This window comes from bacterium (assembly GCA_021372775.1).
Taxonomy (GTDB): domain Bacteria; phylum Acidobacteriota; class Polarisedimenticolia; order J045; family J045; genus JAJFTU01.
Window position 1 is genome coordinate 1 of sequence record JAJFTU010000107.1, and the last position, 41,800, is coordinate 41,800.

The window sequence follows — 41,800 nt, forward strand, 5'->3', positions numbered from 1 at the left end:
TCCGCCGAGCAGCAGCTGCGCCGACTCGATGCGCCGCGTCGCGGCCGTCGCCCCGCTTCGCTCCTCGACGAGCGCGGCGCCGCGGCGCACCGCGACCTCCGCCCCGGGAAGGCCGGTCGCGGCGAGGAACGCCGCCCGCCAGCGCCGGGCCTCGCCGGCGCCGCCCCCCGCGGGGAGAGCGAGCGGCGGCCGGCGGGGGGGCCACGGAGACGGAGACGGCGCGCCGGACGGCTCGTCGCCCCCCTCCTCCCAGCCGGCGATCAGCCGCTCGCCTTCTGCGTCGGCGAGCCACGCGATCTGGGCGGAACGCTTGGCGTAGCCCGGTTCGGTCATCGGCGGGCCCCGGGGAGCAGGACGCGCGCCCCGTCGATCCAGACGGCGGGCGCCTCGGCCCGCACCGCCGCGCGCGCTCCGAGACGACTGCAGGCGGCCCGCCGCGCGCAGGTCGCCGCGCCCGCTCCGGTCGGCGCGACTGAGCAGGTCGCCGCGCCCGCTCCGGCCGGCGCGACGGCGCAGGTTGCCGTGCCCGTCGCTGTCGCCGCGGCGCCGCCGAGGCGCTGGGACGCCTCGAGCGCCGCCAAGGTGGCGGCGGCCTGGGCGGCGTCGACCACGACGACCGCGCCGCGCAGGCGGCCGTCGTCGCCGGCGAATTCGCCGCCGCTCAAGACGATCGTCCGCGAGGCCGGATCGAAGCGGCCGGCGGCCGCGCCGCGCAGGAGGGGCGCGTCGCCGGCCCCGAGCGGCGCGGGACGCGTCGCGACGAGCCGCGTCGCCGACAAGGCCGGGGAGGCGGCGGAGCGGACGGAGTCGCGCCGCCGGGCCGCGCGGCCGAGGCGGGCGTCCGGGGCGAGAGAGGCGTCACCCCACAGCGCGACGGCGCGGGCGGCGTCGCCGGCGTCGTCCCAAGCGAACCCGACCGGCCAGGGGGCGGCGAGCGGGTCGTCGATCAGGGCCGCGCCCTCGCAGCCCGGCGGCAGCGCCCCCTCGATCGCGGCGTGGCCGAGTTCGTGGACCAGCCACGCGGCGGCGGCCGCGTCGAGCCGCAACGGCCCCGCCGCGCCGATGCGGGGAGGGGGGCCGTCCGCGATTTCCGCGCCCGCCTCGCCGCGCCGAAACTCGGGTCCGCGGGCGGCGGCGCGGAGCCGCGCGTCCCGCGCCGCGGCGGGGGACGCCCAGTCGTCCGGCCTCTCCGCCTCGACGTCGAGTTCGCCGCGTCCCCGCGCGGTCTCGATCAAGCCGCGGAGGCGGCAGCCGGCGTCGAGCGCGACCGCGGGGGCGCCGCCGATCGGCCGCCAGGCGCGGAGCCGCAGCCGGACCTCGAGCCGGATGTCCGCGAGCGTCGCCGACCGCGGAAGCGACGCCTCGAAGTGACGGACGGCGCGGCGCGTTTCCTCGGCCAGGCGTCGCGCCTCCGCGTCCAGCCAGGCGAGGGCGTCCCGCCAGCCGTCGGGATCGGGACCTTCCGCGGCCGCGGCGCCGGTCGCCGCGGCGCACGCCGTCGGACCGGCCCCGACGACGAACCATGCGTCCCCGCCCGCTCCCTCGCTTCGCGCGCCGCCGTCGAAGTCCAGACGCCGTCCGTCGTGGCCGGCGTCGAGCGCCGCGCGCGCCTCCCAAAGGGCGAACCGCCCCGGGGGGGCGTCGGCGAGGGCGTCGGCGGCGCGGTTCCAGTCGAACACGAACGCATTGTAGTCGCCCGGCGCGGCCGCACCGGCGGCGCCGCCGCCCGTTCACCCCGCGGCCGCCGCGCGCTCCCCGCGGGACGACGCCGGGGCGAGTCGCGCCACGTTTCGCCATGTTCGATCGCGTCCAGCGCCCTGTTGAAATAAACTAGCAGCGGCCCCGAGGTGGCCCGGCCGGAGATGGCCGCGCCGACCTGCGGAACCTATCTTCTGACAGGCACAGGGGATGTTCGGCCCCGTCCTTTCGCGGAGGACGCGGCCGGAGACGCGCGTGAGCCGACGCATTCTCCTCATCGATTTCGATCGGCGGGCGTTGTCCGCGGCCCAGGCCAAACTCGAGGCCGAGGGGTTCGAAGTCCTGTGCGCCCAAAGCGGCAAGGAAGCCGAGCAGGTCCTGCGCGGGACGAAGATCGACTTGGTCGTCCTGGAGCCGATGATCCCCGGCTTGGACGGCTTCAAGTTCTGCACGGCGATGAAGCGCCGCGAATTCGGTCCGGCGCCGTACGTCATCCTCGCCTCGCGCATCTACCGCGCCCCGCGGTACCGGGCGATGGCGAAGGACGCCGGGGCCGACCTCTACGCCGAGCGCCCGCAGCAGGACCATATCCTGCTGGAAACCGCGCGACGCCTGCTGCCGCCGGAGGCGGCGGCGGAGGCCGGCGCGCCGCCGGTCGCCGACGAGCGCGCGCCCCGCGTCTCCCAGGCCGTGCCGGTTCAGGACGTCGCCGCGCCGCGGGCCCACCGCGGCTCGCGGCGCGAAGTCCCGCCCGCGGCGGCGCCCGAACCGGCGCGCCACGCGTCGGAGGACCGCCGTCCCCCCAGGCGGATCCCCGCGGAACGCGCCCCCGCGCCCGCCGCGCCGGCTCCCCCCGAGCCGCCCGCGCCGCGCCTCTCTCCGGCCGACGATCCGCTGAGCACCGCGCCGCGCGTCGCCATTCAGGGGACGGTCGATCTGGCCGACTTCCGTCTGGGAAGCCGCGAAGACGGTTCCGATTCCGTGCCGATCGCCGACGTCTCGGACGAGGAGATCGTCGACGCGCTCGACCGCGTGATCGATCTGCCCGAAGACACGGCGATCTGTCCGCCCGTGGACGCCTCCGCGGCGCCGGCGGCCTCGGCCGGGGCCTGGTTCGGCGAGCCCGCGCCGCTCCCGCCGCAGCCGGACGAGCCGGCCGCGCCGGCGTCTTCGTCCTTCGTCTCCGACGCGCCGGGGGCCGCCCCGCTGCCGCCGCTGCCGGGCGTCAGCCCGGTCTTCGCCTCGGCGGCGGCGATGGGGCCGATTCCGGTGCTGGCCGAAGCGGGGGAGGACGAGATCGAGCGGATGCTCGACGCCCTCTCGCCCCTGGAGAACACGGAAGCCTTCACCACGGAGGTCGCCGCGGAGGAATCCGGTCCGGCGGAGGACGCGGGCGACGTTCGCCCGCCGCCGCCCGCGCCCGAACCGGAGGAACTCCGCGCGCCGTCGGCGGAGACGGCGTTCGAGTTCGTCGGCGCCGAGCCGCCGCCGGCGTGGCCGGCCGAGCCGGAAGGCGCCGCGCCGCCCGACGAGCCGGCCGTGGTCGTCGCCGCGGAATACGCGCCGGCCGACGAGCCGGCCGTGGTCGTCGCCGCGGAATACGCGCCGGCCGAAGAGGCGCCGGCCGTGGTCGTCGTGGCGGAATACGCGCCGGCCGACGAGGCACCGGCCTGGCCGGTCGCCGTGGCGGACGAGGCCGTCCCCGCGGACGCCGCGGACGTTTCGCTCGTCCGGGACGCCGCCGGCCCGAGCGCGGAGCAAGCGGCCGCGCCGACGGACGTCGCGGAACGGGAAGAGCCGGCCGCGCCGGCGACGCCCGCGGAGGGGATTCCGCTCGGGTTGGCGTCGGCGCTCGATCGCTTGGACTGCGCCGGCGACCTCACGTCGCTCGCCGACGACGCGCCCGTCTCGTACACGACGGAAGTCGACGTCGAGGCGATCGCGATGCCGGATCTGCCGGCGTTCGAGTTCCGGGGCGAGCGGGCGGGCGGCGGAGGCCGCAGTCTCGACAACGTCTGCGAGTTCGAGGAAGCGCCGGCTTCCGGCGGCGCGGAGATTCCCGACGACATCGGCCGGCTGTTCCCCGGCGCCGAAGAAGACGTCGCGGACGAGGTTCCCGCCGCGACGGCTCTCGAAGCGCGGGCCGCCGCGCTCGAGGCCGAAGCGCCGGGCGCGTCCGTCGAACCCGCGGCGGTCGTCGAAGAAGCGCGCGAATCGATCGAGCAGCTCGTCGAACCCGCGGCGTTCGTCGAAGAGCCGCGCGAATCGAGCGAGCAGGTCGTCGAGCCCGCGGCGTTCGTCGAAGAACCGCGCGAATCGAGCGAGCAGGTCGTCGAGCCCGCGGCGTTCGTCGAAGAACCGCGCGAATCGAGCGAGCAGGTCGTCGAACCCGCGGCGTTCGTCGAAGAGCGGCCCGAAGCGGTCGCGTCGAGCGAAGAGCCCGCCGCGTTCGTCGAAGAGCCCGCCGCGTCCGAAGTCGCCTCCCCGCGCAGCCTCGTCGACGAACCGGCCGCGCCCGCCGCGGCGGCGCCGGCGAAGTTCCGTTTCGACGGCCCCACGCCGAAGCCCGCGCTTCGGCCGCGGCCGCACTTCCATCTCCTCGGCGAGACGGAGGACACCTCCAGCAATCAGGGCTTTGCGCCCACGCCTTCGTTCGACCACACCGGCCCGTCCAGCCCGATCGGGCCACATCACGGCGTTTCGGCCGGCGTCGCCCCCCCGGGGCCGCCGCCGCCGCGCCCGGGCGCGCCTGCCGCGCCTCCCGCTCCGATCGGGCAGTGGTCGTATCAACGCTTCGTCGCCCCCCGTCCGGCCCCCGCGCCGGTCCCGGCGACGGCGTCGTCGGCGCCCCAGCAGCGTTTCCACACGGGGCCCGACCTCGACTCACAGCTCGATCGCGCATTTGCTGGCCAGGGGGGCCAGAGCGACGCCGCACGCGGCGCCGGAGGCGACGGGCAGGGAGGCACGTCGGGCGGCGACGCGGAAGATCCCGCAGAGCCGATCCTCCATTCGGACGCGCGGGAGTTCGATCCCGCGACGGCCGCTCTCCTCTCGAGTCTCGAGGGGTTGGACGCCGTTTGCCGCGAGGACGCCGCGGAGGACGACGATCTCGACCAGTGGCTGACCGACGGCGGCGCGGTCCTCGACGAGACGTTCCCGGAAGAGTTCGAGTCCTCGCCTCCTTGCCCGCCTCCGCCGACCGACGACGACGAGCGCAGCCTCGAAACGCTCCTCTCCGCCCCGGTCGAGCGCGCCGCCGCGCCGGCGGACGAAGAGGACATCCCCGACTTCTGGACCTCCCCGACCGGCCCGGCCGACGTCGAGCCGGTGGCCGGACCGCTCGTCGGCCCCCGCGCCGACGACGAGCCGCGGCCCGACGACGAGGCGCCCCGCGGAACGGCCCCCTCGGCGCCGCCGCTCGAGGAGCCGACGGCGCGCTCGATGGGGCTCGTCCTTTCCGCGGCCGCGGTGCTGGTGGTCCTGATCGGCGTCGGCAGCGGGGCGCTCCTGCTGCGCGGCGCAGGGGCGGCGCCCGCCGCGCCGGCCGCGATCCGCGCCGAGCGCGCTTCGGACGCGACGCCCGCGGCGCCGGACGCAACCCGCGCCGAGCGCGCGTCGGTCGAGGCCTCCGCGGCCGGAACCGGCGCGGCGTACGAGCCGACGACGCCCGCTTCGGAACGGCGGACCGCCGCCGCGAGCCCGGAACCGGCGCCCGCCGCGCCGGAGATCGTGCGGCCCGTCCCGCGCGCCGTCTCCGACCGCCTCGACGGCCAGACCGCCCGGCCGACGCCGCGGGCCGCGGTCGGCTCGACCGCGCCGGAACTGGCGCGGCCGGCCGAACTCGACCGTCCGCTCGAGCGGGTCGCCGGCGAGATCCCCGCCGAGGCGGCGCACGCCGCCGCGCCCGGGAAGGCGGTCCTGAGCGTCCTGGTCGGCCCGGACGGCGACGTCCGCGACGTCCGGCTGATGAGCGATCCGGGGCAGGGATTGGGCGAGGCGGCGCGCCGCGCCGTCGCCGGCTGGCGGTACACCGCGCCCCGCCGGGCCGGGGAGCCGGTCCAAGTCTGGCGGACGGAAACGGTTTCGTTCGGCCGGCCGTGAACGGCCCGCGAGCGGCAAATTAAAAGGGGACGGCGAGTCGCCGTCCCCTTGTCTCGATAGACTCCAAGCGGCGAACGAACGTTCGCGCCGCGCCCGGAGCGTCCCGGGCGTCAGGCCAGCGAGGCCTTGCGCTCGGCCTTGCGGCGCTTGCGGTCGTTCTCGCGGCGGCGACGACGACGGCGCTCCGACGGCTTCTCGTAGTACTCGTGCTGCCGGATCGCCTTGCGGATGCCGAACTTCTCCACCTTGCGGCGGAACCGGCGCAGGGCCTTTTCCAGGTCGTCCTTCACCACCACGTACGTCGAATCAGGCATCGTCCAACTCCAAGAGGTCCGGCCGGCGCGGCCGCGCCGCCGGTTCTTCGCCAAGCGCGCACAAAGCCCTTCACTCCCGAGCTTCCCATCCGAAGCCGGAAGGAAGGGCCACGTCCAACTGCGGCAGCGGAAAGATTATGTGCGGCGGCGGCGACTGTCAACTTGAAAGGCGCCGCGGCGGCGTCTACGCTCCCCGTCCGCGATGGTCTGGTTCCGCAAAGAGCGCCCCGAGGGGCCGCGGGCCGTCGGCCGCGGCGAGGTGGTCGGACTGCACGTCGTCTGCCCCGCCTGCGGCGGCCGCTCGGAGCGTCCCCGCGCCGCGGAACGGGGCTGGCGCTGCGCGGCGTGCGGCGCGCTGCTGCCGATGCCGGCGCGGGCGCGGCTCGACGCGCTGCTCGACCCGGGGGCGGAGCCGCTCTTCGGGCGGCTGATCTCCTCCGACCCGCTGCGCTTCGCGGGCCGCACCCCCTACCGCGACCGGCTGCGCGCCGCGCGCGCGACCTGCGGTCTGGGGGACGCGATCCTCGCGATGCGCGGCGCGATCGACGGGATCGAGGTCGTCGCCGCGGCGTTCGAGCCGGGGTTCCTCGACGGGACCTTCGGCGCGGTCGTCGGCGCGACCATCGCCGGCTGCGCCGACCTCGCCAAGGCGGAGCGCCGGCCGTTCGTCCTCGTCGCGCAGTCGGCGGGGCCGCGGCTCGAGGAAGGCGCCGTCGCGCTGGCCCACGCCGCGCGCGCCGGGGCGGCGCTGGCCGCGCTGGCGGCGTCCAAGACGCCGTTCCTCGCGGTCGCCGCCGATCCGCTGCGCGGGCCGGCCGCGGCGCTGGCGCTGCAGGCGGACGTCGTCGCGGCCGAGCCGGGGGCGCGGATCGCCCTCGCCGGCGCGGCCGACCTGGAGCCGCGGGCGACGAAGGCTCTTGCCGGCGCGTGCGCGGCCGAAGAGTTGATTGCCCGCGGACTGGTGGACCTCGTCGCGCCGCGGGCGGAACTGCGGGCGACGCTCGCGCAGTTGCTGCGGCTGTTGTGGAGTTCCCCGTCCGCGAGACCCGCGCCCTGCGGCGCGTGAACGATTCCGCGCAAGAAGAAGGCAACGCTGTGGACACCGCCCAAGATCCGCTCGTCTCGTGGCTCTTCTCGCTGCAAGGTCCGGCCCTCAAGTGGGACATGGACACGGCGCGCTCGTTCTGCGTCTGGCTCGGCCGGCCGGAGCGCGGCTTCCCCGCGCTGCACGTCGCGGGGACGAACGGCAAGGGCTCGGTCGCGGCGCTCGCCGAGTCGATCGCCCGCGTCTCCGGCCTCTCCACCGGCCTCTACACGAGCCCGCATCTGGTGCGGCCCGAGGAGCGGATCCGCCTCGGCGCCGCGGACATCTCGCGCGACGCCTTCCGCTCGCTGATCGAGCGGCTGCGCCGCGCCGCCGCGGCCGCGGTCGCGGCCGGCGCCGTGCCGCGCCATCCGTCGTTCTTCGAGATGATGACCGCCGCCGCCTTCGTCGCCTTCGCCGAGCGGCGCGTCGATCTCGGCGTCGTCGAGACCGGCCTCGGCGGCCGCCTCGACGCGACGAACGTCCTCGATCCGCGCGTCTCGGTGATCACGACGATCGCGCTCGACCACGTGAAGACGCTCGGCGGGACGCTCGAGGCGATCGCGCGCGAGAAGGCGGGGATCATCAAGCCCGAGGCGCCGGTCCTCGTCGGCTGGGTGCCGCCGGAAGCGCGCGAGGTCTTCGAGGCGACGGCGCGGGAGCGCGAGGCGCCGCTGCACCTCGCCGAACGGGAACTCGACGTGGCCGCGCGCGACGACGGCTCGTTCGACGTGACGACGCCGCTGCGCGCGTACCGCTCGCTGCGCTGCGCGCTCGCCGGCCCGCACCAACGGCGCAACGCGGCGCTGGCGATCCGCGCCGCGGAACTGCTGCGCGAGCGCGGGATCGCGATCGACCTCGACGCCGTGGCCGACGGCCTCGTCGCGACGCACTGGCCGGGACGGCTGGAGCGGCTCGACGGCGCGCTGCTCGCGGCGGACCTGCCGCCGGTGCGCTCGTGCCTGCTCGACGGCGCGCACAACATGGAAGGGATCGGCGTGCTGGCCGCGGCGCTGGCCGACGCCGACCGCCGCGCGCCGACGCGGCGTGCGCTCGTCTTCGGCCTGACCGAGGGACGCGATGCCCACAGGATGATCGGCCCCTTGGCGCCGCACGTGTCGCGGGTCGTCGTCGCGCGCCCCGGCATCGTCAAGGCGATCGACCCGGCCGAAGTGCACGCCGCGCTCGTCGAGGCCGCGCCCCAACTCGCGCCGGAGCTCGTGCCCGATCCGGCCGAGGCGCTGCGCCGCGCGGCGGAGCTCGCCGGGCCGGACGGCGAACTGCTCGTCGCCGGCTCGCTCTACCTCGTCGGCGACGCGCGCCGCGTCCTTCTCGACCTCGACGGCACGGGGCACCCGCGCCGCGAAACGCAGATCGCCCCCGCGCTGGTCTGAACGGAGACGTTCGACGGATGAACTTGCTGCCCGACATTCCGACGCCGCATCTGGCCGACCTGCCGGTCGCCGAGCGCCGCAACGACCGCGAGGTCGAACTGATCGTGCCCGAAGGGGACGCGCCGCTCGACTTCGCGCGGATCTTCGGCCGCGCGCGCGAGCTGGAGCTCGAGGTCGGCTCGGGGAAGGGGCGCTTCGTCCTGCTCGCCGCGACCGCGCGTCCCGACGTGGACTTCGTCGGCGTCGAGTACGCGCGCAAGTTCTACCTCAAGGCGCTCGACCGCGTCGCCAAGCGCGACCTCGCGAACGTGCGGCTGATCAACCACGACGTCTTCCCGCTGCTGCGGAGCCGCTTCGCTTCGGCCTGCTTCGCCGCGGTCCACGTCTACTTCCCCGATCCGTGGCCGAAGAAGCGGCACCACAAGCGGCGCTTCTTCCGCGACGAGGTGCTCGACGACGTCGCCCGCGTGCTGAGCCCCGGCGGCCTGCTGCGCGCCGCGACCGACCACCCGCTCTACGCGGCGGCGATCCGCGAGGTGATGGCCGCGCGGACCGACTTCGAGGACGCCGGGCCGGACCAGGCGCTGTGGGAGCTCCCCGGAATGGGGGACTACACGACGCTCGGCGTGACGAACTTCGAGATCAAGTACCGCCGCGAGGGCCGTCCGATTCACCGCTTCGCCTGGCGTCGCCGCTGACCCTGCGCCGAGCGGCGGCCGCGCCCCGGAACGCCGTTGTCGCGCGCGCGCGCTTGCGTCCGCCGCGCGCCGTCCGCGCCGCGCATCCGCCCCGCGCGTCCGCGCCGTCCCGCGGGCGGGAGAGTGCCCCGCCGCGTCGCGGCGCCGCGCGGCGCGGGGCGGCGGATCTTCCCCGCGTGGGCGCCGAACTCGCGATCGATCCCGAACTGTCGGCGTGGCTCAAGCTGGCCCGCCTGCCGGGGCTGACGCCGGAGACGACGGACGATCTCGTCCGCCTCTTCGGCGGCGCGGCGCGCGTCGTCGATCCCGCCGCCGGCCGCCCCGCCGAAGCGGCGGGCTGCGCGGACCTGCTGGCCGCGCTGCGCTCTCCGGCGCACGACGCCGCGGTGCGCCGCGAACTTGATCTCGCCGCGCGCACGGGGTGGCTCCATCTCCACCGCGGCGGCCCCGGCTACCCCGAGCCGCTGGAGGACCTCGGCGCGCCGCCGCGCGTCCTCGCCGTCCGCGGCGACGTGTCGGTTCTCGGCCGGCCGGCGGCGGCGATCGTCGGCAGCCGCCGGGCTTCGGACTACGGCCGGCGGATGGCGCAGGAACTCGCGGCGGGGCTCGCGCGGGTCGGCGTCGTCGTCGTCAGCGGCCTCGCCCGGGGCGTGGACGGCGCGGCGCACGCCGCGGCGCTCGAAGCCGGCGGGACGACCGTCGCGGTGATGGGGACCGGGTTCGACCGCGTCTATCCGCGCGAACACGGCCCGCTCGCCGAACGGATCGTCGCCGGCGGCGCGCTCGTGACGGAGTTTGGTCCCGGCGTCCCGCCGGCGCCGGAAAACTTTCCGCGCCGCAACCGGATCATCGCCGCCCTTGCCGACGTCGTGATCGTCGTCGAGGCGGCGCTCCGCTCGGGGGCGCTGATCACGGCGCGCCTCGCGCTCGACCTCGGGCGGGAGGTCCTCGCCGTGCCGGGGCGGGTCGGCGATCCGCTGGCCGCCGGCGCGTTGAGTCTGCTGCGGGACGGCGCGCCGCCGGCCCTCGGCGCGCTCGACGCCCTCCTCGCGCTTTCCCCGCGCCGCTTCCCGGAGCTCGCGGCGGCGGCCGCGGCGGCGCTGCGCGGCGAGGAGGCCGCGGCCCTCGCCGCCGAGCGTCCCGGGCCGAGCCCCGCCGCGGAGCTCGGCGTCGAGGCCGAGGCGGTCTTCGGGGCGTTGCCGCGCGACGAGGACCGGCAGGTGGACGAGCTCGCCGCGGCCGCGAACCTCCCGCTCGACGCCGTTCTCGCGGCCCTCTTCGCCCTGCAGTTGGCCGGTTTGGCGGAGGCGCTCCCCGGCGCGCGGTTCCGCCGGACCGTCCGCCCCGGCGGCGGGCGTGTTTGACACGTAGCGCGGGCAAGATTATTCCTAGCCCGCCCCGGGGCCTGCGGCGGCGAGTCGCCACAAGGGCCCGGCAGGGCGCGGCGCGCCGGCTTTCCGCGGCCGCGCCCGGACACGGACACCTGAGGGAGTTGCAGCGTGGCAAAGCACCTCGTGATCGTCGAGTCGCCCGCCAAGGCGAAGACCATCAACAAGTTCCTCGGCCGCGACTATCGCGTGAAGGCCTCGAAGGGGCACGTCCGCGATCTGCCCAAGAACCCCAAGAAGAAGGGGGACAAGGACTGGATCGGCGTAGACGAGGACAAGGGCTTCAAGCCGCACTACGAGATCCTCAAGGACCGCGTCAAGACGGTGGACGAGATCATCGCCGCGGCGAAGGAGGCGGAGACTGTTCTCCTCGCGGCCGATCCTGACCGCGAAGGGGAGGCGATCTGCTGGCACCTCGCGCAGCTGCTGCGCGAGAAGAAGATCGACAAGCCGGTCCAGCGGATCCTGTTCAACGAAATCACGCGCCGCGCGGTGCGCGCGGCGATCGAAGCCCCGCGCGAGATCGACGAGCAGAAGGTGGACGCGCAGGAGGCGCGGCGGATCCTCGACCGGATCGTCGGCTACCGCGTCTCGCCGCTCCTCTGGGACCGCGTCCGCCGCGGCCTCTCCGCCGGGCGGGTGCAGACCGTCGCGCTGCGGATGATCGTCGAGCGCGAGCGCGAGATCACCGCCTTCAAGAACGTGGAGTACTGGACCGTCGCGGCGCGTCTCGCGCCGACCGACCGCGCGGTCTTCGAGGCCAAGCTGATCCGCTGGCAGGGCGAGGACGCGCCGTGGCGCAAGGCGTCCGAGGGGAGCGAGAAGCAGGCGACGCTGCCGGACGAAGCGGCCGCGAAGGCCGTCGTCGCCCACTGCTCGGCGCGCCCCTTCCGCGTCGCCGGCCTCGAGGCCAAGCGCAGCCGCCGCAACCCGCCCCCGCCGTTCACGACGAGCAAGCTTCAGCAGGAGGCCTCGCGCCGCTTCCGCTTCCCGGTGGCCCGCACGATGCGCCTCGCGCAGGGGCTCTACGAAGGGAAGGACCTCGGCGAGCTCGGCACGGTCGGCCTCATCACCTACATGCGTACCGACTCGACGCGCGTCGCCGCCGAGGCGCTCGACGCGGTGCGCGAGCACATCGGCAAGACGTTCGGCGCCGACTACCTGCCGGAGTCGCCGCGCTATTTCCGCCAGAGCAAGTCGGCGCAGGACGCCCACGAAGCGATCCGCCCGACGAGCCTCGACCTCTCTCCCGAACGGGTCCGCCCGCACCTCGAGGCGGACGAGTTCAACCTCTACAAGCTCGTCTGGGACCGGTTCGTCGCCAGCCAGATGACGGCCGCCGAGTTCGACGTGACGACGGTGGACGTCGTCGCGGGCGAGGCGCTCTTCCGCGCGGTCGGGCAGGTGCAGCGGTTCGCCGGCTGGCTCGCCGTCTATCAGGAGACGCGCGAGGAGGACGCGGAGGAAGGGGACGAGGCGGCCGCGTCGCTGCCGGCGCTCGAGGCGGGGGAGACGCTCGGTCTCGACGCGCTGCTGCCGCAGCAGAACTTCACCCAGCCGCCGCCGCGCTTCACCGAGGCGATGCTCGTCCGCGCGCTCGAAGAGAACGGCATCGGCCGGCCCTCCACCTACGCCGCGATCCTCGGCGTCCTGTCCGAGAAGGACTACATGGACAAGGTCGAGGGGCGGCTCAAGCCGACGGAGCTCGGCGAGCTGGTCGTCGATCTGCTCGTGAAGCACTTCGGCGACATCTTCGACGTCGCCTACACCGCGCGGATGGAAGAAGAGCTGGACAAGGTCGAGGGGGGCGAGATGGACGGCGTCCAGGCGCTCTCCGCCTTCTCCGTCCGCTTCCGCAAGGACCTCGACCTCGCGCGCACGCAGATGGAGAACATCAAGCGGCGCGTCGAGAAGACCGACGTCAAGTGCGAGCAGTGCGGCGCGATGATGGTCAAGCGCTGGGGCCGCTTCGGCGAGTTCCTCGCCTGCGAGAAGTACCCCGAGTGCAAGAACACCAAGGAGCTCAACGCCGACCGCCAGCCGCTCCCCGAGATCGACGAGACGTGCCCGAACTGCGGCAAGCCGATGGCGCTGCGCCGCGGCAAGTGGGGCCCGTTCCTCGCCTGCTCCGGCTATCCGGAGTGCAAGACGACCCGCAAGATCAAGCTCCAGGGGGACAAGGTCGAGGTGAAGAAGGAAGTCGTCCTCGACGAGAAGTGCCCGGAGTGCGGCAAGCCGCTGGCGCGCAAGAGCGGGCGCTTCGGCGAGTACGTCGGCTGCACCGGCTTCCCCGACTGCCGCTTCACGCGCCAGGAGGAGACCGGCGTCGCCTGCCCCAAGTGCGGCAAGTCGGTCGTCGCCCGGCGCTCGAAGCGCGGCAAGCTCTTCTACGGGTGCACCGGCTACCCCAACTGTGATTTCGTCCTCTGGAAGAAGCCGGTCCCCAAGCCCTGCCCGAAGTGCGGCTCGCCCTACCTGCTGGAGTCGAACACCAAGCGGTACGGCGCGCGGCTGCTCTGCGAGAAGGAAGGCTGCGGGCACGTCGAGCAGCAGTGACGCCGACCGTTTGAAACGGCGCCGCGACCGCGGAGCGCATCGGCCCGCCCGATCGGCGGGCCGTTGCATACTGTGGCCCTGCGGGGCGGCGGGAGCGGCCCTCGCGGAGGATGGCCGATGGACGCCGCACGGGCCCTGTCCGTTTCCTTGGCGCTTTGCGCCGTCCTGACCGGCGCCGCCGGCGCGCAGACGCCGCCGGACGCGCGCCCCTCGGGACTCGTCGAAGAGGTCAAGGTCTCGCTGGTGCAGTTCAACGTGCTGGCGACCGACAAGGACGGCCGCCCGATCGCCGACCTCAAGCCGGAAGACCTCGCGGTGCGCTGGGACGGCGCCGAGCGGAAGCTGGCCTTCCTGCAGGGCTGGGCGGAAGGGACGCCCGCGCCGGCCGCGACCCCCGCGCCGGCCGCGCCCGGGCCGGCCGCGGCGCCGGCCGCTTCGCGCGGCCGCTGGCTCGTCCTCTTCTTCGACGACTTCCTCTCCACGCAGTACACGCGCCTCCGCTCGCTCGCCGCGGCGCGGACCTTCGCGCGCGAGCATCTGCGTCCGAACGACCACGTCTCGGTCGTCGCCTTCAACGGCAAGGTCAACGTGCTGCTGCCGTTCAGCGTCGACCGCTCCGCCCTCGCCGCCGCCCTCGACCAGAGCGAGGCGCTGACCAAGCGGGCGACCGAGGACCGCTACGACGAGCTGACCTCGCTCGTGGTGATGATCCGCGAGCAGTGCAATCCCGACGGCGACCCCGCCTCGGGCATCGTGACGACCACGACGCTGCAGCGCCGCGCGGCCTGCGCCTCGCGCTTCATCGGCATGTGGCGCACGCAGAACGAGCGGTACGTGGACGTCTACACGGCCGGCCTGATCGCGCTGATCCGCTCGCTCGGCGCCGTGCCCGACGCCAAGCTGCTCGTCCTCTTCGGCGACGGCGTGCCGCGCGACCCCGCGCTCGAGGCGCTCGACGCGAGCGAGATCGCCCTCGGCGCCGGCGCCTCGCGCTGGATCGCCACGCGCCCGCCCTACTCCTACGAGACGGTCTACCGCCATCTCGCGGACGCCGCGGCCTCGGCCCGCGTCTCGATCTTCCCCGTGCTCTCCGGCGAGCGGGTCCGCTCGGCGACGCTCGGCCCGTCGCTCTACTGGAAGCTGGGCGGCGGCACTCGTCCGCCGACGGTGGACATCGCCGCGCGCACGCAGCGGAACATGAAGGACGGCCTCGAGGAGATCGCCGCGCGGACCGGCGGCGCGGTCGTCGAGTCGATGGATCCGGGCGCTTCGGTGACGAAGATCTCCGACCTCTCGCTCGGCCTCTACACCGCCGGCTTCTACCCGCCGCGCGCCGCGGAAGAAGGCGCGACGCCGGAACTGAAGATCACGTCGCGGCGTCCCGGCGTGACGCTGAAGTTCGGCGCCGGCCTGGCGCGTCCGGTCGCGGCCGCCCCGCGCGGCGAACTCCGCGCGACCCCCGCCGGGGCCTGCGCCGCGGGGCAGCGGCGGGCGATCACCGTGCGCGCGCGGGTCGAGCGCGCGTCCCTTTCGTTCGAGCGGGTGCGCGACGCCTACTCCGCCAACCTCGCGCTGCTCTTCACCGTCGTCCGCCCCGACGACGGCGAGGCGCTGTTCACGCAGTACCGCTTCTTCAACCTCGCCGAGACGGTCGAGGAGCACCAAGCCGCCGGCCGGCCCGATCCGGAACTGGAGTTCCTGATCACGGCGCCGTGCGAGACGCTCGTCGTCTCCTGCACCGCGACCGACGCCTGGACCGGCGCCTCGGGCGTCTACTCGGCGCTCGTCGCGAAGTAGCGCCGCGCGGAGGGCGCGGCGGAAAGGCGCCGCCGCGCGGCGCGGCCGCTCAGCGCGGCGCGAGCAGGCGCAGCGCGAGCCGCGGCGTGAACTGCTCGAGCGAGTCGAGGACCGCGTCGGCGAGCGCGAAGCGCGGGTCGCGCGGATCTTCCGGCACGACCACGACCGCCATCCGCGCCGCCTTGGCGGCGACGACGCCGCCGAGCGAGTCTTCGAGCGCCAGCGCCTCGCCCGGCGCGGCGCCGAGGCGGCGCAGCGCGTCGAGATAGACCGCCGGATGCGGCTTGCCGAGCGCCTCCTCCTCGGCGGAGTGGACGACGGCGAAGGCGTCCTCGAGGCCGTTGCGCCGCAGCGCGGCGAAGATCAGCCGGTAGGAGGAGGACGAGGCCAAGGCGAGGCGGAAACCGGCCTCGCGGCACGACGCGACCGCCTCCGCGGCGCCGGGACGGAGCGCGCCGCGCTCCTCCAGCAGCTCCTCCATCCGCGCGACGATCATCCGCGCGAGCGCGGCGGGGGACGGCCCGCGCCACGGCCGGCGCGCGAACCAGTGCCGCGTCACCTCGTCCACGCGGAGCCCCATCGTCGTGCGGCAGAGGTCCGGCGTCAGCGCGACGCCGACCGTCCCGAACAGCTCGATCTCCGCCTCGCGCCAGAGCGGCTCGGAGTCGATCAGCAGGCCGTCGAGGTCGAAGACGACGGCGAAGGCGCTCACGCGGAGCGTCCTGCGCCGCGGCGCCGCGCGAAGCGACTCCCGCTCACAGCGTCCGCTCGTAGCGCGAAAGCTCGAGCTTCCACGCCGGCACGCCGCAGTAGCGCCGCCCTTCCGGGCAGATCGGCCGCGCGCCGGCCCGCGCCCGCGCCGCGCACGGCGGCAGCAGCAGCGCGCCGAGCCGCGGATGGACCGCCGCGACCTGCCGCGCCTCGTCGAGGCTCGCGCGCCAGATCTCCTCCTGCGCGTTGAAGCAGAGGCGCATGGCGTGCTTGTGCCGCAGCGCGGCGAAGTCGGACGACTCGGTGAAGCGGACCGCCGTCGCGTTCGGCAGCAGATAGACCAGCGCCTCGTCCGGCGCGCCGAGCGCGCGCAGGCGGGCGATGCCGTCCCACGCCGCCGCCGTCGCGTCGTCGAAGATCCGCCGCGCCTCGTCCGTCTCGACGACGATCCGCGGCGCGACGACGTCCGGCGCGTCGAACAGATGCGCGAGCAGCGCCGGCCGCGCCGCGGGGGTCATGCGGTGCCGCTGGTCCTGCGAGTCGGCGCTGTGGGAGAGCTTCTTGCGGAACGTGTACGAGGCGTGATGCAGCGCGCGCGTCGTCCGCCCGAGCGTGCCGACGTTGAGCGATTCGCCGAGCAGCGGGTTGCGCGCCGGGTCGGCGGCGAGGGCGATCGCGTCGTCGTCGGAGAGGTACGAGCGCGGCATCCCCAGCGCGTCGCGCACCGCCTGGGCCACGACCTGCTCGGCGCGCGGATCGAACGAAACGAGCCGCGAAACCTTGCCTTCGAGCTCCGCGTCGAACTCCGCCGCGAACGCCGCGGCGCGCCGCGGATCGACGAGCCCGCCGGCCGCGGCGAGCGCCGCCGACTCCGGATGCGCGTCGGTCGGCAGCGCCTTCTCGGCCAGGTCGGCGAACGTCGGGTCGAGCTTCGCGACCTCGGCCACCATCGCCTCGACGATCAGCTTCGTCTCCGAAGGGACGTCGGGCTGCGCCGCCATCCGCGCGTAGCGGAGCAGCGTCAGGCCGGAGATGGTGTGGTAGAGCCGCGCCCACGCGGCGACCGGCAGCGCGTAGCGCGCCGCCTCCTGCGCGCGCCGGCGCACGTCGAGCCGCCACTCCTCCGGCTTCCGCCCGCGGGCGGGGAAGAGGGCGAAGAACCGCTCGGCGGCGGGCGCGGCGAGGGCCGCGGCGAGCGCGTGGTACGCCTCCTCGAGCCGGGCGAGCGTCCCCTCGTAGACCGCCTGCGCCTCGCCTTCCAACTCCGGCACGACGGCCGCGCCGCGCCCGACCTTCACGTAGCGCTGGCTGACCTGCTCGGAGTTGTAGAACGGATGGGCGTGGAAGAAGCTCCAGACGGCGTGGCGCGAGACGCGGTCGAGCGCGAACTGGAAGTGGGCGTGCTGGAAGATCGTGTGGTGGCCGGCGCCGTACAGCTCGCGGGCCAGCTCGTCGCGCTTGCGCCGGGCCTCCTCGAGCGCTTCCCCCTCGAGCCCGTCGCCGCCGACCTCCTCCGCGGTCACGAGCCCCTTCGCGGCGTAGCAGCTCCGCGCCGCCGCGACCGACTGGTCGATCGGCCGCGCGAACGACGCGACGAGACGAACGTCGGGTTGGACGCGGAAACGGAGCATCGCTGCGCCGCGCGGCTACGGACGCCCGGCGACGGCCGGGTCGCCGGCCTTCCACGGCACGGCGCGCGACGCCTTGAACTCCTCGCGCGTCCCGTCGGCCGCGGCGGCGCCGTCGCCCGCCGGCCCGCCGACGGCGATCGGCAGGCCCGCCGCGCGCCAGCCGGCGAAGCCGCCGGCGAGGACGCCGACGCGCCGGAACCACTTGTGCGCCAGCTCGGCCGCGGCGGCGTGCGCCGCGCCGCGCGGCGCGCCGTCCTCGTCCACGAGGACGACCAGCTCCGCCGCCTGCGCCGACTGGTGCGGGCGCCGGGCGAGCTGCGCTTCGGGAAGGTGGATCGCCCGCGGAAGATGACCGGCGAGGAACGCCTCCTCCGCGCGCAGATCGAAGATCCAGGCGCGGCCGCCCGGAACCTCCGGATCGGCGAGGTCTCCCTCGACGAGCCGGAGGACCTCCTCCGCGGCGATCGGTCCGATCACCCCTTCGTCTCCAGGACCGCCTTGATCAGCTCGGGGACGAGCTCGGCGACGTCGCCGACGATGCCGTAGTTCGCCTCGTTGAAGATCGGCGCGTCCTTGTCCTTGTTGACCGCGACGATGCACTGCGCGCCGCGCACGCCGACCATGTGCTGGATCGCGCCGGAGATCGCCAGCGCGACGTAGAGCTTCGGCGCGACCGACTGCCCGGAGCTGCCGATCTGGTGCTCGTGCGGCAGCCATTCGGCGTCGATGACCGGACGCGAGGCACCGACCGCGGCGCCGAGCGCCTCGGCGAGGCCGCCGACCAATGCGCCGAACTTCTCCTTCGAGCCGAGCCCTCGGCCGCCGGCGACGATCATCGGCGCGGCGGCGAGATCGACGGCGTGGCCGCCGGTCGCGCGGATCTCGAGCACGGCGCGGCGCAGCGCGGCCGGGTCGAGCTCGACGCGCGCCGCGCTGACCAGCGCCTCGGTCCCTTCCGGCAGTTCGTCGGCCGGGAACGCGCCGGTCTGCAGCGTAGCGAAGCGCGGCGCGGGGCCGTCGTCGATCGTGCGGGCGACGAACTTCGCGTCGTACGGCTGGCGCTGGAAGACGACCTTGCCGTCCTCGACGTCGGCGGCGACGACGTCGGTCACGACCGGCGCGCCGAACGAGGCCGCGACGAGCGGCAGCATGTCCTGCGCCAGATAGGTGTGCCCCATCAGGACCCACTCCGGCTGCAGGTCGCGCACAACCGCGCCGATCGGCAGACGCCAGCCGTCCGGCGTGTACGTCTCGAGCTGCGGGTGGTCGGCCAGCAGGACGCCGTCCGCGCCGCGCGCCGCGAGCTCGCGGGCCAGCGGCTCGACGCCGCGCCCGAGAACGAGCGCGTAGGCGTGCCCGCCGAACGACTGGGCGAGCCGCCGCGCCAGCGCGAGCGCCTCGAACGTGCCGCGGCGCAGCTTGCCGCCTTCGTGCTCCGCGACGACCAGGATGTCATTCGCCATCGGTTGTCACCTTTCCGCGCCGGCTCAAAGGACCTTGGCGTCTTTGCGCAGCTTCTCGACCAGAGCCTGGGCCGCCTCGGCCGGCTTCCCCTCGATCATTTCGCAGTGCCCCTTCTTCTCCGGCGGGGCGAGCGAGAGGATCTTCAGGCGGCTGCCGGTCCGGCCCATGTGGGACATGTCGAGATGCAGCTCGTCCGGGGTCGGCTGGTCCACCGGCTTCTTCTTGGCGGCCATGATCCCCTTGAGCGACGTGTAGCGGACTTCGTGGATGCCGGACTGGATCGCCAGCACCGCGGGGAGCGGAATCTCGGAGACTTCCTGCCGTCCGGCCTCGAGCTCGCGCACGACGCGCAGCTTCCCGTCGAGCGGCTCGACGCCCATCGTCAGGAAGACGCAGGGCCAGTCGAGCAGCCCGGCGAGCAGCGCCGGCGTCTGGCCGTAGCCGGAGTCGTCGGAGCGGGCGCCGCCGAGAACGAGGTCGTAGCCGTCGCGCCGGACGAGCGCGGCGAGCGTGTGGGCCACGGCGATCGGATCGCCGCCCTGGAATTCCGGGGCGTTGAGGTGCACGCCGCGGTCGGCCCCCATCGCCAACGCCGCGGCCAGCGCCTTGCGCGCGCGGTCGGGCCCGACGGTCGCCGCCGCGACTTCGCCCTCGCCCTGCGCTTCCTTCAGGCGGAGCGCGGTCTCCAGCGCGTAGCGGTCGGCTTCGTTGATTTCCCAGTTGAGGTCCGTCTCGACGATCCCCCGGCCCGCGCTGTCGAGCGTCAGCCGGGAGTCCCGTTCGGGGACCTGCTTGATGGCGACAAGGATCTTCATGCGGCGCTTCCTTTACACAGAAGAGCCCCGCCGCGCGCGAGGCGCTGCGGAGGACGAAATCGTACCTGTTTTTTGGGGAAGCGGGGGAACGGCCGCCGGGCGGCCTCAGGAGCTGAGGGTCGTCCGGGCCTCGAGCAGGAGCATCCGCACCGCTTCGGCGTCCTGGCCGTGCGGATTGCGCGAGAGGTAGGTCTCGAACGCCCCGATCGCCTCGCGGAGCCGTCCTTCGAGGAACAGCAGGCGGCCGCGGTCGCGGACCTCCCGCGGATCCTCGGGCCGGATCGCCAGCAGCAGGTCGATCGCCTCCAGCGCGAGGTCGTAGGCGCCGATGCGCCAGTGGAAGGCCTTCAGCCCGTTGGCCACGCGGGCCAGCGACTGCTCGCGGACCGCGGCGCGCAGCCACCCTTCGGAGAACTCGAGCCGGCCGCCGCAGGCGGCGACGGCGAGGGCGCGGCACTCGTCCGGGGTGAGGGGCCGGCCGTTCCGCGCAAGATCCATGAAGGCGGCCTTGCCGCCGCCGTCGGCCCGCAGGAGCGCCGCCCCGGGGGCGGCGACGGGGCGGATCGGCAACGCCGCGCGCTCGGCCGCCTCCGCGACGATCAGCGCGAGGAGATGCGGCGCGGCCGACCGCGCGGCGATCGCCGCGTCGATGAAGAAGTCCTCGGCGCGTTCGGCGCCGGTCCGGGCCGTCGTCCAGCCGAGCTGCTCGAAAAGGGCGCGTGCGACGCCGGCGAGAAGGAAGCGGGGATGGGCGGCGACGCCGACCGCGAGGGCCAGCGTTCCCGCCAGCTCGTCCAGCGCCCGCTCGACCGCCTCGCCGTCGGGGAGCCGTCCGCCGAGGCGCGCGATCGCCAGCGCCCCCGCGGTCAGCGAGGTCGATTCCTCCGGCCGGGACAGCACTTCGCGCAGCGCGCTTGCGGCGTCGGCTTGCTCGAGCATCGTCGTCGGGCCACTCCCACGGCGAATATAGGCCGCGGGCGGCGCGGTGCACGGCCTTGACCGGGCCGGCCTCCGACGACGGGAACGGGCGGCGCGAACGATCAGCCGAAGAGCTTCTGGTATTCCTTCAGCTCGGCGCGCGCCTGCTCCAACGCCTCGAGCAGTTGCCCCGGGGAGAGCCCCGCCGCGGCGCGGACCGGATCGTCGTTCGCGATCGGCAGGGGGGCCGCGGGGGGATTGTCCACGCCGTGCGCGAGGAGGTTGCCGAGATAGACCGCGCGGTCGAGCGGCTCGCCGGCCGCGGCTCGGGGATCGTGGTGGCGCGCGATCGCGGCGACGATCTGCGGCGGGAACTCCCAGCGCCGGCAGGCCGCCTCGCCGACCACGGCGTGGAAGGCGTCGAACGCGGAATGGACCAGCGGCGCCGGCGCGGTGCGCTTCAGGCGGCGCTGCACCTGGCCGACGATGCCGAGGATCACCAGCTTGCCGACGTCGTGGAAGAGGCCGCCGAGGAACGCGTCGGGCGGCGAGGCCTGCCCGCGGCGCGCGACGGCCTGCGCCGCGAGCGCCGCGGCGAGGCCGTGCCGCGACAGTTCCCGCGCCAGTGCGTCGTGCCCGGGGACGCGGAAGATCCGCGCCTGATACGTCTGCAGCAGCGCGATCCGCTCCACCTCGCGCACGCCGATCCGCACCATCGCCTGGGAGAGCGACGTGCATTCGGCGAGGGAGGCGTAGAACGACGAGTTGGCGAGCCGCAGCACCGTCTTGACGAGCCCCGGATCCCCCTCGACGACCTTGGCGTACTCGTCCACGCCCGCGCCCGGCTTGCGCGCCAGCTCCATCACGCGCGCGGCGCTGCGCGGCAGCGGCGCGAGGTCGTGCTCGCCGACGTAGATCGCCCGCGACAGATGGGCGCGGAAGAGGATCTCGTCGGCCGAGGCGTCGGGGGCGGCGCGGCCGATGATCCGCGCGAGGTCGGTTTCGGAGGGGTGGTCGCCGAGGGCGGCGATCTCGCGCCGGTCGGGCCAGCCCGGCGGGGCGTTCGCCGCGGCGGACGCCTCCGGCGCGGAGATCGGCGCCGTGTCGGCCGATTCGTCGTCCGGCTCGCCCGAGCGGCGCGTCACGGCGCCGCGCGGCGGGGCCTCGGCCGCGGCCGGCTTCGCGCGGGGCGCGGCGGCCGCACGACCGTTTCGCCGCCAAAACGACCAGATCGCCAACGCTCCCTCCGCCTTCGCGCCGCGGCCGCCGCCCGGCGGCGAAGCGACGCCCGATTCCTTTTGTTACCATGATTCGGGCCGGTTCGGGCGGCCGCGGAGGGAGAAATGGATCGTTTGGCGGGGAAGACGGCGCTGGTCACCGGCGCCAGCTCCGGCATCGGACGCGCGACCGCGCTGGCTCTGGCCGGCGAAGGGGCGCGGATCATCGCCGCCGCGCGCCGCGGCGACCGCTTGGGCGAACTGTGCGACGAGATCATTCGCCGGCACGGCGCCGAGGCCTGCGGAAAGCTGGAGCTCGACGTGCGCGACCGCGAGGACGTGCGGAAGTCGATCGACGAGCTCGAGGGCGCGGGGTGGGGCGAGATCGACATCCTCGTCAACAACGCCGGCCTCGCCGCGGGGCTCGACCCGATCCAGTCCGGCCTGTTCGACGACTGGGACCGAATGATCGACACGAACGTCAAGGGGCTGCTCAACGTCTCGCGCCTCGTCCTGCCGGGGATGATCGCGCGCGGCCGCGGGCACGTCGTCAACATCGGCTCGGTCGCCGGGCGGGAGACCTATCCGAACGGCAACGTCTACTGCGCGACGAAGGCCGCGGAGCGGGCGATCAACAAGGGGATGCGCCTCGACCTGCACGGCGCGGGGATCCGCGTGACGACCGTCGATCCGGGAATGGTCAAGACGGACTTCAGCCTCGTGCGGTTCCACGGCGACGACGAGAAGGCGGACAAGGTCTACGCCGGCGCGGCGCCGCTCGGCCCCGAGGACGTCGCGGACGCGATCCTCTGGGCGGTGACCCGTCCCGCGCACGTGAACGTGGAGGAGATCCTGCTCATGCCGACGATGCAGGCCTCCGCGACGATGATCAAGCGTTCCTGAAGCGCGCGCCGAAACGACGAAGGGCCGCGTCGCCTGCGTGCGGCGCGGCCCTTCTCTTTGCGTCGCGCGGCGCTCCGTCGCCGCGGCCGTCGCGCGCCGCGCGGACGCAGGGCGCCCGCGTCGCGCGCGGCGGCCTACGGCTCGAGCGTCGTCGTCGTTCCCGCCGGCGGCGCCGGCCACAGCTCCGCCCCCTCGCCCCGCGCGAACGCGGCGAGCCGGTCGGCGGCGTGCTTCGACGCGGGGTGCTCGTCCGCGCCGCCGGGAAGGCCGGAGAACGAGCGGATCCGCCCCGCGCCGTCGAACGCGGCGACGAGGCGGTAGCTCGGCCCGTGCGTCACGGCGAGCGGCGCGCCGCTCCAGCCGTCGCGCGGCAGCGGCGCGGCCATCGCGTTCGGCGCGTCGCCGCTTCCCTCGACGCCGGCCGCGGGCGGATTGAAGAGGCGCGCCAGCGGCCCCACGCCGATCGGCGAGCGGGGCGCGAGGACGTGCGCCGCGGTGTACGTCCAGAGCGCCGGATCGCCCCCCAAACGGGTCCGCGCGTCGTCCCACGCGGCGTCGAGCGCGGCGCGGACGTGGTCGCACGGCTGCTCGTCCCACGACGTCGCCGGGTTGTCGAGCAGGCCGGCGATGTACTGGTCGTCCTGCGCCGCGGCGAAGAGGCCGCGCAGGCAGCGGGTGCGCGCGAACCACGCGCCTCCCTCGAGGCCCAGCCTCGTGCTTCGGCGGATCCGCTCGTGGAGCCGCGCGCGGAACAGCTCGTGCAGCAGCGGCGCGCCGGCGCCGCGGAGCTCGCCGTCCCACGCGAGGTAGAGCCTCGCCGCGGGGGAGTCGAGGGCGCATCCCTTGACCAGCCCCTGCAGGTCGGCGGCGCTGCCGGCGCGGGCGTCGCGCTGGATCGCCTGCATGTCGGCGGGGGAGACCTTCGGCAGCGCGGCGAGCCGCTCGGCGATGCGGCGCGCGCGGAAGCCGGCGTCGTAGTCGCCGACGAGCGCGCGCTGCGCCGGGTCGGTCGGCGCGGCGGCGATCGAGCCGTCGTTCGCCGAGACGAGCGTCCCTCCGGCGGGATCGACCGCGAGCGGCATCGCCTCGCGCGGCACGAGCCCTTCCCATGCCCCCTCGCCGGTCCACGGCGCGGGGATCCGCCCGTCCCAGCCCTCGCCGCGCCGCGCCGGCGCGGCGCCGACGACGGCGTGCGCCACGGCGCCCGCGGCGTCGGCGCAGAGGAAGTTGAAGCCGGCGTTCTCGTACCGTCTCGCGCCGGCGACGGCCGAGGCGACGTCGCGCGCGCGGTCGATCGCGAAGAAGGCGTCGATCACGCCGCCCCGCTCGCGCGCCGTCCAGCGCTGCAGCAGGCCGCGTCCGGCGAGCCCCGAGGGGCCGACGTAGACCGCGGGGCCGGCGCGCCGCACGACGAACGGCCGCGGCGCCTTCTCGCCGGCGACGACGATCGGCGCCGGGACGAGCTCGAACCGCTTCCACGCGCCGTTCTCGCGGTAGCGCGTCGGCGCCTCGACGTCGTCCACCTCGACGACGAAGAGGTCGGCGTCGTCGAACGGCGCGACGGTGAACGTCCAGGCCACGCGCTCGTTGTGGCCGATCATCACGCCGGGGGCGCCGGCGAGCGTCGCGCCGGCGAGCGTCCCGCCGGGCCACTCGAGGCGCGCCTCGAGCCAGACGCTCGGCCATTCCACGCCCAGATGCGGATCGCCGGCGAGGATCGCGCCGCCGGTCGTGCCGCGCGCCGGGGCGACGATCCAGGCGTTCGAGGCGCGGGCCAGGTCGTCTTCGTCCACGGCCGCGGCGGCGGCGCGCGGCGCCGCATGGGCGGCCGCGAGCAACGCCCTCGTCCCTTCCGGCACGGGCGGAAGCGGCTCGCCGTAGGCGGCCGCCCAGAGCCGTTGCGTCCCCTCGACGCCGAACGCGAGAAGCAGGTCCCAGCGCGCCCGCTCCATCTCCTCGCCGTCGCTCATCGTGCCGGCGAAGAGGCGGCCGAAGGCGGCGACGTCCTCCGCGGTCCACGGCGTCGCCTGGATCCCGGCGGCGCGCAGCTCCGGCGGACGGCGCCGGCCGGCTTCGGCGAGCCCGGCGTTGAGCCCGCCGACGTACGCCTCGAGCGCGCGACGCGCTTCGGCGTCGAGCGCGCGGACGTCGTCCTTGGCCCGCTCGACCCGCGCGTCGCGGCGCGCCTCCTCGTCCTCCTCGACGAACGCCGCGCCGAACGCCGCGGCCAGCTCGCCGCGCGCCGCGCGGCGCCGCAATTCGACCTGGAAGGGGCGCAGCAGTCCGTGGACGTAGCCGAGCGCGCGGAGCGCGTCGTCGAGGCCGGCCGCCTTGATCGTCGGCGTGCCGCGCTCGTCCCACAAGACGGCCGCGCGCGCCGAAAGCCCCGGCAGCCGCGCGTCCCCGTCGCGCCGCGGCAGCGTCCCGCGCCACCACCAGAGCGACGTTCCCGCCGCGATCAAGAGAACGGCGGCGAGGCCGCCGGCGACCCAAAGTGCGACTCGCGTCCTTTTGCGCATGGCCCAAGGATAATCGGGAAAAGCGCGCGCTGCGGAACCGCCGGACCCGCGCGTAGAATCGCGCCCGAAGGAGTCCCGGCGATGAACGAGGAGCGGTTCGACGGCTACGAGACGGGTCCGGACGACGCGGACGCGGCGGTGATTTGGCTGCACGGCCTCGGGGCCGACTGCTACGACTTCGCCCCGGTCGTGCCGGAACTCGGCCTGCCCGACGAGCTCAAGGTCCGCTTCGTCTTTCCGAACGCGCCGCGCCGCCCGGTCACGCTCAACGGCGGCTCGCGGATGCGGGCGTGGTACGACATCCGCCAGCTCGACTTCGACAAGCGGTCCTCCGACGAGACCGGGGCCCGCGAGTCGCTCGGGATCGTCGCCGGCCTGATCGTCCGCGAGAACGCGCGCGGCGTGCGGACCGACCGGATCGTCGTCGCCGGCTTCTCGCAGGGCGGAGCGATCTCCATCCTGACCGGCCTGCTCCACCCCGAGCGGCTGGCCGGGGCCGTCGCGCTTTCCACCTACCTCCTGCTCGGCGACCGGATCGACGCCGAACGCTCCGCGGCGAACCGCGGCCTCCCGTTCTTCATGGCCCACGGGATGTCCGATCCGGTCGTGCCGCTCCCGGCGGGGACCGACGCCCGCGACCGCCTCGTCGCCTGGGGGCATCCGGTCGAGTGGCGCACCTACCCGATGCCGCACGCCGTCCACCCGCACGAGATCGAGGACGTCGGCCGCTTCCTCGCCGCCCGCTTCGGCGCGTCGCGCGCCTGAGCGTCAACCAAGACCGCGTGTCCTCGTCTTGATGGACGAGGACGGGACAGTTGCCGACGATGGCCGAAACGATCCCCCCCGAGCCCGACGAGGCGCTCGTCGCCCGCGCGCGGCGGGGGGAGCAGGACGCCTTCGCCGAACTGGTGACGCGGTGGCAGCGGCCGCTCTTCGCCAAGGCGCTGCGCAATTCCCGCAACCTCGAAGACGCCGACGACCTGGTGCAGGAAACGTTCCTCAGGGCGTGGCGCGAACTGGGGCGTTTCCGCGACGACGCCGCCTTCGGCGGGTGGCTGTTGCGGATCATGGCCAATCTGCTCGCCGACCGCGGCCGGCGGCGCGGACGGGAAACGCCGGGCGCGGAGACGCTGGCCGAGGCGACGCCCGATCCGCGGCCCGGGCCGGACGACGAGCTGGCCCGCGGCGAACTCGAGGACGAGCTGCGGCGGGCGCTCGAAGCGATTCCGCCGGGACGGCGGCGGGAGGTATTCCGGATGCGCTTCGTCGAGGGAATGCCCTTGAACCAGATCGCCGACGCCTTGGGCGTGCACTCCGGCACGGTGAAGGTCCACGTCTTCCGGCTCGTCCGCGACCTGAGGCGGCGCCTGACCGGAAAGGAGGATGCATGAGCGACGAATCGCGGCGCCGCGACGCGGCGCGCACGGACGCGCGACGCGCCTCCTCGCCGCCCGAAGACGTCGCGGAGCGTTTCTTCGCCCGCCAGCGCGCCGAGGTGATGGCGCGCGTGGCCGCGGCGGAGACGCGCCGGCGGCGCCGCCGCGCGGCGCTCCCCGCGGCGGCGGCGATTCTGGTCGGCGCCGCGCTCGTCGGCGGGTACGCCCTGCGCGGGACGCCCCGGCCGCCCGAGACGGCGACGCTCGCCGTCTGGGAGCAGGTCGCCGAGACCGCCACGGAAGACCCGCTCAGCCCCTTCGACCCGATCGCCGTCGAGCGCACGTCGAACGACGACGACGCCCGCTTCGAATCCGACCTGCTGCTGCCCCCGCTCGACGAACCGGACGCGACGTCCGACGAGCCCGAGGCTTGACCCTGCGCCCGCCGACGCGAGGCGAGAGATGGGAGGGAAACCGATGAAGACCATGACCCGAGCGATCCTCTTCGCCTTCGCCGCCGCCTGCGGCGCCGCCGCCGCGCTCGCCGCGCCGCCGGCCCCCGCGACGGAAGCCGCGGCCGCGACGCCGGGGATCCGCGCGTGGTGGGAAAACCCGCGGGTCGTCGAGCGGCTGAACCTCGCGCCCGATCAACAGAAGCGGATCCAGGAGCTCGTCTTCCGGCACACCGAGAAGATGATCGATCTGCGCGCGGAGAAGCAGCGCGCCCAACTCGACCTCTCGCGCCTGCTCGACGCCGAGGCGCTCAACGACGGCGCCCTCGACAAGGCGGCCGAGGCGCTCGACGCCGCGCAGTGCTCCGTCGAGAGAGCGCAGACGCGGCTGCGGATCGAGATCGCCCGCGTGCTCAGCCGCGAGCAGCGGCGGGCGCTCCGGGATCTCGTGCGGGAGCGGGGCGAGGAGATCAAGCGGACGCTGCGGGACGCGGCGCGGGATCGTCGGCAGCAGCAACGCTGACGGCCGGCGACGGGGCGGAACGAAAAGGGCGCGGCCCGCGCGGCCGCGCCCTCTTTGTGTCCGCATGCGGCGGCATCCGCCCCGCGGGCCGCTCGCGCCGCGGTCACTCCGGCGGAGCTTCGTCCTCGTCGAACTCCTCCCCCTCGACGAGCGCTTCCCGGGCCCGCTCCAGATCGGCGCGCCGGACGAGCACCGCGACCCCGGCCAGCGCGTCGAGGCTCGGCAGCTGCCCCCCCGCGTCGTTGCCGAAAAGGGCGCTTTCGATCCCTTCGGCCTCGAGCAGGCCCTGGACGATCTCCGCCTCGGCCATCGTCGGGACGCGGACCAGAACCTCGAGCTTTTCGTCGTCGGCCGCGCGCATCGTCGCGTTCCTCCGTTTCCCGCCGCCGACGCGCGCCCAGCGGCCGCGTTCCGCGCGCGCCGCCGGCGCCGTCGCCGTCTTGGACCGGGATCCTAATATTCGACGAAACGGCCCCTAGACGCCAAAAAATCCCTTTCCGGTGCTTGATGCGCGTCGCGGGCGGTGATACCAATTACGCGACGTTCAACGCTTCCGACGCCAACGTGCGTCCGCAACCCAGAGCATGGAGGAATGGCAAGCATGGCGAAGAAGGCTCCGGCGAAGAAGGCCGCCAAGGGCGGGAAGAAGCAGGTCGAGAAGGAAATGCTGATCGTCGCCAGCAAGGTGAAGAACGCGCTGCGCGAGCACGACGTCAACGTCGCTTCGGACGCGCCGGCGGCGCTCAACGAAGTGATCTACTGGTACATCGCGCAGGCGGCGAAGCGCGCGGTGGCCAACGGCCGCAAGACCGTTCGCCCCCACGACTTCACTGTTTGACGGCGTTCCGGATCGCGTGAGGCGGTCCCGCTTTCGGCGGGGCCGCCTTTTTTGTGCGGCCCCGGACCGGCCGCGGCGTTCCCCGCGCCGCGGCGCCGCGGCGTCTTCCGCGTGAAAGGGACTTGACCGCAGGGCGCGCGAGGCACGAACATCGCGGACGCCATCCTAGGGATTTCCATGAACGGATCGAAGTTGTCCCCCAGCGAAGCGGCTTTCCGCGAGGGGCTGGAGTTGTGCCGCGCGAAGCGCTGTCCGGAGGCGTTTCCGCACCTCGAAACGGCGTTGGCGCTGCTCGTGGACGAGCCGGAGGCCCGCCACGGCCGGCTGCTGCGTTCCTTCTACGGCATGGCCCTCGCCGTGGTGCGCGGCGACCTGCCCCGCTCCCGGCGGCTGTGCGAGGAGGCGATCGCCGACGGCCCGATGGACGCCGACCTCTACTGCAATCTGGCGCGGGTCTACTCCCTGATGGGGAAGCGCCAGTTGGCGGTGGAGTCGATCGCCACGGCGCTGTCCGTCAACCCGGCGCACGGCCCCTCGCTGCAGCTGCAGCGGGAGATCGGACGGCGCCGCCGTCCCGTCCTGCCGTTCCTGTCCCGCGACAATCCGCTCAACATCGCCCTCGGCAGAATGCGGCACCGGATGCTCGGTTGACCCTTCCGCGGGGCCGACCGCTGGCCGCGGCCGCGCGACCGCTGGCCCTCCGGGGGAACTCCGGCCGCTGCGTCGGCGGATGTTTCGGCCAAGACTATCCTTGCCGCGGGGGACGTTCCCCGCGCGGATGGGAGGCACGATGAAGCGCAGATTCGCACTCTTCGCGGTCGCGGTTTCGACGGCGACGCTTTTGGCCGCCGGCTGCTCCTTCGGCGCCTTCGCCGGGTTGACGGGGCTGCGCGGTTCGGGCCGCAAGGGGACCGAGTCGCGCGCGGTCGGCTCGTTCACGAAGATCGAGCTCCGGGGCTCGGTGGACGCCGAGGTCAAGGTCGGCGCCTCCGGCCCGCTCGTCGTCGAAGGGGACGACAACCTTCTCTCGAACGTCACCGCCGAGGTCCGCGGCGACACGCTCGTCGTCTCGACCAAGGAGCAGTACACCACCTCCAGGGTCGGCCTCAAGGTGCGCGTCTCGACGCCGCGGCTCGAGGGGCTCTCCATCGAAGGGTCGGCGGACGCGGTCGTCGAAGACCTCAAGGGCGAGCGGTTCAAGGCGAGCATCGCCGGCTCGGGCGACATGAGCATCCACGGCGGCGCCGACGTCTTCGAGATCGCGATCGCCGGCTCGGGCGACGTGAACGCCAGCGACGTGACCGCGCGCAAGGTCTCGGTCCACATCGACGGTTCGGGCGACGTCCGGCTCGTCGGCTCGGCGGAGGAGCTCGCGTTCCGCACGAACGGCTCGGGCGACATCAACGCCGGCGACTTCAAGGTCAAGCGGGCGAAGGTCGAGCTCAACGGCAGCGGCGACGCGACGATCAACGCCTCCGAGGCGGTCGAGGCCGCGCTCAACGGCAGCGGCGACATTTTCCTCTTCGGGCAGCCGCCGCAGGTCAAGACGTCGGGCCACGGCAGCGGCGACATCGTTCGGAAGTGAGGGAGCGACGATGAAGCGATCCGCTTGGACGGTTGCGGTGTTGGCGGCGGCGGCCCTCGCGGCCGCGGGATGCGACTCCGCGCCGATCTCCCTGCCGGTCTCCGGCTCGGGCAACGTCGTGGAGAAGGTCCGCGACGTCGCCCCGTTCGAGCGGATCGCCGTCGGCGGCGCGGTGCGCCTCGAGGTCGCGGCGGGGCCGCGGCGCGTCGTGGTCGTCGGGGACGACAACGTCGTGCCGCTCGTCGCGACCGAGGTCCACGGCAAGACGCTGCGGATCTCCCAGGAAAGCTCCTTCTCGCTCCGCTCGGGCCGCGAAATCACCGTGCGCGTCACGACGCCGAACCTCGCCGCGGTCGAGATCGGCGGCGCGGCGAAGGGCGACGTCCGCGGCGTCGCCGGGCCGCGCTTCGAGGTCTCGGTGGGCGGCGCGGCGGCGATGGACGTCGCGGGGAAGACCGACGACCTCGTGATCAAGATCACCGGCGCCGCGTCGATCGACGCCGCGTCGCTCGAGGCGAAGCGGGCCGACGTGGACGTCTCCGGCGCCGGACGGGTGAAGGTCCGCGCGACCGAGGCGCTGTCGGCCAAGGTCACCGGACTGGGGGACATCCGCTACGCCGGCGACCCCAAGACGGTCGAGCGGAAGATCCTCGGGGCGGGGCACGTCGAGCCGCTGTAGCCTTCCGCCCCCGCGGGCGTGCGGGGCGCCGCGCGGCAAACGTATAATCCCGCGCCGGTTTCATTGGCGCGCGCCGCGCGGTTTGGACCCCTTATGAACCCCCAGCAGATCCGCAACTTCAGCATCATCGCGCACATCGACCACGGCAAGACCACCTTGTCCGACCGCGTGCTCGAACTGACGGGCGCGCTCGAGCAGCGCGAGATGATGGAGCAGACGCTCGACTCGATGGACCTCGAGCGCGAGCGCGGGATCACGATCAAGTCCCACTTCGTGGCGCTGCCCTACACGGCCGCGGACGGCACGGAATACCGCCTCAACCTGATCGACACCCCGGGGCACGTCGATTTCTCGTACGAGGTCTCGCGCTCGCTCGCCGCCTGCGAGGGCGCGGTGCTCCTCGTGGACGCGGCGCAGGGGGTCGAGGCGCAGACGCTCGCCAACGCCTACCAGGCGGTCGAGCACGACCTCGCGATCATCCCGGTCGTCAACAAGATCGACCTCCCCTCGGCCGAGCCGGAACGGATCAAGGAACAGATCACCGACGTCATCGGCCTCGACGGCGCCGAGGCGATCCTCGCGTCCGGCAAGACGGGGCAGGGGGTCGCGGACATCCTCGCCGCGGTCGTGGAGCGGGTGCCGCCGCCGAAGGGGGATCCCGACGGGCCGCTCAAGGCGATGATCTTCGACAGCTGGTACGACAGCTACCGCGGCGCCTACATGCTCGTCCGCGTGATCGACGGCGAGATCAAGCGGCGCCAGCGGATCCGCCTGATGGCGACGCGGGCGGAGTACGAGGTCGAGGACGTCGGCATCTTCACGCCGAAGATCCGCCCGGTGGACTCGCTCTCCGTCGGCGAGGTCGGCTGGGTCGTGGCCAACATCAAGAACGTCGTCGAGGTCAAGATCGGCGACACGGTGACCGAGGCGCGCCGGCCGACGGCGACGCCCTACCCCGGCTTCCGCGAGGTCAAGCCGATGGTCTTCGCCGGGCTCTACCCGTCCGACGCCGAGGACTATCCCGACCTGCGCGACGCGCTGGACAAGCTCTCGCTCAACGACTCGTCGTTCAACTTCGAGCCGGAAGTCTCCGACGCCCTCGGCTTCGGCTTCCGCTGCGGCTTCCTCGGGCTGCTGCACATGGAGATCATCCAGTCGCGGCTCGAGCGGGAGTTCGACCTCGACCTCGTCACGACGGCGCCGGGCGTGCCGTACCGCGTGATGATGATCGGCGGCGACTACCTCGAGATCCACAGCGCGGCCAAGCTGCCGAAGCCGAACGAGTTCGAGTGGATCGAGGAGCCGTTCATCAAGGCGACGATCATCACGCCGCAGGAGTACGTCGGCGGGCTGATGAAGCTGCTCGAGGAACGGCGCGGCGTGCAGAAGCAGCTCCGCTACGCCGGCCCGACGCGCGTCCTGCTGGAGTACGAGCTGCCGCTGGCCGACGTCGTGACCGACTTCTACGACAAGCTGAAGTCGCTGAGCCGCGGCTACGCCAGCTACGACTACGAGGTCGTCGGCTGGCGCCGCTCGGAGCTGGTGAAGCTCGACATCCTGGTCAACGGCGCGCCGGTGGACGCGCTCTCGGTGATCGTGCCCGACAAGAGCGCGTTCCACCGCGGGCAGGCGCTGACGAGCAAGCTGAAGGAGCTGATTCCGCGGCAGCAGTTCGAGGTGGCGATCCAGGCCGCGATCGGCAGCCGCGTCGTCGCCCGCACGAACGTCAAGGCGCTGCGCAAGAACGTGCTCGCCAAGTGCTACGGCGGCGACATCTCCCGCAAGCGGAAGCTGCTCGAGAAGCAGAAGGAAGGAAAGAAGCGGATGAAGCAGGTCGGCCAGGTCAACGTGCCGCAGGAGGCGTTCCTCGCCGTCCTGCGCCTCGAGGACTGACCGCCCGCGCCGCGCGGCGTCTCCCTCCGCTCGACGTCCCGCGCCGCGCGATGTCCTGATCCGCGCGATGTCCCGCCGCGCGACGGGACCCGGGCGGCCCGCGGTCCGTGCCGCCGGTCAGACCGGGTTGTTGATCTCGATGATCGTCGTCTCCAGCGAGTAGTGGGTCCGCACCCACTCCGCCAGCGCGGCGACGCCGAACCGCTCCGTCGCGTGGTGCCCGGCGGCGAGAAAGTGGATCCCCTCCTCGCGCGCCAGATGGACCGCCGCCTCCGACGGCTCGCCGGTGACGAAGGCGTCGAGCCCGCGCCGCGCCGCCTCCTCGACCGACCGCGCCCCGCCGCCGGTGACGACGCCGAACGTGCGGACCTCCGCCGGCCCCGCCCCCTCGACGAGCGGATCGCGCCGCGTGGCGGCGGCGACGGCCGCGACGAACTCCCCGAACGGCAGCGGCTTCTCGTACGCCGCCGCCAGCCCGATCGGCGTCCCTTCCCACTCGAACGCCGGCGCCGTCTTCGCCGCGCCGAGGCGGCGCGCGAAGACCGCGTTGTTCCCGACCTCGGGGTGGCGGTCGAGCGGCAGGTGATAGCCGAAGAGGCTCATCTCGTGGTCGAGGAGCGTCTTCAGCCGCCCGCGGAGCGAGCGCTCCACGCGGACCTCCCCCTGGCCGCGCCAGAAGAGGCCGTGGTGGACGACGACCGCGTCGGCGCCCCACGCCGCGGCCCGCTCGAGCAGCGCGAGCGAGGCGGTCACGCCGAAGGCGACGCGGCCGATCTCCTCCCGCCCCTCGACCTGCAGCCCGTTCGGGCCGAAATCCCGCATCCGGTCCGGATCGAGGAACGCGTCCAGCCCCGCCCCGAAGTCGCTCCGCTTGACGGTCATCGTGGTCCTCCGGCGACGATTTTAGCCCGCCGCCCCGTTTGTCATCGCGGCCGTCCCGGCACAGATTTGCACTGGCGCAGGGAAGGGCGACACGCCCTCCGAGGGAGAGAGCCATGGACGCGAAGGGATACGCCGGGGCGGGACGGAAGACGAAGGTCGAGGGGGTCGTCGTCGTGCCGCTCGAGGCGCACGTGGACGAGCGCGGCTACCTGATCGAGATCCTGCGCGCGGTGGACCCGCACTTCACCAAGTTCGGGCAGGTCTACCTCGTCGGCGACATGGCGCGCGGCGCGGTCCGCGCCTTCCACAAGCACGAGCGGCTCTGGGACTGGTTCTTCATCGGCCACGGCTCGGCGAAGTTCGCCGTGCGCGACGACCGCAAGGAGAGCCCGACCTACGAGGCGATGGACACGATCGTGATCGGCGACCGCAACCCGAGCCTGATCGTCGTTCCCCCCGGCGTCTACCACGGCTGGATGGCCCTCGAGGACGACACGCAGCTCATTTCGATCGGCAGCGAGGTCTACGACCGCGAGCATCCGGACGAGGTCCGCGTGCCGCCGGACTCGTGGGGCTACGACTGGTCGATCAAGGGGCGCTGAGCGATGCGCACGGCGGTCTTCGGCGCCGAGGGGATGCTCGGCCGCGACCTGCTCGAGGTCCTCGGCCCCGACGGGGTCGGCCTCGGCCACGCCGACGCGGACATCGTCGATGCGGACGCCGTGGCGCGCGCGCTCGACCGCGCGGCGCCGGAGGCGGTCGTCCTCGCCGCGGCGTTCCACGACGTCCCGCGCTGCGAGCGCGAGCCGGAGCCGGCGTTCCGCGTCAACGCCGTCGGCGCGCTCAACGTCGCGCGCGCCGCCGCGGCCCGCGGCCTCAAGCTCCTCTTCGTCGGCACCGACTACGTCTTCTCCGGCGAGAAGGGCGCGCCGTACGTCGAGGACGACCTGCCGGCGCCGGTCAACGTCTACGGCGTGGCGAAGCTCGCCGCGGAGCACGCGACGCTGGAGGCGCACCCCGGCGCGATCGTCGCCCGCACCTGCGGCCTCTACGGCGTCCATCCCTGCCGCGCCAAGAAGGGACACCACATCGTCGAGTTCATCCTCGGACGGCTGGAGCGCGGCGAGCCGCTCAAGATGGTCGCCGACGAGTTCGCCTGCCCGACCTCGACGATCAGCCTCGCGCGGCAGATCGTCGCGCTGCTCGAACGGGGCGGGGCGGGGATCTACCACGCGGTGAACGGCCCCGGCGGGAGCTGGTACGACTTCGCGCGCGCCGCGGCCCGCGCCGCGGGACTGCCCGGCGAGGCGATCGAGAAGGCCTCCGCGGCGACGTTCCCCTCGCCGGTGCGCAAGCCGCGCGATTCGCGCCTCGCCTGCGCGCGCCTCGCCGCCGAGGGGCTCCTCGTCCTCGACTCGACCGAAGCGGCGCTGGCCGAGTACGTCGCGCGCCGGCGCGCCGCGCGAGGACTCTGACCGTCCGAACGCCCGCGCGCCGCGGCGGCGCGCGGCGTGCGTCAGGCGCGTTGCCGGTCGGGGGCCGCGGCGGCGAACTCGCGGTCGGCGATCCCCCGCTCCTTGAACCAGCGGATGTTGAAGTAGTACGGGTCGGCCGCCGGGTCGTCGCCGAAGCGTCCCGACTCCAGCGCGTCCCAGATCTCGAGCACCCCCTGCGTGATCCCCTTCTCGGCGCGGAAGCCGAGCGTCTTGGAGATCTTCTCGGCCAGCACGTAGTAGCTGCGCGCGCCGTCGGCGCTCGAACGGTCGCGGCGCACGTCCACCTGCACGCCGCGGTTCCGCTCCAGCACCTCGGTCACCCAGTGGGCCAGCTCGAGCACGCGGTAGTTCTTGTGCGAGACGTTGAAGATCCGCCCGCGCACCGCCTCGGTCGGCGCGAGGAGGCAGTAGATGTACGCGTCCGCCGCGTCGCGGACGTGGAGCAGCGGCCGCCACGCCTCGCCGCTGCCGTTGACCGTCAGGCGGCGCTTCTTCCACGCGTGGAGCGTGAAGGCGTTGACGACGAGGTCGAAGCGCATCTTGGGGGCGAGGCCGAACAGCGTCCCCTTGCGCAGCATCACCGGGCAGAACTCTTCGTGGCGGGAGGCGACGTCGAGGAACGCCATCTCCGCCATCCGCTTCGTCTTGCTGTAGTTGGCGACCGGCGCGACGAGGCTCTCCTCGTCCTGGGCCTCGACCTCGGCCGCGCCGCGCGTCGGGCAGTAGTAGACGGAGCAGGAGGAGGCGGCGACGAAGCGGATCTCGCGCCCCTCCGCGCGCGCCCGCAGGGCCGTCGCCTCGGCCAACTGCCGCGCGGCCTGCACGTTGACCTCGGCGTTGAGGTGCGGGGCGAAGTCGGCCGTCGGGTCGTTGGAGAGGCCGGCGAGGTGGATCACGCCGCGCACGCCGTCGAGCCACGCCGGATCGATGCGCCGCAGGTCCCCCTCGATCACCTCGAGGTTCGGTTGGGCGGGGGGCGCGGTGCGGAACCACATGTTGTCCACGATCCGGACCTGCTCGCCGAGGGCGAGAAGCTCGGGGACCACGACCGAGCCGACGTAACCGCATCCGCCGGTGACGAGAACCACGCCGCGTTCGCCGATCGTCATGCCCGTGCGCCTCCCGCGCCGGCCGTTCTCCGCGGCCGATCCATCGATCGAACGGCTCATCGGCGGCCGCGGCCCGAAACTTGACCGCCCGCCGGAAGACGGACGCGCCGCGAGGGCGCTTCGCCGGGCGTCCCGTCGGCGCGGACGCAAAAGGGCGGCCCCGGGGGGCCGCCCTTTCGCGCGTGCAGGATGCAGGAGAGGCTAGTCGAGCCGGCTCAGCTCGACGCGCCGGTTCTTGGCGCGCCCTTCGTCGGTGGTGTTCGGGGCGATCGGCTTGTCCATGCCGTACCCCTTGGCGGCCAGCCGGCCGGCGTCCACGCCCTTGCCGACCAGGTAGTCCATCACCGTCTTGGCGCGGGCCTCGGAGAGCTTCTGGTTGTGGGCCTTGGCGCCGCGGCTGTCGGTGTGTCCGGCGACCTCGAGGCGGACGGCCGGGAACGCCTTCAGGGAGGCGGCCACGCGGTCGAGCGTCTCGACCGACTCCGGCTTCAGCGTCGCCTTGTCCGTGTCGAAGTAGACCCCTTCGAGGACCAGCGTCTGGCCCTTCTCGGGGATCATCTCCGGCTTCGGCTCGGGCAGCGGGCAGCCGGTCGCGTCCACCTTGACGCCCTTGGGGGTGCCGGGGCACTTGTCGATGCCGTCGGGCACGCCGTCGCCGTCGGTGTCGAGCGGGCAGCCGACCTTGTCCACCGGCCAGCCCTTGGGGGTGCCGGGGCACTTGTCGAGCCCGTCGTAGACGCCGTCGCCGTCGCTGTCGAGCGGGCAGCCGTCCTCGTTGACCTTCGCGCCCAGCGGGGTGTTCGGGCACTTGTCCTTGCCGTCCGGCACGCCGTCCTTGTCGGAGTCGATCGGGCAGCCCTTCGCGTCCACCGGCCAGCCCTTCGGGGTGTTCGGGCACTGGTCGATGCCGTCGAAGACGCCGTCGCCGTCGGAGTCGAGCGGGCAGCCGTTCAGGTCGACCTTGGCGCCGGCCGGGGTGCCCGGGCACTTGTCCTTGAAGTCCGGCACGCCGTCGCCGTCGGTGTCCTTCGGATGGCCGCCGAGGCCCCACGCGTAGCCGAGGAGCGCCTGGACGTTGAGGACCTTCCCGCCGTCCACCAGGCCCTTCGAGCCGAGCGTCTGGTCGGCGCGGACCTGCCAGATGAAGTGGTCGAGGCCGCGGGTGAGGATCCGCTGGCCGACGCCGACCGAGACCATGGCGCGGCTCATGTCGAGGTCGCCCGGCTCGCTCGCCTTCATCCAGCCGACCGACGGGGCGACGAACCACCGCGCGCGGTGGGTGTCGTTGTTGAGGAAGAACTCGGGCCCGGTCCGGACGGTCCAGACTTCGGGGTCGTCCGGCATGATGTCGGTCTTGAACTTGGTGTAGGTGGCGTCGGCGAACCACGACCACTTGGCGTCGAAGATGTGGGCGAATCGGAGGCCGAACGTCGGAGCGATCGACGTTTCGTCGCCGCGAAGATCCTTGTCGGCATGGGAAGCGCCCAACAGCACGCCGAGCTCGTTCTGCGGCTCGTCGTCCCCGCCGGCCAAAGCCGGCGCCGGAGCGGCCAGCATCGCGAGCGCGGCCGCGGCCAACCACCAACGGGTAATGCGCATGTCGTCTCCTCCTGGCGTCGCGCGGGCCTAGTCGCCCGGGCAACGCTCCCACGGTACGCCGATTGAGCTTGGGCGACAGGCGAAAATCAGTCAGGGAGGCGCAGCGGACCCCGCGGGACGAGGCAAAGCAGCGCCGCGGAGAACGCGGCCGCCCGGACCGCGCGCCGCGGCACCTTGATCGAACGGGCCGGATCGAGGCGGGCCGCCGGCGGGGCTTCGGCGAGCGCGCGCAGCGTCAGGACGCCGATGCGCGCCGGCAGGACCGAGGCGAACCGCAGGCGCCACGCCGGGACGGGCAGGGCGGCGGCGTACTGCAGCCCGGCGAGGAGATCGAGCCGGGCGATCCGCTCCCACTTCCGCAGGACCGGCAGGAGGCGCGGCGCGGCGCCGGGGTCGAGCAGATCGGCGGGGGCGAGGCCGACGGCGGCGAGGTCGGCCGCGGGAAGGAAGCAACGCCCGCGGCGCAGGTCCCGCGGCAGGTCGCGGAGGACGTTCACCAACTGCAGGCCGCGGCCGTAGCGCCGTCCGGCGCGCGAGAGCCAAAGGGCGCGGGGCGCGAGGCGCGGCGCCTTGCGGGCGACGAGGCGGGTCCAGAACTCCCCCACGCAGCCGGCGATCCCCTCGGTGTAGGCCTCGAGGGCGGCGCCGTCGGGCAGGGCGCGGAGGGCCGCGCCGCCGGCGCCGAAGAAGGCCAGCTCGCGGTCCATCGTCGCGGCCAGCGTTTCGACGATCCAGGCCGCGTCGGCGCGGTCGGCGGGGGGGAGGGCGCCGAGCCGCGCGAGGACGACCCCGAGGCGGTCGAGCAGGGCGCGCTCGGCCGCGTCCACGGCGTCGGCCGGCTCGCCGTCCGCGGCGACGTCGAGCGCGGCGAGGGCCGCCTCGTCCGCGCGGCGTTGTCCGGCCTCCGCGGCGGCGGCGACCGCGCGGCGGAGCGCGGCCAGCGAGGCGCGGCGGCGGTCCGGCGGCACGAGGTCGCGGTCGGCCACCGTGTCGGCGGCGCGGGCGAGGAGGTAGGCGATCTCCACCGGGGCGCGCAGCCCGCGGGGCAGGGCGCGGATCGTCAGCGCGAAGGAGCGGCTGACCCGGTCGAGGATCTCCCGGTCGGAAGGCACGGCGGCGTCCATGCGTCGATCGTACCCCGCGCCGGGCCGAGATGAGCGAAAATGAACCGCTCGACGATCGAGGAGGCTGGGACCGTGCGCGGACAAAAGGGCGAAGGGCGGCTCGGGCTGATCATCTGGCTGGCGATCTTCGCGGCGGCGATCTTCGCCGCGGCGCGCATCATTCCGGCCAAGACCCACGTCATGGACCTGCACGACTACTGCGACCGCGAACTGCAGAACGTCGTCTCCTCGGGGCGGGACTTCGACCAGGAGCGGTTCCTGCAGAACGTCCTGGCGAAGGCCAAGGAAGTGAACATCCCGCTGGAGAAGAACCAGCTTCAGCTCACGATGACCAGCGAAACCGTGACGCTGCGGATGCAGCACGAGGTCGTCGTGGACCTCGCGGTCTACAAATGGGTTTGGCCCTACGACAAGACCTTCGTCCACCGCCGCTTCTGACGGCGGCGGCGATCCCGCCGATCGCGGTCTCCGTCGCGCGCGACCTTCATCGCGCGCGGCCTTCGTCGCGCGACGCGTGCGGCGATTGGGCCGGCGGCGGCGATTGGGATTCGCTGTAGGGGCGGCTGGCGCGCTCCGATGATCGTCGGAACAACGACGCCTCCACCGCGCCTGCCGCCCGAGGTGATTCACGCGCAATCCTGCCTTTAACGACGAAAGGCAACGTTGCGCGTGAATCAGGTCGGGCGGCAGGCGCGGAGGAATCCTGAGCGCGGCAACGATCATCGGAGCGCGCCAGCCGCCCCTACCGCCCATCCCGATCACGGCGCCTATCAGCATCACGACGACCGACCCAGTCACGGCGGCCGTCGCCATCACGACGTCGAATTCACGCCGTCGAATGAACGTGTCGAACACGACAAGCGGGTCGTGTGGCGGGGGGCGGCGGCGGAGCATTGCCCCGTCGCGGAGCCGCCGCCCCCCGCCGCCCGACCCGCGACCGTCAAGACGCACGCGCCCTATCGGCTCAGCGCGGAAAACGACGCAGCCGCCGCGAGCCAACGCCGTGACGCGCGGCGAGACGAGACGCACGGACCATCGAAGAAGGACCACCACCCCGCGGACAATCAGCACGTCGCCCGACCGAACACGACAGCGCGTCGGGCGTGCGGGGGCGGCGGCGAGCCGATGCCCGGTCCGCGGAGCCGCCGCCCCCGCCGCACGACGCGCGTCCCGCGAGACGCGCGGGCAGTACGCCGCGAAACGCGCGGGCAGTGCGTTGAGGAATTACGCGGTCAACACGTGCCCCGCGGCGACCGTCGCGAAGAGACGCGGCGCGCCGAACTGGTAGAGGAGCTGCCGACGCTCCGCCGCGTCGAGAACCAGCAGATCGCAGCGCTTCCCGACCTCGACGCTCCCCGCGACCTCCGCGAGCCCCGCGGCCGCGGCGCCGTTGAGCGTCGCGGCGACGATCGCCTCGTCCACCGTCAGACCGCACAGCAGGCAGCCGAGCTGCATCGTCACCGGCAGCGACTCGCAAGGGCAGGAGCCGGGGTTCACGTCGGTCGAGAGGGCCACCGGCACGCCGAGCTCGACCATCCGCCGCGCCGGCGCCGCTTCCTTCATCCGCAGGAAAAGCGTGGCCGCCGGCAGCAGCACGGCCACCGTGCCGGCCGCGGCGAGCGCCTTCAGCCCCGCCTCGCTGGCGTGCTCCAGATGCTCCGCGCTGACCGCGCCCATCTCCCCCGCGAGCTCCGCCCCGCCGTCCGAGGCGAGCTGGTCGGCGTGGACCTTGAGCCCGAGCCCCGCGCGCCGTCCGGCGTCGAGCACCCGCCGCGCTTCCTCGACGCCGAAGGCGTTGGCGTCCACGAAGACGTCCACGAACCGCGCGAGGCCGGCCTCGGCGACGTGCGGGATCATCTCGCCGCAGAGCGCGTCCACGTAGCGCGCCCGCGCGGCGGCGTCGCCGCGCGCCTCGGGCGGCATCGTGTGCGCGCCGAGGAACGTCGTCGCCAGCGCGTACGGCCGCGTGGCCGCCGCGCGCCGCGCCGCCTCGAGCATCTTGTACTCGGCCTCGGCGCAGAGGCCGTAGCCGCTCTTGACCTCGAAGGAGGTCACGCCCCAGCGGGCCATCCGGTCCATCCGCGCGCCGGCCGACGCCGTCAACTCGTCGAGCGAGGCGGCGCGCGTCTTCTTCACCGTGCCGAGGATCCCGCCGCCGGCGGCGGCGATCTCGGAATAGGTCGCCCCGGCGAGCCGCTTCTCGAACTCGTCGGCCCGGTCGCCGCCCCAGACGAGGTGCGTGTGCGCGTCCACGAGGCCGGGCAGCACCGCGCGCCCCTCGACGTCGAGGCGCCGCGCCCCCGGAAGCGGCTCGACCGACGCGGCCAGCGCGTCCTCGGGGCCGACCCAGACGATCTTCCCCTCGCGGGCGGCGACGGCGCCGCGCGGCAGCACGGCGACGCGCCCCTGATCGGCGCCGCGCGCCGGCGCCGGACCGGCGCAGGTCGCGAGCTCCGAGGCGCCGCGGACGACGAAATCGGCGCGGACGCGGTCAGTCACGGCCGTCTGGCCCCTGCGGACCGGTGGACGGGCCGCGGCGCATCTTGTCCGCGATCCCCGATTCCTGACGACGCAGCTCGACCAGCCGCCGGTGCTCCTCGAGCAGCGCCAGCAGCTTGTTCTCGAACGTTTCCCGCTCGACCTTCAGCCGCAGGATCTGCTGCTCGATCCGCGTCACCTCGGCCCGCGTGCGCTGGAGCAGCTGCTCGCACTGCGTGCGGGTGTCGGCCATCAGCTTCTCGGCCTCGGCCTGGGCGAGCGCCTTCCGCTCTTCGGTCAGCCGCTCGGCGGCGGCGAGCGACTCGATCAGCGTCTTCTCGCGGCGGCGGTACTCGTCCACCTCGGCGCGCGTCGCCTGCATCATCCGCTGCAGCTCCTCGCGGTCCAGATTGACCTGCGAGAGGGCGTCGGCGGCGGAACGCAGCGCGGCGTCCACCTCGCGGCGGCTGTAACCAAGGACCTCGCGCTTGAAGTGCTGCGATTCGATGTCGAGCGGCGTCAGCGGCATGAAGATCGTCTCCCGAAGGCCGCGCCGGG

At 74.0% G+C, this 41,800-nt stretch carries 38 protein-coding genes; 20 read left to right on the plus strand and 18 right to left on the minus strand.

Annotated features, from left to right (window positions below):
* Together LLG88_03680 and LLG88_03685 are read right to left on the minus strand one after the other, a co-directional pair.
* On the minus strand, window positions 1–333 hold a 333-nt coding region (locus LLG88_03680; GenBank protein ID MCE5246009.1), incomplete at its 3' end, for a hypothetical protein.
* Window positions 330–1,679: a hypothetical protein gene (locus LLG88_03685; protein MCE5246010.1), complete on the minus strand. Its 1,350-nt coding sequence runs from the start codon at window positions 1,677–1,679 to the stop codon at window positions 330–332. The genes LLG88_03685 and LLG88_03680, both read right to left, overlap by 4 nt.
* Window positions 1,680–1,953: 274 nt before the next feature.
* Here LLG88_03685 and LLG88_03690 point away from each other — a divergent pair, with 274 nt between their 5' ends.
* Window positions 1,954–5,799: a TonB family protein gene (locus LLG88_03690; GenBank protein MCE5246011.1), complete on the plus strand. Its 3,846-nt coding sequence runs from the start codon at window positions 1,954–1,956 to the stop codon at window positions 5,797–5,799.
* Window positions 5,800–5,909: 110 nt separating this feature from the next.
* On the opposite strand, the gene rpsU is transcribed toward LLG88_03690, so the two are convergent.
* Window positions 5,910–6,113 (minus strand): 30S ribosomal protein S21, encoded by a 204-nt coding sequence (gene rpsU / locus LLG88_03695; GenBank protein MCE5246012.1) that lies wholly within the window; start codon window positions 6,111–6,113, stop codon window positions 5,910–5,912.
* Between the two features lie 202 nt (window positions 6,114–6,315).
* Here rpsU and LLG88_03700 point away from each other — a divergent pair, with 202 nt between their 5' ends.
* The 6 genes from LLG88_03700 (at window position 6,316) to LLG88_03725 (ending at window position 15,030) form a co-directional block, all read left to right on the plus strand.
* Window positions 6,316–7,179, plus strand: coding sequence for a hypothetical protein (locus LLG88_03700; protein MCE5246013.1), 864 nt, complete (start codon window positions 6,316–6,318; stop codon window positions 7,177–7,179).
* A gap of 29 nt (window positions 7,180–7,208) precedes the next feature.
* On the plus strand, window positions 7,209–8,591 hold the full coding sequence (locus LLG88_03705; GenBank protein MCE5246014.1) for a bifunctional folylpolyglutamate synthase/dihydrofolate synthase: 1,383 nt from the start codon (window positions 7,209–7,211) through the stop codon (window positions 8,589–8,591).
* Window positions 8,592–8,608: 17 nt separating this feature from the next.
* Complete coding sequence (gene trmB, locus LLG88_03710) at window positions 8,609–9,289, plus strand: tRNA (guanosine(46)-N7)-methyltransferase TrmB (protein MCE5246015.1); 681 nt, start codon at window positions 8,609–8,611, stop codon at window positions 9,287–9,289.
* A 176-nt stretch (window positions 9,290–9,465) separates the two neighbouring features.
* The gene (gene dprA / locus LLG88_03715) at window positions 9,466–10,653 is read left to right on the plus strand and encodes a DNA-processing protein DprA (GenBank protein MCE5246016.1); all 1,188 of its coding nucleotides are present in this window, start codon (window positions 9,466–9,468) and stop codon (window positions 10,651–10,653) included.
* Window positions 10,654–10,788: 135 nt separating this feature from the next.
* Window positions 10,789–13,233, plus strand: coding sequence for a type I DNA topoisomerase (gene topA, locus LLG88_03720; protein MCE5246017.1), 2,445 nt, complete (start codon window positions 10,789–10,791; stop codon window positions 13,231–13,233).
* Between the two features lie 117 nt (window positions 13,234–13,350).
* On the plus strand, window positions 13,351–15,030 hold the full coding sequence (locus tag LLG88_03725; protein ID MCE5246018.1) for a VWA domain-containing protein: 1,680 nt from the start codon (window positions 13,351–13,353) through the stop codon (window positions 15,028–15,030).
* A 49-nt stretch (window positions 15,031–15,079) separates the two neighbouring features.
* On the opposite strand, the gene hxpB is transcribed toward LLG88_03725, so the two are convergent.
* The 7 genes from hxpB to LLG88_03760 all read right to left on the minus strand — a co-directional run bounded on the left by hxpB (window position 15,080) and on the right by LLG88_03760 (window position 21,807).
* Window positions 15,080–15,742 (minus strand): hexitol phosphatase HxpB, encoded by a 663-nt coding sequence (gene hxpB / locus LLG88_03730; protein MCE5246019.1) that lies wholly within the window; start codon window positions 15,740–15,742, stop codon window positions 15,080–15,082.
* 43 nt (window positions 15,743–15,785) lie between these two features.
* A complete protein-coding gene (locus tag LLG88_03735) occupies window positions 15,786–17,372 on the minus strand; it encodes an FAD-dependent thymidylate synthase (GenBank protein MCE5246020.1) in 1,587 nt (528 codons plus the stop codon).
* Between the two features lie 15 nt (window positions 17,373–17,387).
* A complete protein-coding gene (locus LLG88_03740; protein MCE5246021.1) occupies window positions 17,388–17,849 on the minus strand; it encodes a rhodanese-like domain-containing protein in 462 nt (153 codons plus the stop codon).
* A complete protein-coding gene (locus LLG88_03745) occupies window positions 17,846–18,835 on the minus strand; it encodes an electron transfer flavoprotein subunit alpha/FixB family protein (GenBank protein ID MCE5246022.1) in 990 nt (329 codons plus the stop codon). The genes LLG88_03740 and LLG88_03745 overlap by 4 nt, the downstream gene beginning before the upstream one ends.
* Window positions 18,836–18,859: 24 nt before the next feature.
* The gene (locus tag LLG88_03750; protein MCE5246023.1) at window positions 18,860–19,651 is read right to left on the minus strand and encodes an electron transfer flavoprotein subunit beta/FixA family protein; all 792 of its coding nucleotides are present in this window, start codon (window positions 19,649–19,651) and stop codon (window positions 18,860–18,862) included.
* 105 nt (window positions 19,652–19,756) lie between these two features.
* A complete protein-coding gene (locus tag LLG88_03755) occupies window positions 19,757–20,590 on the minus strand; it encodes a tetratricopeptide repeat protein (protein MCE5246024.1) in 834 nt (277 codons plus the stop codon).
* A gap of 101 nt (window positions 20,591–20,691) precedes the next feature.
* Window positions 20,692–21,807, minus strand: coding sequence for an HDOD domain-containing protein (locus LLG88_03760; protein ID MCE5246025.1), 1,116 nt, complete (start codon window positions 21,805–21,807; stop codon window positions 20,692–20,694).
* Between the two features lie 105 nt (window positions 21,808–21,912).
* On the opposite strand from LLG88_03760, the gene LLG88_03765 reads away from it, so the two are divergent.
* A complete protein-coding gene (locus LLG88_03765) occupies window positions 21,913–22,689 on the plus strand; it encodes an SDR family NAD(P)-dependent oxidoreductase (GenBank protein ID MCE5246026.1) in 777 nt (258 codons plus the stop codon).
* Window positions 22,690–22,823: 134 nt separating this feature from the next.
* On the opposite strand, the gene LLG88_03770 is transcribed toward LLG88_03765, so the two are convergent.
* Window positions 22,824–25,208 carry a penicillin acylase family protein gene (locus LLG88_03770; protein MCE5246027.1) on the minus strand — a complete coding sequence of 795 codons (2,385 nt, stop codon included), beginning with the start codon at window positions 25,206–25,208 and terminating at the stop codon, window positions 22,824–22,826.
* Between the two features lie 81 nt (window positions 25,209–25,289).
* Here LLG88_03770 and LLG88_03775 point away from each other — a divergent pair, with 81 nt between their 5' ends.
* From LLG88_03775 to LLG88_03790, 4 genes are read left to right on the plus strand one after another with little or no spacing between them, the layout of a single operon-like run.
* Window positions 25,290–25,973, plus strand: coding sequence for a carboxylesterase (locus LLG88_03775; protein ID MCE5246028.1), 684 nt, complete (start codon window positions 25,290–25,292; stop codon window positions 25,971–25,973).
* 59 nt (window positions 25,974–26,032) lie between these two features.
* The gene (locus tag LLG88_03780) at window positions 26,033–26,599 is read left to right on the plus strand and encodes a sigma-70 family RNA polymerase sigma factor (protein ID MCE5246029.1); all 567 of its coding nucleotides are present in this window, start codon (window positions 26,033–26,035) and stop codon (window positions 26,597–26,599) included.
* On the plus strand, window positions 26,596–27,018 hold the full coding sequence (locus LLG88_03785; GenBank protein MCE5246030.1) for a hypothetical protein: 423 nt from the start codon (window positions 26,596–26,598) through the stop codon (window positions 27,016–27,018). Before LLG88_03780 ends, LLG88_03785 begins: the two co-directional genes overlap by 4 nt.
* A 43-nt stretch (window positions 27,019–27,061) precedes the next feature.
* Window positions 27,062–27,559: a periplasmic heavy metal sensor gene (locus LLG88_03790; GenBank protein MCE5246031.1), complete on the plus strand. Its 498-nt coding sequence runs from the start codon at window positions 27,062–27,064 to the stop codon at window positions 27,557–27,559.
* Window positions 27,560–27,662: 103 nt separating this feature from the next.
* On the opposite strand, the gene LLG88_03795 is transcribed toward LLG88_03790, so the two are convergent.
* On the minus strand, window positions 27,663–27,920 hold the full coding sequence (locus tag LLG88_03795; GenBank protein ID MCE5246032.1) for a DUF2007 domain-containing protein: 258 nt from the start codon (window positions 27,918–27,920) through the stop codon (window positions 27,663–27,665).
* 240 nt (window positions 27,921–28,160) lie between these two features.
* On the opposite strand from LLG88_03795, the gene LLG88_03800 reads away from it, so the two are divergent.
* The 5 genes from LLG88_03800 (at window position 28,161) to lepA (ending at window position 32,554) form a co-directional block, all read left to right on the plus strand.
* Window positions 28,161–28,397, plus strand: a complete 237-nt coding sequence (locus LLG88_03800) for a hypothetical protein (GenBank protein ID MCE5246033.1) — start codon at window positions 28,161–28,163, stop codon at window positions 28,395–28,397.
* A 177-nt stretch (window positions 28,398–28,574) separates the two neighbouring features.
* Window positions 28,575–29,048 (plus strand): hypothetical protein, encoded by a 474-nt coding sequence (locus LLG88_03805; protein MCE5246034.1) that lies wholly within the window; start codon window positions 28,575–28,577, stop codon window positions 29,046–29,048.
* 139 nt (window positions 29,049–29,187) lie between these two features.
* A complete protein-coding gene (locus tag LLG88_03810; protein MCE5246035.1) occupies window positions 29,188–29,982 on the plus strand; it encodes a DUF2807 domain-containing protein in 795 nt (264 codons plus the stop codon).
* Window positions 29,983–29,992: 10 nt separating this feature from the next.
* Window positions 29,993–30,661, plus strand: a complete 669-nt coding sequence (locus LLG88_03815) for a DUF2807 domain-containing protein (protein ID MCE5246036.1) — start codon at window positions 29,993–29,995, stop codon at window positions 30,659–30,661.
* A gap of 93 nt (window positions 30,662–30,754) precedes the next feature.
* A complete protein-coding gene (lepA, locus tag LLG88_03820; GenBank protein MCE5246037.1) occupies window positions 30,755–32,554 on the plus strand; it encodes a translation elongation factor 4 in 1,800 nt (599 codons plus the stop codon).
* 117 nt (window positions 32,555–32,671) lie between these two features.
* On the opposite strand, the gene LLG88_03825 is transcribed toward lepA, so the two are convergent.
* Window positions 32,672–33,436 carry a Nif3-like dinuclear metal center hexameric protein gene (locus LLG88_03825; GenBank protein MCE5246038.1) on the minus strand — a complete coding sequence of 255 codons (765 nt, stop codon included), beginning with the start codon at window positions 33,434–33,436 and terminating at the stop codon, window positions 32,672–32,674.
* 113 nt (window positions 33,437–33,549) lie between these two features.
* Between LLG88_03825 and LLG88_03830 the strand changes: the two genes are divergently transcribed.
* Both LLG88_03830 and rfbD read left to right on the plus strand, forming a co-directional pair.
* Window positions 33,550–34,038 (plus strand): dTDP-4-dehydrorhamnose 3,5-epimerase family protein, encoded by a 489-nt coding sequence (locus LLG88_03830; GenBank protein MCE5246039.1) that lies wholly within the window; start codon window positions 33,550–33,552, stop codon window positions 34,036–34,038.
* Window positions 34,039–34,041: 3 nt separating this feature from the next.
* Complete coding sequence (gene rfbD, locus LLG88_03835) at window positions 34,042–34,911, plus strand: dTDP-4-dehydrorhamnose reductase (protein MCE5246040.1); 870 nt, start codon at window positions 34,042–34,044, stop codon at window positions 34,909–34,911.
* A 41-nt stretch (window positions 34,912–34,952) separates the two neighbouring features.
* Here the strand turns inward: rfbD and LLG88_03840 are convergent, their stop codons facing one another.
* The 3 genes from LLG88_03840 to LLG88_03850 all read right to left on the minus strand — a co-directional run bounded on the left by LLG88_03840 (window position 34,953) and on the right by LLG88_03850 (window position 38,764).
* A complete protein-coding gene (locus LLG88_03840) occupies window positions 34,953–36,041 on the minus strand; it encodes an SDR family oxidoreductase (GenBank protein ID MCE5246041.1) in 1,089 nt (362 codons plus the stop codon).
* Window positions 36,042–36,242: 201 nt separating this feature from the next.
* Window positions 36,243–37,640, minus strand: coding sequence for an OmpA family protein (locus LLG88_03845; GenBank protein ID MCE5246042.1), 1,398 nt, complete (start codon window positions 37,638–37,640; stop codon window positions 36,243–36,245).
* Window positions 37,641–37,726: 86 nt separating this feature from the next.
* The gene (locus tag LLG88_03850) at window positions 37,727–38,764 is read right to left on the minus strand and encodes a squalene/phytoene synthase family protein (GenBank protein MCE5246043.1); all 1,038 of its coding nucleotides are present in this window, start codon (window positions 38,762–38,764) and stop codon (window positions 37,727–37,729) included.
* A gap of 39 nt (window positions 38,765–38,803) precedes the next feature.
* Here LLG88_03850 and LLG88_03855 point away from each other — a divergent pair, with 39 nt between their 5' ends.
* Entirely contained in the window at window positions 38,804–39,202 is a 399-nt protein-coding gene (locus LLG88_03855) for a hypothetical protein (protein ID MCE5246044.1), read from the plus strand.
* 786 nt (window positions 39,203–39,988) lie between these two features.
* On the opposite strand, the gene hutI is transcribed toward LLG88_03855, so the two are convergent.
* Complete coding sequence (gene hutI, locus LLG88_03860; GenBank protein ID MCE5246045.1) at window positions 39,989–41,263, minus strand: imidazolonepropionase; 1,275 nt, start codon at window positions 41,261–41,263, stop codon at window positions 39,989–39,991.
* The coding region (locus LLG88_03865) for a DivIVA domain-containing protein (protein MCE5246046.1) at window positions 41,256–41,800 on the minus strand (545 nt) is incomplete at its 5' end. The genes LLG88_03865 and hutI, both read right to left, overlap by 8 nt.

Excerpts from the sequence above, each read along its gene's own strand:
- rpsU (MCE5246012.1), bottom strand. The coding sequence starts at position 6,113 with ATGCCTGATTCGACGTACGTGGTGGTGAAGGACGACCTGGAAAAGGCC.
- LLG88_03700 (MCE5246013.1), top strand. The coding sequence starts at position 6,316 with ATGGTCTGGTTCCGCAAAGAGCGCCCCGAGGGGCCGCGGGCCGTCGGC.
- trmB (MCE5246015.1), top strand. The coding sequence starts at position 8,609 with ATGAACTTGCTGCCCGACATTCCGACGCCGCATCTGGCCGACCTGCCG.
- LLG88_03725 (MCE5246018.1), top strand. The coding sequence starts at position 13,351 with ATGGACGCCGCACGGGCCCTGTCCGTTTCCTTGGCGCTTTGCGCCGTC.
- LLG88_03735 (MCE5246020.1), bottom strand. The coding sequence starts at position 17,372 with ATGCTCCGTTTCCGCGTCCAACCCGACGTTCGTCTCGTCGCGTCGTTC.
- LLG88_03745 (MCE5246022.1), bottom strand. The coding sequence starts at position 18,835 with ATGGCGAATGACATCCTGGTCGTCGCGGAGCACGAAGGCGGCAAGCTG.
- LLG88_03750 (MCE5246023.1), bottom strand. The coding sequence starts at position 19,651 with ATGAAGATCCTTGTCGCCATCAAGCAGGTCCCCGAACGGGACTCCCGG.
- LLG88_03755 (MCE5246024.1), bottom strand. The coding sequence starts at position 20,590 with ATGCTCGAGCAAGCCGACGCCGCAAGCGCGCTGCGCGAAGTGCTGTCC.
- LLG88_03765 (MCE5246026.1), top strand. The coding sequence starts at position 21,913 with ATGGATCGTTTGGCGGGGAAGACGGCGCTGGTCACCGGCGCCAGCTCC.
- LLG88_03770 (MCE5246027.1), bottom strand. The coding sequence starts at position 25,208 with ATGCGCAAAAGGACGCGAGTCGCACTTTGGGTCGCCGGCGGCCTCGCC.
- LLG88_03775 (MCE5246028.1), top strand. The coding sequence starts at position 25,290 with ATGAACGAGGAGCGGTTCGACGGCTACGAGACGGGTCCGGACGACGCG.
- LLG88_03780 (MCE5246029.1), top strand. The coding sequence starts at position 26,033 with ATGGCCGAAACGATCCCCCCCGAGCCCGACGAGGCGCTCGTCGCCCGC.
- LLG88_03785 (MCE5246030.1), top strand. The coding sequence starts at position 26,596 with ATGAGCGACGAATCGCGGCGCCGCGACGCGGCGCGCACGGACGCGCGA.
- LLG88_03790 (MCE5246031.1), top strand. The coding sequence starts at position 27,062 with ATGAAGACCATGACCCGAGCGATCCTCTTCGCCTTCGCCGCCGCCTGC.
- LLG88_03795 (MCE5246032.1), bottom strand. The coding sequence starts at position 27,920 with ATGCGCGCGGCCGACGACGAAAAGCTCGAGGTTCTGGTCCGCGTCCCG.
- LLG88_03800 (MCE5246033.1), top strand. The coding sequence starts at position 28,161 with ATGGCGAAGAAGGCTCCGGCGAAGAAGGCCGCCAAGGGCGGGAAGAAG.
- LLG88_03805 (MCE5246034.1), top strand. The coding sequence starts at position 28,575 with ATGAACGGATCGAAGTTGTCCCCCAGCGAAGCGGCTTTCCGCGAGGGG.
- LLG88_03810 (MCE5246035.1), top strand. The coding sequence starts at position 29,188 with ATGAAGCGCAGATTCGCACTCTTCGCGGTCGCGGTTTCGACGGCGACG.
- LLG88_03815 (MCE5246036.1), top strand. The coding sequence starts at position 29,993 with ATGAAGCGATCCGCTTGGACGGTTGCGGTGTTGGCGGCGGCGGCCCTC.
- lepA (MCE5246037.1), top strand. The coding sequence starts at position 30,755 with ATGAACCCCCAGCAGATCCGCAACTTCAGCATCATCGCGCACATCGAC.
- LLG88_03825 (MCE5246038.1), bottom strand. The coding sequence starts at position 33,436 with ATGACCGTCAAGCGGAGCGACTTCGGGGCGGGGCTGGACGCGTTCCTC.
- LLG88_03830 (MCE5246039.1), top strand. The coding sequence starts at position 33,550 with ATGGACGCGAAGGGATACGCCGGGGCGGGACGGAAGACGAAGGTCGAG.
- rfbD (MCE5246040.1), top strand. The coding sequence starts at position 34,042 with ATGCGCACGGCGGTCTTCGGCGCCGAGGGGATGCTCGGCCGCGACCTG.
- LLG88_03840 (MCE5246041.1), bottom strand. The coding sequence starts at position 36,041 with ATGACGATCGGCGAACGCGGCGTGGTTCTCGTCACCGGCGGATGCGGT.
- LLG88_03845 (MCE5246042.1), bottom strand. The coding sequence starts at position 37,640 with ATGCGCATTACCCGTTGGTGGTTGGCCGCGGCCGCGCTCGCGATGCTG.
- LLG88_03850 (MCE5246043.1), bottom strand. The coding sequence starts at position 38,764 with ATGGACGCCGCCGTGCCTTCCGACCGGGAGATCCTCGACCGGGTCAGC.
- LLG88_03855 (MCE5246044.1), top strand. The coding sequence starts at position 38,804 with ATGAACCGCTCGACGATCGAGGAGGCTGGGACCGTGCGCGGACAAAAG.